47 protein-coding genes and 1 pseudogene are annotated in these 56,391 nt (G+C 70.3%); 30 read left to right on the top strand and 18 right to left on the bottom strand.

Annotated elements, in window-relative coordinates; genetic code table 11:
* Positions 1-56: 56 nt before the first annotated feature.
* The gene (locus AB0N07_RS30355; RefSeq protein WP_365840461.1) at positions 57-1,568 is read right to left on the bottom strand and encodes an APC family permease; all 1,512 of its coding nucleotides are present in this window, start codon (positions 1,566-1,568) and stop codon (positions 57-59) included.
* 149 nt (positions 1,569-1,717) lie between these two features.
* Between AB0N07_RS30355 and AB0N07_RS30360 the strand changes: the two genes are divergently transcribed.
* Entirely contained in the window at positions 1,718-3,100 is a 1,383-nt protein-coding gene (locus AB0N07_RS30360; RefSeq protein ID WP_365840463.1) for an ethanolamine ammonia-lyase subunit EutB, read from the top strand.
* A complete protein-coding gene (eutC, locus tag AB0N07_RS30365) occupies positions 3,097-3,876 on the top strand; it encodes an ethanolamine ammonia-lyase subunit EutC (RefSeq protein ID WP_365840465.1) in 780 nt (259 codons plus the stop codon). The genes AB0N07_RS30360 and eutC overlap by 4 nt, the downstream gene beginning before the upstream one ends.
* Before the next feature lie 36 nt (positions 3,877-3,912).
* Here eutC and AB0N07_RS30370 read toward each other — a convergent pair whose 3' ends face one another.
* Positions 3,913-4,740 carry a diacylglycerol kinase family protein gene (locus AB0N07_RS30370; protein ID WP_365840467.1) on the bottom strand — a complete coding sequence of 276 codons (828 nt, stop codon included), beginning with the start codon at positions 4,738-4,740 and terminating at the stop codon, positions 3,913-3,915.
* Positions 4,741-4,935: 195 nt separating this feature from the next.
* On the opposite strand from AB0N07_RS30370, the gene AB0N07_RS30375 reads away from it, so the two are divergent.
* Positions 4,936-6,219, top strand: coding sequence for an adenylosuccinate synthase (locus tag AB0N07_RS30375; RefSeq protein ID WP_365840469.1), 1,284 nt, complete (start codon positions 4,936-4,938; stop codon positions 6,217-6,219).
* A gap of 156 nt (positions 6,220-6,375) precedes the next feature.
* On the top strand, positions 6,376-8,205 hold the full coding sequence (locus AB0N07_RS30380; RefSeq protein WP_365840471.1) for a 5'-nucleotidase C-terminal domain-containing protein: 1,830 nt from the start codon (positions 6,376-6,378) through the stop codon (positions 8,203-8,205).
* A 57-nt stretch (positions 8,206-8,262) separates the two neighbouring features.
* On the opposite strand, the gene AB0N07_RS30385 is transcribed toward AB0N07_RS30380, so the two are convergent.
* The 5 genes from AB0N07_RS30385 to AB0N07_RS30405 all read right to left on the bottom strand — a co-directional run bounded on the left by AB0N07_RS30385 (position 8,263) and on the right by AB0N07_RS30405 (position 14,860).
* Positions 8,263-9,129 carry an NAD(P)H-binding protein gene (locus AB0N07_RS30385; protein ID WP_365840473.1) on the bottom strand — a complete coding sequence of 289 codons (867 nt, stop codon included), beginning with the start codon at positions 9,127-9,129 and terminating at the stop codon, positions 8,263-8,265.
* Positions 9,130-9,340: 211 nt separating this feature from the next.
* Entirely contained in the window at positions 9,341-9,991 is a 651-nt protein-coding gene (locus AB0N07_RS30390; RefSeq protein ID WP_115906817.1) for a hypothetical protein, read from the bottom strand.
* A gap of 244 nt (positions 9,992-10,235) precedes the next feature.
* Positions 10,236-12,668 carry a dolichyl-phosphate beta-glucosyltransferase gene (locus AB0N07_RS30395; RefSeq protein WP_365840475.1) on the bottom strand — a complete coding sequence of 811 codons (2,433 nt, stop codon included), beginning with the start codon at positions 12,666-12,668 and terminating at the stop codon, positions 10,236-10,238.
* Positions 12,665-13,366 carry a GntR family transcriptional regulator gene (locus AB0N07_RS30400; RefSeq protein ID WP_365840477.1) on the bottom strand — a complete coding sequence of 234 codons (702 nt, stop codon included), beginning with the start codon at positions 13,364-13,366 and terminating at the stop codon, positions 12,665-12,667. The genes AB0N07_RS30395 and AB0N07_RS30400 overlap by 4 nt, the downstream gene beginning before the upstream one ends.
* Before the next feature lie 138 nt (positions 13,367-13,504).
* The gene (locus AB0N07_RS30405; protein ID WP_365840479.1) at positions 13,505-14,860 is read right to left on the bottom strand and encodes an aspartate aminotransferase family protein; all 1,356 of its coding nucleotides are present in this window, start codon (positions 14,858-14,860) and stop codon (positions 13,505-13,507) included.
* Positions 14,861-15,070: 210 nt separating this feature from the next.
* On the opposite strand from AB0N07_RS30405, the gene AB0N07_RS30410 reads away from it, so the two are divergent.
* Together AB0N07_RS30410 and AB0N07_RS30415 are read left to right on the top strand one after the other, a co-directional pair.
* Positions 15,071-16,948 carry a serine/threonine-protein kinase gene (locus tag AB0N07_RS30410; protein ID WP_365840481.1) on the top strand — a complete coding sequence of 626 codons (1,878 nt, stop codon included), beginning with the start codon at positions 15,071-15,073 and terminating at the stop codon, positions 16,946-16,948.
* Positions 16,949-17,040: 92 nt separating this feature from the next.
* The gene (locus tag AB0N07_RS30415; protein ID WP_365840483.1) at positions 17,041-18,483 is read left to right on the top strand and encodes a M20/M25/M40 family metallo-hydrolase; all 1,443 of its coding nucleotides are present in this window, start codon (positions 17,041-17,043) and stop codon (positions 18,481-18,483) included.
* 19 nt (positions 18,484-18,502) lie between these two features.
* On the opposite strand, the gene AB0N07_RS30420 is transcribed toward AB0N07_RS30415, so the two are convergent.
* Positions 18,503-19,255 (bottom strand): SLATT domain-containing protein, encoded by a 753-nt coding sequence (locus AB0N07_RS30420; RefSeq protein ID WP_365840485.1) that lies wholly within the window; start codon positions 19,253-19,255, stop codon positions 18,503-18,505.
* A gap of 280 nt (positions 19,256-19,535) precedes the next feature.
* Between AB0N07_RS30420 and AB0N07_RS30425 the strand changes: the two genes are divergently transcribed.
* From AB0N07_RS30425 to AB0N07_RS30465, 9 genes are all read left to right on the top strand, one after another.
* Positions 19,536-19,898: a YbaB/EbfC family nucleoid-associated protein gene (locus tag AB0N07_RS30425; protein WP_365840487.1), complete on the top strand. Its 363-nt coding sequence runs from the start codon at positions 19,536-19,538 to the stop codon at positions 19,896-19,898.
* 60 nt (positions 19,899-19,958) lie between these two features.
* Complete coding sequence (gene recR, locus AB0N07_RS30430; RefSeq protein WP_099930378.1) at positions 19,959-20,558, top strand: recombination mediator RecR; 600 nt, start codon at positions 19,959-19,961, stop codon at positions 20,556-20,558.
* Positions 20,551-21,213 (top strand): DUF5063 domain-containing protein, encoded by a 663-nt coding sequence (locus AB0N07_RS30435; RefSeq protein WP_365840489.1) that lies wholly within the window; start codon positions 20,551-20,553, stop codon positions 21,211-21,213. The genes recR and AB0N07_RS30435 overlap by 8 nt, the downstream gene beginning before the upstream one ends.
* A 130-nt stretch (positions 21,214-21,343) precedes the next feature.
* Complete coding sequence (locus AB0N07_RS30440; RefSeq protein ID WP_365840543.1) at positions 21,344-22,123, top strand: helix-turn-helix transcriptional regulator; 780 nt, start codon at positions 21,344-21,346, stop codon at positions 22,121-22,123.
* Entirely contained in the window at positions 22,120-22,302 is a 183-nt protein-coding gene (locus AB0N07_RS30445; protein WP_365840491.1) for a DUF397 domain-containing protein, read from the top strand. Before AB0N07_RS30440 ends, AB0N07_RS30445 begins: the two co-directional genes overlap by 4 nt.
* A gap of 295 nt (positions 22,303-22,597) precedes the next feature.
* Complete coding sequence (locus AB0N07_RS30450; RefSeq protein WP_365840493.1) at positions 22,598-23,665, top strand: hypothetical protein; 1,068 nt, start codon at positions 22,598-22,600, stop codon at positions 23,663-23,665.
* A 78-nt stretch (positions 23,666-23,743) separates the two neighbouring features.
* Positions 23,744-24,019 carry a hypothetical protein gene (locus AB0N07_RS30455; protein WP_365840495.1) on the top strand — a complete coding sequence of 92 codons (276 nt, stop codon included), beginning with the start codon at positions 23,744-23,746 and terminating at the stop codon, positions 24,017-24,019.
* A complete protein-coding gene (locus AB0N07_RS30460) occupies positions 24,016-24,405 on the top strand; it encodes a hypothetical protein (protein ID WP_365840497.1) in 390 nt (129 codons plus the stop codon). The genes AB0N07_RS30455 and AB0N07_RS30460 overlap by 4 nt, the downstream gene beginning before the upstream one ends.
* 394 nt (positions 24,406-24,799) lie before the next feature.
* Positions 24,800-24,955 (top strand): hypothetical protein, encoded by a 156-nt coding sequence (locus AB0N07_RS30465; RefSeq protein ID WP_365840545.1) that lies wholly within the window; start codon positions 24,800-24,802, stop codon positions 24,953-24,955.
* A gap of 12 nt (positions 24,956-24,967) precedes the next feature.
* Here AB0N07_RS30465 and AB0N07_RS30470 read toward each other — a convergent pair whose 3' ends face one another.
* On the bottom strand, positions 24,968-25,690 hold the full coding sequence (locus AB0N07_RS30470) for a sulfite exporter TauE/SafE family protein (RefSeq protein WP_365840499.1): 723 nt from the start codon (positions 25,688-25,690) through the stop codon (positions 24,968-24,970).
* A 145-nt stretch (positions 25,691-25,835) separates the two neighbouring features.
* Here AB0N07_RS30470 and AB0N07_RS30475 point away from each other — a divergent pair, with 145 nt between their 5' ends.
* Complete coding sequence (locus AB0N07_RS30475; protein WP_365840501.1) at positions 25,836-26,336, top strand: SgcJ/EcaC family oxidoreductase; 501 nt, start codon at positions 25,836-25,838, stop codon at positions 26,334-26,336.
* Here AB0N07_RS30475 and AB0N07_RS30480 read toward each other — a convergent pair.
* The 3 genes from AB0N07_RS30480 to AB0N07_RS30490 are packed head-to-tail and all read right to left on the bottom strand — an operon-like array spanning position 26,302 to position 28,527.
* Positions 26,302-27,657, bottom strand: coding sequence for a HAMP domain-containing sensor histidine kinase (locus AB0N07_RS30480; RefSeq protein ID WP_365840503.1), 1,356 nt, complete (start codon positions 27,655-27,657; stop codon positions 26,302-26,304). The genes AB0N07_RS30475 and AB0N07_RS30480 overlap by 35 nt on opposite strands.
* Positions 27,654-28,343 carry a response regulator transcription factor gene (locus AB0N07_RS30485; protein WP_365840505.1) on the bottom strand — a complete coding sequence of 230 codons (690 nt, stop codon included), beginning with the start codon at positions 28,341-28,343 and terminating at the stop codon, positions 27,654-27,656. Before AB0N07_RS30485 ends, AB0N07_RS30480 begins: the two co-directional genes overlap by 4 nt.
* Before the next feature lie 55 nt (positions 28,344-28,398).
* The gene (locus AB0N07_RS30490; protein ID WP_365840507.1) at positions 28,399-28,527 is read right to left on the bottom strand and encodes a hypothetical protein; all 129 of its coding nucleotides are present in this window, start codon (positions 28,525-28,527) and stop codon (positions 28,399-28,401) included.
* Between the two features lie 178 nt (positions 28,528-28,705).
* Here AB0N07_RS30490 and AB0N07_RS30495 point away from each other — a divergent pair, with 178 nt between their 5' ends.
* The 4 genes from AB0N07_RS30495 (at position 28,706) to AB0N07_RS30510 (ending at position 33,261) form a co-directional block, all read left to right on the top strand.
* Positions 28,706-29,983 (top strand): aspartate kinase, encoded by a 1,278-nt coding sequence (locus tag AB0N07_RS30495; protein ID WP_365840509.1) that lies wholly within the window; start codon positions 28,706-28,708, stop codon positions 29,981-29,983.
* Positions 29,983-31,041: an aspartate-semialdehyde dehydrogenase gene (locus AB0N07_RS30500; protein ID WP_365840511.1), complete on the top strand. Its 1,059-nt coding sequence runs from the start codon at positions 29,983-29,985 to the stop codon at positions 31,039-31,041. Before AB0N07_RS30495 ends, AB0N07_RS30500 begins: the two co-directional genes overlap by 1 nt.
* A gap of 454 nt (positions 31,042-31,495) precedes the next feature.
* Positions 31,496-32,101, top strand: a complete 606-nt coding sequence (locus tag AB0N07_RS30505) for a SigE family RNA polymerase sigma factor (protein ID WP_123966511.1) — start codon at positions 31,496-31,498, stop codon at positions 32,099-32,101.
* Positions 32,102-32,214: 113 nt separating this feature from the next.
* On the top strand, positions 32,215-33,261 hold the full coding sequence (locus AB0N07_RS30510; protein ID WP_365840513.1) for a hypothetical protein: 1,047 nt from the start codon (positions 32,215-32,217) through the stop codon (positions 33,259-33,261).
* Between the two features lie 160 nt (positions 33,262-33,421).
* Here the strand turns inward: AB0N07_RS30510 and AB0N07_RS30515 are convergent, their stop codons facing one another.
* Positions 33,422-34,201 carry an SURF1 family protein gene (locus AB0N07_RS30515; RefSeq protein WP_365840515.1) on the bottom strand — a complete coding sequence of 260 codons (780 nt, stop codon included), beginning with the start codon at positions 34,199-34,201 and terminating at the stop codon, positions 33,422-33,424.
* A 54-nt stretch (positions 34,202-34,255) separates the two neighbouring features.
* On the bottom strand, positions 34,256-35,092 hold the full coding sequence (locus tag AB0N07_RS30520; RefSeq protein WP_365840517.1) for a class I SAM-dependent methyltransferase: 837 nt from the start codon (positions 35,090-35,092) through the stop codon (positions 34,256-34,258).
* Between the two features lie 114 nt (positions 35,093-35,206).
* Here AB0N07_RS30520 and AB0N07_RS30525 point away from each other — a divergent pair, with 114 nt between their 5' ends.
* A complete protein-coding gene (locus tag AB0N07_RS30525; protein ID WP_365840519.1) occupies positions 35,207-37,039 on the top strand; it encodes a prolyl oligopeptidase family serine peptidase in 1,833 nt (610 codons plus the stop codon).
* Between the two features lie 108 nt (positions 37,040-37,147).
* Here the strand turns inward: AB0N07_RS30525 and AB0N07_RS30530 are convergent, their stop codons facing one another.
* Entirely contained in the window at positions 37,148-39,025 is a 1,878-nt protein-coding gene (locus AB0N07_RS30530; RefSeq protein ID WP_365840547.1) for an NAD-binding protein, read from the bottom strand.
* Positions 39,026-39,223: 198 nt separating this feature from the next.
* Here AB0N07_RS30530 and AB0N07_RS30535 point away from each other — a divergent pair, with 198 nt between their 5' ends.
* The 3 genes from AB0N07_RS30535 (at position 39,224) to AB0N07_RS30545 (ending at position 41,614) form a co-directional block, all read left to right on the top strand.
* Positions 39,224-40,291: a permease gene (locus tag AB0N07_RS30535; RefSeq protein WP_365840521.1), complete on the top strand. Its 1,068-nt coding sequence runs from the start codon at positions 39,224-39,226 to the stop codon at positions 40,289-40,291.
* The gene (locus tag AB0N07_RS30540) at positions 40,288-41,037 is read left to right on the top strand and encodes a TIGR03943 family protein (protein ID WP_365840523.1); all 750 of its coding nucleotides are present in this window, start codon (positions 40,288-40,290) and stop codon (positions 41,035-41,037) included. Before AB0N07_RS30535 ends, AB0N07_RS30540 begins: the two co-directional genes overlap by 4 nt.
* A gap of 106 nt (positions 41,038-41,143) precedes the next feature.
* Positions 41,144-41,614: a hypothetical protein gene (locus AB0N07_RS30545; protein WP_365840525.1), complete on the top strand. Its 471-nt coding sequence runs from the start codon at positions 41,144-41,146 to the stop codon at positions 41,612-41,614.
* Positions 41,615-41,787: 173 nt separating this feature from the next.
* Here AB0N07_RS30545 and AB0N07_RS30550 read toward each other — a convergent pair whose 3' ends face one another.
* Entirely contained in the window at positions 41,788-45,801 is a 4,014-nt protein-coding gene (locus AB0N07_RS30550; protein ID WP_365840527.1) for a WD40 repeat domain-containing protein, read from the bottom strand.
* Between the two features lie 503 nt (positions 45,802-46,304).
* Here AB0N07_RS30550 and AB0N07_RS30555 point away from each other — a divergent pair.
* The 3 genes from AB0N07_RS30555 (at position 46,305) to AB0N07_RS30565 (ending at position 50,795) form a co-directional block, all read left to right on the top strand.
* Entirely contained in the window at positions 46,305-48,311 is a 2,007-nt protein-coding gene (locus tag AB0N07_RS30555) for an Ig-like domain repeat protein (RefSeq protein ID WP_365840529.1), read from the top strand.
* Between the two features lie 65 nt (positions 48,312-48,376).
* A complete protein-coding gene (locus AB0N07_RS30560) occupies positions 48,377-50,221 on the top strand; it encodes an FG-GAP-like repeat-containing protein (RefSeq protein ID WP_365840531.1) in 1,845 nt (614 codons plus the stop codon).
* A gap of 28 nt (positions 50,222-50,249) precedes the next feature.
* Positions 50,250-50,795 carry a hypothetical protein gene (locus AB0N07_RS30565; protein ID WP_365840533.1) on the top strand — a complete coding sequence of 182 codons (546 nt, stop codon included), beginning with the start codon at positions 50,250-50,252 and terminating at the stop codon, positions 50,793-50,795.
* 157 nt (positions 50,796-50,952) lie between these two features.
* Here AB0N07_RS30565 and AB0N07_RS30570 read toward each other — a convergent pair whose 3' ends face one another.
* Positions 50,953-51,987 carry a glycoside hydrolase family 5 protein gene (locus AB0N07_RS30570; protein WP_365840535.1) on the bottom strand — a complete coding sequence of 345 codons (1,035 nt, stop codon included), beginning with the start codon at positions 51,985-51,987 and terminating at the stop codon, positions 50,953-50,955.
* Positions 51,988-52,400: 413 nt separating this feature from the next.
* Here AB0N07_RS30570 and AB0N07_RS30575 point away from each other — a divergent pair.
* Both AB0N07_RS30575 and AB0N07_RS30580 read left to right on the top strand, forming a co-directional pair.
* Positions 52,401-52,670: pseudogene (locus tag AB0N07_RS30575) on the top strand (tyrosine-type recombinase/integrase); the annotation flags it as partial.
* 77 nt (positions 52,671-52,747) lie between these two features.
* The gene (locus AB0N07_RS30580) at positions 52,748-53,329 is read left to right on the top strand and encodes a GNAT family N-acetyltransferase (protein WP_365840537.1); all 582 of its coding nucleotides are present in this window, start codon (positions 52,748-52,750) and stop codon (positions 53,327-53,329) included.
* Positions 53,330-53,619: 290 nt separating this feature from the next.
* On the opposite strand, the gene AB0N07_RS30585 is transcribed toward AB0N07_RS30580, so the two are convergent.
* The gene (locus tag AB0N07_RS30585) at positions 53,620-54,315 is read right to left on the bottom strand and encodes a TetR/AcrR family transcriptional regulator C-terminal domain-containing protein (RefSeq protein WP_365840539.1); all 696 of its coding nucleotides are present in this window, start codon (positions 54,313-54,315) and stop codon (positions 53,620-53,622) included.
* A 105-nt stretch (positions 54,316-54,420) separates the two neighbouring features.
* Between AB0N07_RS30585 and AB0N07_RS30590 the strand changes: the two genes are divergently transcribed.
* Entirely contained in the window at positions 54,421-55,797 is a 1,377-nt protein-coding gene (locus AB0N07_RS30590) for a serine hydrolase domain-containing protein (RefSeq protein ID WP_365840541.1), read from the top strand.
* The last annotated feature ends 594 nt before the right edge of the window (positions 55,798-56,391 follow it).

Genomic DNA, 56,391 nt, shown 5'->3' on the forward strand with positions numbered 1-56,391 from the left:
CACCTGCTTCGGCAGGCGGCGGGCGCGGGGCATGAGACCGGCTGGTTCTACCGCTCCTACCGCTCCTTGGTCTCCTCCAGCACCGTCCGCCCGAGCAGCGCGTACCGCTCCGGCGACCGGCGCTTGAGGTACTGCGCGTACCCGATGCCCGTCGCCGCGACCAGGGCCACCAACCAGGGCGTCGCCTTCAGCAGCAGCGAGCCGGACTCCGAGCCGGCCGCGACGCTCATGTTGGACACCAGGAGCAGCACCACTGCGAGCATCGCGATGCCGCCGACGAGCGGGGCGGTGAACGTCTTGAACCAGTGCCGGCTCTCGGGGTGGTTCCTGCGGAAGTAGACGAGGACCGCGAAGGAGCACACCGCCTGCACGATCAGGATCGCCATCGTGCCGAGGATGGCGAGGAGGACGTAGAGGGCGTTCGCCGGGTCCTTGCTCGTGGCCCAGAACGCGAGGATCAGTACGGCGCTCACCACCGTCTGCACCAGGCCCGCGATGTGCGGGGAGCCGTGCCGGGGGTGGGTGCGGCCGATGGTGTTCTGCAGGGAGGGGAGGACTCCCTCGCGGCCCAGCGCGTACATGTAGCGGGCGGCGCAGTTGTGGAAGGCCATGCCGCAGGCGAGCGAGCCGGTGATCATCAGCCACTGCATGAGGTCGACCGCCCAGTGGCCGACGTAGTGCTCGGTGGGGTTGAAGAACAGGGCGAGGGGGTTCGCCGACGAGGCGACCTTGACGGCCTCGGTCTCGCCGTTGCCGATGATGGCCATCCAGGAGACGAAGACGTAGAAGACGCCGACGCCCAGGACGCTGATCATCGTGGCCTTGGGAATGATCCGCTTCGGGTCGCGGGACTCCTCGCCGTACATCGCCGTCGACTCGAAGCCGACCCAGGACCAGAAGGCGAAGAAGAGGCCGAGGCCGGCTGACGTGCCCTTGAAGGCGTTGATGGGGTTGACCGGGCCGAAGGTGAAGCCGTGCGGGCCGCCGCCGTGCAGGGCGACCGAGATCGCCATCGCCGCGAGGACCGTCACCTCGGTGCCGAGCAGGACCACCAGGAGCTTCTCGGCGACCGAGATGCCGAACCAGGTGCCCGTCGCGTTGACGGCGAGCATCAGGAGCGCGAAGGCCCACCACGGGATGTCGAGTCCCGTCTGGTCCTTGAGGGTTCCGGTGGCGAAGGTCGAGAAGATGCCGATCAGCGCGGGCTCGAACACGGAGTACGCGAAGGTCGCGAGGAGGCCCGACGCCAGGCCCGCGGTGCGTCCGAGGCCGTAGGAGATGAAGCCGTAGAAGGCGCCCGTCGATGTGATGTGCTTCGCCATCGAGGTGAAGCCGATGGAAAAGATTGCCAGGACGACCATTGCGACGAGATAGCTCGCCGGGGCACCGATGCCATTGCCGGACGACACCATGAAGGGCACATTGCCCGTCATCGCCGTGATCGGGGCGGCGGTCGCGACGGCCATGAAGACCACGCCGAGCAGGCCGACCGCGTTGGGCTTGAGCCGGTGAACCGTTCCGTCGCCGTCCGTCTTCGTCGCCGGGGCGACGCCCTCATCCACTGCCATCGGGTGGCCCCTCTCCTGGTGGTCCGTTGCTGTACCGGACCGGAACTCTGTAGCCCGAATGAGTCGGTCAAGGGTGTCGGGGCGTTAAATGTTTGTCAACCAGACCTTTAGAAATCTGGCGGCAACACGCTCCTCGTACGGTCGCCGTCATGAGCACCTACACGGCCACCCTCGGTGGCGAGCGCCACCGCTTCGACTCCCTCGCGCGCCTGCTCTCCGCCGCGAGTCCCGAGCGCTCCGGCGACCGTCTCGCCGGGCTCGCCGCCGGCAGCGCCCGGGAACGGGTGGCCGCGCGCTGGGCCCTCGCAGAGGTGCCGCTCGCGACCTTCCTGACCGAGCCGGTGATCCCGTACGAGAGCGACGACGTGACCCGGCTGATCCTCGACACGCATGACGCGGCCGCCTTCGCGCCGGTGGCCGGGCTGACGGTCGGAGAGCTGCGGGAGTGGCTGCTCGCGGTGGACGGCCAGGACCTGACGGAGCTGGCCCCGGGGCTGACACCGGAGATGGTCGCGGCGGTGTCCAAGCTGATGGGGAACGCGGACCTGGTGGCCGTGGCCCGGAAGGTGCGGGTGGTCACCGCCTTCCGCTCGACGATCGGGCTGCCTGGGCGGCTCGCGACGCGTCTGCAGCCGAACCATCCGACCGACGACCCGGCGGGAGTGGCGGCGGCGCTGCTCGACGGGCTGCTGCTGGGGTCGGGCGACGCGGTGATCGGCATCAATCCGGCGACGGACAGCCCGAAGGCGGTACGGGACCTGCTGGAGCTGCTCGACGGAGTGATCGGCCGGTACGCGATCCCCACCCAGTCCTGCGTCCTGTGCCATGTCACGACGAGCGTGGACCTGATGGAACGGGGCGCCCCGGTGGACCTGGTCTTCCAGTCCATCGCGGGCACGCAGGCGGCGAACGCGTCCTTCGGCGTGACGCTGGGCCTGCTCGACGAGGCGTACGAGGCGGCGCTCGCCCTGGACCGCGGGACGGTCGGCCGCAACGTCATGTACTTCGAGACCGGCCAGGGCAGCGCGCTGTCGGCGGACGCGCACCACGGGGTGGACCAGCAGACGGTGGAGGCGCGGGCGTACGCGGTGGCACGGCGCTACGACCCGCTGCTGGTGAACACGGTGGTGGGCTTCATCGGCCCGGAGTACCTGTACGACGGCCGGCAGATCCTCCGGGCGGCCCTGGAGGACCACTTCTGCGGCAAGCTGCTCGGCCTGCCCATGGGCCTGGACATCTGCTACACGAACCATGCGGACGCCGATGACGACGACGTCGCGACCATGCTGACGATGCTCGGCGTGGCGGGCGCGTCCTTCGTGATCTGCACACCGGGCGGCGACGACATCATGCTCAACTACCAGTCGGCCTCGTACCACGACGCGTTGTACCTCCGCGAGGTCCTCGGACTGCGCCCGGCACCGGAGTTCGAGGCCTGGCTGCAGTCGAGCGGACTGCTGGACGAACGGGGCGGGATCCGCGAGGTGGCGTCCCATCCGCTGACGGCGATCGGAAGGGAACTGGTGGCATGACGGGCACTCACATTGCTGTGCCGATAAGTGACTTGTGGGTCGCCATGCGTCGGCACACCCAAGCCCGTATCGGCCTCGGTCGCGCGGGCTCGGCGCTGCCGACCCGCCACCGCCTCGAACTCCAGACCGCGCACGCGGCCGCGCGGGACGCGGTGCACTCTCCGTTCGAGCCGGAGGCGGTCGCGGCGGGGCTGGGCGGGATGCCGACGGTACGGGTGCGCAGTGCGGCGCGTGACCGGCTGACGTATCTGCAACGGCCCGATCTGGGGCGGCGGTTGGATGCGACGGACCGCGCACATCTCCCGGCCGGCGACTGGGACGTGGTGTTCGTGGTGGCGGACGGGCTGTCCAGCCGGGCGGTGCACGAGCACGCGGCGGCGGTGGTGCGGGAGACGGTGGCACGGCTGCCGGGGTGGAGCGTGGCACCGGTGGTGCTGGCGGAACAGGCGCGGGTCGCTCTGGGTGACGACATCGCGTCCGCGATGGGCGCGACGATGGTGGTCGTCCTGGTCGGGGAGCGCCCCGGCATGTCGGCGGCGGACTCCCTGGGGGCGTATCTGACGTACCGGCCGGCCCCGGGCGTGACCACGGACGCCGACCGCAACTGCCTGAGCAACATTCGGCCGCCGCTCGGGCTGACGTATGAGGTGGCTGCGGGGAAGTTGGCGGGGTTGATGGGGAGGGGGCGGGAGCTGGGGGTCACCGGGGTGGGGCTGAAGGACGAATCCGATCACGGCGCCGCACCCCCCGTTTCGCTCGACGGCCGGGCCGCGTAACCGGGGTCGTCCCCCGCCCGCCCCAAGTTTTGCGGCTCACGCCCCGGGCAGCACCAGCCCCAGCGCCCCTTCCCGCACCGTCCAGGTCCGCCTCCGTACCGGCCCCCACACGCCCGCGTCCGCCCGGTAGCGGAAGTCCGCCCCCGACACGCTCACGGTGCGCCCCCGTGCCCGCACCGGCGAGGCCTCCGCACCCACCGACAGGGGCCGTACCTCGACCTCGGCCACCCCCGCGTCACCCGGCGTCACCGACACCGCCTCCACCGGCTGGTCCAGGTCCAGCACGGTGACCCCGTCGACCTCCACCCGCAGACGGGCGGGCCGGGGCGCCGGGACCGTGGTCTCGCGGGTGGGGACCAGGGTGCGTACGAGGGACTGGGCCGTGCGCAGCCAGGGACGGCCCGCCTCCGCCGACGGGGTGTGCCCGGTCACCGGAGGGATGTGCAGCGCCCCCAGCACCACGCCGTCGCTGTCGTCCACCAGCAGGTCCAGGCGCCGCTCGGCCCCGTCGAGGACCGCCCGCGCCGCCGCCACCGCCCCCGTGGGCACCCCCAGGGAACGAGCCACCGACAGCAGGCTGCCCACCGGCACCACCGACAGGGCACATCCGGCCAGCTCCCGCCGCCGGTGCAGAACGGACACGGCGCGGACCAGGGCACGGTCGTCGCCCACCACCACCGGCCGTCTCGACCCCCGGCGGGCCAGTGCCCGGGCGAACTCCTCCGGACCCTCCGGCAGACACACCTTGGTGTGCGCACCCGCGCTGAGCACGTCTTTTGCGATGCGGACCGACTCCCCGTCCGTCCGCCGGGCGACCGGATCGATGACCACCAACAGCTGATCGGAAGTCGCGGAAGTCACCACCTCGGTCCTGCCTCGCTTCCTCGGGTAGCATCTTTGTGCAAGAGCCCCTTGCGCTATTGCGCCAGGGGCTTCGTCTATTCCGGGGCATCCGGTCCGACGGTTTGCGGCCAACGACGGCCGCGGTGCACGCGGCGGTGAACCTTACGCGTACGCCCCTGACCTTGGACATGCCCCGCCCGGAAGGGGTGTACGCGCGTGCCCGCACTTGTGCTGCTCGGTGCTCAGTGGGGTGACGAAGGCAAGGGAAAGGCGACGGACCTGCTAGGCGGATCCGTCGACTACGTGGTGCGCTACCAGGGCGGCAACAACGCCGGCCACACGGTAGTCGTGGGCGACCAGAAGTACGCCCTTCACCTGCTCCCTTCCGGGATTCTCTCCCCCGGCTGCACGCCGGTCATCGGCAACGGTGTCGTCGTCGACCCGTCGGTCCTGTTCTCCGAGCTGAACGGGCTGAACGAGCGCGGCGTCGACACGTCCAAGCTCCTGATCAGCGGTAACGCTCACATCATCACGCCGTACAACGTGACGGTGGACAAGGTGACCGAGCGCTTCCTCGGAAAGCGCAAGATCGGGACCACCGGGCGCGGCATCGGCCCGACCTACGCGGACAAGATCAACCGCGTCGGCATTCGTGTACAGGATCTCTACGACGAGTCCATCCTCACCCAGAAGGTGGAGGCGGCCCTCGACGTCAAGAACCAGATCCTCACCAAGCTCTACAACCGCCGCGCGATCGCCATCGACCAGGTGGTCGAGGAGCTGCTGGGCTACGCGGACAGGCTCGCCCCGTACGTCGCCGACACCGTCCTCGTCCTCAACCAGGCGCTGGAGCAGGACAAGGTGGTCCTCTTCGAGGGCGGCCAGGGCACGCTGCTCGACATCGACCACGGCACGTATCCGTTCGTGACCTCGTCGAACCCCACCGCGGGCGGCGCCTGCACCGGCGCCGGCGTCGGCCCGACCAAGATCAGCCGGGTCATCGGCATCCTCAAGGCCTACACGACCCGCGTCGGCTCCGGCCCCTTCCCCACCGAGCTCTTCGACGAGGACGGCGAGGCGCTGCGCCGCATCGGCGGCGAGCGGGGCGTGACGACCGGCCGTGACCGCCGCTGCGGCTGGTTCGACGCCGTCATCGCCCGCTACGCGACCCGCGTGAACGGCCTGACCGACTTCTTCCTCACCAAGCTGGACGTCCTGACCGGCTGGGAGGAGATCCCGGTCTGCGTGGCGTACGAGATCGACGGCAGGCGCGTCGAGGAACTCCCGTACTCGCAGTCGGACTTCCACCACGCGAAGCCGGTCTACGAGACCCTGCCCGGCTGGTCCGAGGACATCACCAAGGCGAAGTCCTTCTCCGACCTCCCGAAGAACGCCCAGAACTACGTCAAGGCGCTCGAGGAGATGTCGGGCGCACCGATCTCCGCGATCGGCGTGGGCCCCGGCCGGGACGAGACGATCGAGATCAACTCGTTCCTGTAAATCCCTTATGTCTGTCAGCTGTTGGACCGGTCATGGACTTCCTTGACCGGTCCATGGCTTGTTCCTGGTTCCGGATGTAACTAGAGGACGCAACTATCTACGCGGGTAGTCCCGCCGCGCCCTCCTCCAGTTCCCCTCCATGACCAGGAGCCCCGTATGCCCGCCAGTCCCCTGAACCGCCGGGAATTCGTGAAGAAGTCGGCCGTCACCGGGGCGGCCGTCGCCGCGGCGGGAACGGTCGCGGCCGTACCCGCCCAGGCCGCCGACCGTACGCCCGAGAAGGTCGCCAAGGCCCCCAGGACATGGACGTTCTCCATCCTGGGCACCACCGACCTGCACAGCCACGTCTTCGACTGGGACTACTACAAGGACGCCGCCTACAGCGACAAGGCCGGCAACTCCGTCGGTGTCGCGCGGGTCGCCACCCTCATCAAGCAGCAGCGCGAGGCCAAGGGCGAGGAGCACGTCCTGCTCGTCGACGCCGGTGACATCATCCAGGGGACCTCGCTCGCGTACTACTTCGCGCGGGTCGACCCGATCACCGGCAAGGACGGCAAGAAGGGGCCCAAGCATCCCATGGCCGTCGCCATGAACCACATGCGCTACGACGCCGCCGCCCTCGGCAACCACGAGTTCAACTACGGCATCGAGACGCTCCGCAAGTTCGAGAAGCAGTGTCACTTCCCGCTGCTCGGCGCGAACGCCCTCGACGCGAAGACCCTGCGGCCGGCCTTCCACCCGTACACCGTCAAGCGCATCTGCGTGCCCGGCGCCCCCGACATCAAGGTCGGCATCCTCGGCCTGACCAACCCCGGTATCGCGCTGTGGGACAAGGACAACGTCAGCGGGAAGATGGTCTTCCCGGGGCTCGTCGAGCAGGCGAAGAAGTACGTGCCGCGGCTGCGTGCGCTGGGGTGTGACGTCGTCTTCCTGACCGACCACTCCGGGCTCGACGGATCGACCTCCTGGGGCGACGCGCTCCCGTACGTCGAGAACGCCTCCAACCTCGTCGCCGAGCAGGTCCCCGGCATCGACGCGATCCTGGTCGGCCACACGCACAAAGAGGTCTCCTCGTACACCGTCAAGAACGCGGAGACCGGCGAGGACGTCCTGCTCTCCGAGCCGTACTGCTGGGGCTACCGCCTCACCGTCTTCGACTTCGAGCTCGAACTGCACCACGGTCAGTGGAAGGTGACGAAGAAGGCGGCCCAGACCCTCGACCCGAAGGGCGTCGAGGAGGACCCGGAGATCACCAGGCTCCTCAAGGCCGACCACGACCTCGTCGTCAAGTACGTCAACACGGCCGTGGGCACCTGCACCCAGGACCTCCCGGCGGCGGACTCCTGCTGGAAGGACGTCCCGATCATGGACTTCATCCACGAGGTCCAGATGCAGTCGGTGAAGGCGGGCCTGTCGGCGAGCGATGCCGCGCTGCCCCTGATCTCGGTCGCCGCGCCGTTCAGCCGCACCGCCGACATCCCGGCCGGCAGCGTGACCATCAAGGACATCGCCGGGCTCTACATCTACGACAACACGCTCTACGGCAAGAAGCTCACGGGCGCCCAGCTGAAGGACTACCTGGAGTTCGCGGCGAAGTACTACCACCAGGTCCCGTCGGGCACGAAGGTCGACACCGCGACGCTGACCAACGCCAACAACTTCTGGGACTACATGTACGACACGGCCGCCGGCGTCTCGTACGACATCGACATCGCGCAGGCGGAGGGTTCGCGGATCAAGAACCTCACGTACAACGGCGCCCCGGTCGCCGACGACCAGGTCTTCGTCGTCGCGGTCAACAACTACCGTGCGAACGGCGGCTCCGGCTACCCGCACATCGCCACCGCCGACATCGCCTACAGCTCGACCAACGAGATCCGCCAGCTGATGATCGACTACGTGACCTCCAAGGGGACCTTGGACCCGAAGGACTTCGCGGTCACCAACTGGAAGCTGACGCAGGACGGGACGGCCGTGTTCTCCTAGGTCTGCCCGAACCCTGGTTGAGGGGGCGCCCGTTCGCCGGGCACCCCCTCAACCGTGTCATCCCGAGAACGCCCCCGCATGCGCTCCCGCCCACTCCGCGAACGTCCGTGCCGGGCGCCCCAGTAGCTTCTCCACCGTCGGCAGCACCTCCGCACCGCGGTCGCTCTCCCGTGTGCGCTGCATGACGGCGTCGACGACCTCGGGCGGGAAGCCGTAGGCGGACATGCCTGCGCGGGCCGCGTCGTCGGGGAGGGGGCGCAGGTGCAGGTCGCGGTCGAGGGCGCGGGCGAGGATCGCCAGTTCCTCGGTGGGGGTCAGGGACTGAGGGCCACTCAACTCGTAGGTGGCGCCCACGTGTTCGTCGGAGTCGGGCGATGTCAGGGCCAGGGCCGCCACTTCCGCCAGGTCCGCCGGGTCGATGCTCGCCGCCGGGCGGTCGGCGAAGGGGACGGCCACCTCGTCGCCCGCGCGGAGACGGCCCGCCCACTGCAGGGCGTTCGACATGAAGCGGCCGGGGCGGAGCAGGGTCCACGCCCAGTCCCGGGACGGGTCCGTCACCGCGGCCTCCGCCTCGGCGTGCCAGCGGGCGATCACGTCGGAGCCCGCGCCCCCGTCCAGGACGGACAGCTTCACCAGGCGTCGTGTCCCCGCCCTTGCCGCCGCCCGGGCGAGGGCGAGGTCGTGGGTCGGGCCGGGGGCCGTACCGACGCCCTGCGCCGACATCAGGAAGGCCCCGCCCGCCCCCGCGAACGCCGCATCCAGGCTCACCGGGTCGTCCGCGTCGCCGTACACCGCCTCGACGCCGTCCGGGAGCCGTGCCTCGGCCGGGCGGCGGGTCATCGCCCGTACCGGGTGGCCTGCGGCCGTCAGCAGTCGTACCAGCTCGCCGCCCACATGGCCCGTCGCCCCGGTCACCAGGATCATCGCCGTCCCCTCTCGTCGTGCCCCAGCCTGCGCGCACCGGCCGCACGCCGCGTCGCACGCGTGGAGGCAGCCGTTCTGCTCCCCTGGGAGTACGGGTGAGCACCCACGTCGGGTGAGAGCCGTGCGTGTACCGCTCAGGGCGCACTTCGGCACGGAGAAGTCGAACGAGGCCAACCGGAACGGCACCCTCGCGAAAATGGCCCCAGGTGCACTAGCTGAAGACGATCATCGACCCCTGCGCCAGGCTCCGCGTCGCCGCCGCGTGCAGGCCCAGCCACACATGGCGTTCGCGGGCGAAGGGGCTGGGGTCGTACGGCGCGGGGACGGCGGGCTCCTCCAGCTCCGTGGGGGCGCGCGGTGGTTCCGGCGGCGCCGGAGGGTTGGCCGGATCTATGCCGATCGACGGGGCGACGTACTCCAGTTCGCGCAGCAGCGCCTGGGCGGAGCCGAGCGGGCCGCCGCCGGCGAGGAGTTCGTCGTTCGACAGGGGCTGGGGGAAGTCCACAGGGACGTAGGCGCCCGCGTGGTCGTAGTGCCAGACGAGGTGCGACTGCTGGGCCGTCGCCTCGAACATCTCCAGCAACTGCTCGTAGTCGCCGCCCAGTTCGTCGACCGGGGTCACCGGCAGCCCGCACACCTGGAGCAGGTAGACACGGCGCAGGAAGTGCAGCGCGTCGTAGTCGAAGCCGGCCACCGGGGCGACCTCGCCGGACAGGCCCGGCATGTACTGGTACACCGGCACCGGCGGCAGTCCGGCGGCGGCGAGCACGTTGTTGTACTGCGCGAGTTCCTCGGCGAACGGATTGTCGGGGGTGTGGCACAACACGTCGACGAGCGGTACCAGCCACAGGTCACAGGCCAAAGAAGGCTCCTCACACGGCAAGTCGGTCAAGGCAGGGTAATCGGTACGGCTGCGGCAGCGCTCCGCGCGGGCGACGGATAATTCGGAACAGGCACCAAGCGGTGCCAGTCGAAGTCCGCCGTGGTCGGCAGCGCCCCATAGGGGCGCGGGGCTGTATTCATTTGCGGCTCCGCCGCGTGGGCGCGACCAGCCACGACGGACCGGCAGCTGACAGACGGCCAATCGCGCCACTCCCGCGGAGCGCTCAGTGCAGGTCCCATACCCACACCCCGGCCACCCACTTCCCGTCCCGGCCCACAAGTTCCGTAACGGCCCTGCGCAGGGCCTCCTCGTGCGGTCCGGGGGCCACCACCAGGGCTCCTGCCTTCCAGTACGCGAGGTCGCGCCGGGCCTGCGCCCGCCAGGTCGCGTCCAGCTTCGGGACCACGCCCGTGTCGCCGATGTCACTCAGCAGGTCGGAGGTGTAGCGGGGGGAGGCGCCGTAGATGCCGATGCGGTCGGCGCCGTAGGGGCCGTTGAAGTAGCCGCCGGGGAGCCTGAAGCCGAGGCCGGCCTGCTGCTGCCAGTGCAGCGCCTGAGCGTCGCCGGCGTCGGGCAGCGGCACCGTGACGAGGGACTCACCCGTGCGGACGTACGGCTGCCACGCCCCGGTGGTGAAGAACGTCGGCGTCGCCGGGCGTTCGACCGTCTTCAGCGGGGCCGGGACCAGCGGGAGCAGGGCCAGGCAGACGCCGAGCAGGCCGAGGTACTGGGTGCCGAGGGTGCGGGTCGCCGTCAGCCGGTCCAGGGCGAGGGCGAGCAGCATGCCGAGCGCGGGGGCGCAGATCATCGCGACCCGGCCCTCGATGACCGACTCGAACAGCGGCAGCCTGGCGAGGAGCGCCCAGGGGCCCGGGTAGACCTTGTCCGTCATCGGGATGCGGAACTCGGGGCCGAGCGAGAGCAGCGCCGCACCGACCGCGGTGACCGCCAGCGCCTTGACCAGGGCCCGCTCCCACAGCCGTACGACGATCGCGAAAGCGAGCAGTACCAGCGGCCAGCCGTAGAAGGCGTTCTGCTCGGTGGGGTTGGGCGAGAGGGCGTTTGCGCGCCGGGCGTTGCCCGCGACCAGGGAGCGTTCGGCGAAGGAGAGCAGCGCGAGGGGGCTGTTGCCCGAATTGTCGCCGTGCGGCATGTGCGCGTAGCTCTGCGGACCGGCGAACTGCCAGACCAGCGGGTACACGACGAGCGGCAGACAGACCGCGGCCGCGGTCGCCAGCCCTCGCAGCAGCGGCCGCCAGGCCCGCCTGGCCACATCCCTGCGGACGACGCCGTAGGCGCCCGCGAAGAGCACCAGGCCGATCGCCGCGAGCAGCAGCGGCTCCTCGCCGAGGAAGACCTGGTACGCCGCCATCAGGCCCAGGACCGCCCCGTCCCGGACCACCCGGGCGTCCGTACACAGGCGTAGGACCCGGTCGATGATCAGCGGGATCATGAACAGCACCACGAAGTTGGGGTGCGCGTTGGCGTGGCTGACCATGGGCGGCGCGAAGGCGGCGAGGGCCGCGCCGACGAAGGCCGCGGACCGCCGCCGTACGACACGCTTCACGATCAGCCCGTACCAGGCGGCCGCGGTGGCGGCGAGGCCCAGTGTCATCACGACGCTGAGGGAGACCGCCGGGCCTGCGAGGAGCGTGAGCGGGGCGAACGGGACGGTGAGGCCGAGCATGACCGTGTTGGCCATGAGGTTCACGCCGTCGGGGAAGCCCTGCAGGTCGGAGAAGAGAGGATTGTGCAGGTGGGCCAGGTTGTGGGCGGTGACGTCGAAGAACCACTCCCACTGGTTCTGGTCCTGGAGGGAGTCGGGGAGATAGCGGTGGTCCGGGTCGAACAGGCGGCCCGAGTACAGCGCCATCGACATGAGCAGGAAGAGGATGACGGCGAAGACGTCGGCGGGGCGCAGGGAGCGGGCGCGCAGCCGGGCCAGTTCGGCGAGGACGCGGACGTAGTCGAGGTGGCGCAGTTTCGAGCCGGGCCGGTGGGACCAGCGGACGGGGACCTCGGCGACCTGCCAGTCGGCGCGGTGGAAGTGCCGCAGGACCTCGACGTCGATGCCCCAGCCGTTGACCCGGGAGGCGGCGAAGGCCTCGCGGGCCTTGTCGCCCTCGAAGAGCTTGAAGCCGCACTGGGTGTCACGTATGCCGGGCACGGTGGTGCGCCGTATGAGTAAGTTCCCGGCGCGGCCCAGCAGTTCGCGCACCGGGTGCTGACGGACCCCGATCACCGCGCCGGGCACGGAACGGGAGCCGATCGCCGCCGCGTTCCCCTCGCTGAGCGCCTTGTCGAGCTGCTCCAGCTCCTCGATCGGGGCCGCGAGGTCGGCGTCCGTGACCAGCACGCGCCGCCCGCGGGAGGCGGCGACGCCCAGGCGCAGGGCGTTGCCCTTGCCGCGGTGGTGCGGGCTGGTGACGAGCTGGACGCGGGGCTCCTTCAGGCCCGTGACGACGTCCCGGGTGCCGTCCGTCGAGCCGTCGTCGGCGACGACGACCTCCCACTCGCCCCAGCGGCCCTCGTTGTCGCGCAGGTAGCGGGTGACGGCGTCGAGGGTGGGGCCGAGGCGCTGCTCCTCGTTGAAGGCGGGTATGACGACGGTGAGGTCCACGGCCCAGGCAGGCGTGCCCCTGGCCGGCTTGCTCACTCGTCCGCCAGCCGCTCGATGAGGGCCAGCGAGTGCTCGTTGTACGAGGCGACGATCGCCCGCGCCGTCCTGGTGTCCCGCTTGGCCAGGGCGTCGACCAGATCGGTGTGGCCGCACCACAGGGCGCCGCGCAGATCGGACAGCCGGCGCAGATGCTGCACCGCACACACCCAGGACTGGACGCGCAGCCGGTGCAGGAAGTCGGCCAGATAGGGGTTGCCGAAGAGGGTGCCGAGCTCATGCCAGAAGCGCAGGTCGTAGCCGATCAGCACGGTGAGGTCGCCGGCCAGTGAGGCCCGCTGTGCCTCCTCGCCGCGGCGCCGGACCCCGGCGAGGGCGGCGACGGCACGGGTCTCATCGTGCGGCGGGAAACGGTCCTGGTCCAGGTCCAGGGCGATGAACATGCCGTCGGTGACCAGGCTGCGGGCCTCGATGATGCCGCGGTAGTCGGCTACCGAGTACTCGTGGACGTGGAAGCCGCGGTGCTGGTCGGCGTCGAGGAGGCCCTGCGCGGACAGGTCGACGAGCGCCTCGCGCACGGGCGTCGCGGAGACCCCGTACTGCTCGGCGATCTCCTTCACCGTGAACTCCTGACCCGGCTGGAGCCGCCCCGCGAGGACCTCGTCGCGTAGCGCGTCGGCGATCTGCTGCCGCAGGGTGCTGCGGGTCACGGAGCCGTTGCCGCTGCTGCCGGGCATGTGTCGGGCGTCTCCTCGTCGCGGTCGGGTGGCGTGCACGTACCTATCTACGAGCACGCCACCTTACGCGTTCGGTCTCCCGCTGATTACCCGCGTAGCTGTGGTGATCCGGTGCGGCACCTGAGCGGCCGCAGGTCGCTACTCGGTGTACTCGTCGGCCACGGACAGCGCCGAGTCCAGCGCCGCGAGGCCCTCCTTCAGCTCGGCCTCGCTCACGTTGCACGGCGGCACGACATGGGTGCGGTTCATGTTGATGAAGGGCCAGATGCCGTGCTTCTTCGCGGCGGCCCCGAAGGCGGCCATCGCCGCGTTCGCCTCGCCGGCCGCGTTGTACGGCACCAGCGGTTCCCGCGTCTCCCGGTTCTTCACCAGGTCCAGCGCCCAGAACATGCCGACACCGCGCACCTCGCCGACGCTCGGGTGCCGCTCGGCGAGCTCCCGCAGCGCAGGACCGAGGACGGTCTCGCCCAGCTGCCCGGCGTTCTCGACGACGCCCTCCTCCGCCATGACGTTGATCGTCGCGACGGCGGCGGCGCAGGCCAGCGGGTGCCCGGAGTACGTCAGACCGCCCGGGTAGGCCCGCCTGGCGAAGGTCTCGGCGATCGCGCCGGAGATGGCGACACCGCCGAGCGGCACATATCCGCTGTTCACGCCCTTGGCGAAGGTCATGAGGTCGGGCACCACACCGAACAGGTCGGCCGCGAACCACTCACCGGTCCGCCCGAACCCGGCCATGACCTCGTCCAGGACGAGGACGATGCCGTACTTGTCGCAGATCTCCCGCACCCCGGCGAGATAGCCGGGCGGCGGCACCATGATCCCGGCGGTGCCCGGAATGGTCTCCAGGATGATCGCGGCGACGGTGGCCGGTCCCTCGAAGGCGATCGTCGTCTCCAGGTGCTCCAGCGCCCGCGCGCACTCCTGCTCCTCGGTCTCGGCGTAGAACCGGGAGCGGTAGAGGTACGGCGCCCAGAAGTGCACGACACCGGCGGCCGCACCGTCGGAGGCCCAGCGGCGCGGGTCCCCGGTGAGGTTGATCGCCTGCTGGGTGCCGCCGTGGTAGGAGCGGTAGGCGGACAGCACCTTCGGCCGCCCGGTGTGCAGCCGCGCCATCCGTACGGCGTGCTCGACGGCGTCCGCGCCGCCGTTGGTGAAGAAGATCTTGTCGAGGTCGCCCGGTGTCCGCTCGGCGATCAGCCGGGCCGCCTCCGAGCGGGCCTCGATGGCGAAGGCGGGCGCGAACGTCGTCAGGTGCGCGGCCTGCTCCTGTATCGCGGCGACGACCTTCGGGTGCTGGTAGCCGATGTTGGTGTAGACGAGCCCGCTGGTGAAGTCCAGGTACCGCTTGCCGTCGTAGTCCCAGAAGTACGACCCCTGCGCACCGGCGACGGCGAGCGGGTCGATGAGCTCCTGCGCGGACCAGGAGTGGAACACATGAGCACGGTCCGCGGCCTTGACGGCGGCGCCGGCCTGGGGGTCTGGCTGAGGGGTCATGGCGGCGAGCGTAGGAGCCCGCGGTGCCCGCTCGGTATCGGCTTCCTGTCTGGCATGTGGGGGTTTCCGCGACAGGTTGTCGGGCCCGGGCGGCTTGGCGAAATGCGGCCCGTGGTGTTACGGAACCGTAGACACCGCTCCGGGCGACTACCCCCGCGACCGCACTATTCTCGGTCTGTTGCACATACGGGGGGGGAAGGCGGCGCGGCCATGGAGAAGCTCGGAGCGGGGGACCCGCAGCGGATCGGGGCCTACCGGCTGCTGGCCCGGCTCGGTGCCGGGGGCATGGGGCATGTGTATCTCGCCCGCTCGGACCGGGGCCGCACCGTCGCCGTGAAGCTGGTGCGGGAGGAACTGGCCGCGCAGGAGGAGTTCCGGGCGCGGTTCCGGCAGGAGGTGCAGTCCGCGCGGCAGGTCGGCGGGCACTGGACGGCGCCCGTCCTGGACGCCGACACGGAGGCCGCGGTGCCTTGGGTGGCCACCGGGTACGTCGCCGGACCCAGCCTGCAGCAGGTCGTGGGGCACGACCACGGGGCGCTGCCCGAGCGCTCGGTGAACATCCTGGCGGCCGGGCTCGCGCACGCGCTGCAGGACATCCACGCCGCCGGGATCATCCACCGGGATCTGAAGCCGTCCAATGTGCTCGTCACCATCGACGGGCCGCGGGTCATCGACTTCGGGATCGCGCGGGCGCTGGAGACCGTCACGGACGGCGGTCTGACGCGGACCGGCGCGCTCGTCGGCTCGCCCGGCTTCATGGCCCCCGAGCAGGTGCGCGGCGACCGGATCACGCCCGCCTGCGATGTCTTCTGCCTGGGCTCCGTGCTGGCCTACGCCGCAACAGGACACCTCCCCTTCGGCAGCGCCAACAGCGGTGTGCACGCCCTGATGTTCCGCATCGCCCAGGAGGAACCCGACCTGGAGGGGGTGCCCGAGGGCATCGCCGACCTCGTACGGGACTGCCTGAAGAAGCAGCCGGGCGCGCGGCCGACGCTGGACCAGGTGCTGGAGCGCACGGGAGCCGAGGACACCGTGCTCGGCGGCCGCTCGCGCGACCCCTGGCTGCCGAGCGCGCTCGTCGCCCAACTCGGCCGTCATGCGGTGCAGTTGCTGGACGCGGAAGACCCTGAAGAGGGGGCGGAGGGGGCGCCGGCGGCCGGCGGTCCTTCGCTGCGGAAGGCGGCACCCGAGGCCCCGCCCGAGCACGCCCCCGCCGCCGACGACTCCGCTCCGGAAGCGGGCACCCCCGCCGGACCGCCCCCGCCCGGGCAGCCGGGCGGCGCAGCCCCGCTGAACCACCTCCCCACCATGGTCGCGGGCCAGGCTCCGCCGACACCCCCGCCCGCCCACGCGCAGACACACCCGGCCTACGGCTATCCGCAGCAGCACCCCCAGCAGCAGCCCGCCTACGGCTACCCGCCGCAGCAGCCCGGCGCCTACGGCTACCCCCAGCAGCCCGGCGGCCTCGGCTCCACCCCGCCCTACGGCCCGTCCTACACCGGCCCGCACACCCCGCAGGAGCCGCCTCGCCGGAGCGGCCGTTCCACCGTGGCGCTGATCGCCGTCGCCCTGGTCGTCGCGCTCGGCGCCGGCGGCTCGGTCTACGCCCTGATGAACGGCGGCGGCAAGGGCGACAACAAGCCGAGCCCGGCCCCGACCAGCAGCGCACCCTCGAATCCCGAGCCGAGCCTGACGACCCCGACGACCGCGCAGCCCACCACCTCCGCACCCTCGGGCGGCGTGATCCCCACCGGCTATCTGGGCACCTGGACGGCCACCATCACCAACGCCGACGGCCAGAACACCCGCGAACTCACCATCCAGCAGGGCAAGGTGGGCGACACGGTCCTCTCCCTGGTCGCCGACGGCCCCACCAGCAGCGGCACCTACCACTGCGTGTTCCAGGCCGATCTGACCGCGGCACCGGGTACCGGCGGCCCTCTGGAGATCGGCCCGTCCACCGTGACGTCCGGCGACCCCGGCTACTGCAAGCCGGGCGACGCCACCGAGCTCAGCCTGCTGCCGGACGGCAGCCTGCAGCGCGAGAACACCAGTAACGGGGAGAAGCTGAAGTACACCAGGCAGTGAGCCGGGTGAGGGGCCGGCGGGCACCCTTGTGTCGTAGTGGCGTGTCCATGACGATGGGCGGAGTGTCGGCATCGGCAGCCCCGGGAGGACACATGCGTCCCAGCCCCACCAGGAGAACGGTCCTGACCGCGACGGCGGCCGGCGCGGCAGCGCTCGGGACGACCTCGAACCCGGCCGAAGCGGCCACGCGGGTCCACCGCCCGCCCGCCACGGCACAGCCTCCGCATCGCGAACTCCGCGCGTTGCTCAGGGAGTTGGACTCCGCCCGCATCGAAGCGACCGTCCGCAAGCTCGTCTCCTTCGGCACCCGCCACACCCTCTCCGCCCAGGACGACCCGGACCGCGGCGTCGGCGCCGCCCGCGACTGGCTCCTCGCCGAGCTGCGGAGCTGCGCCGCCGCCTCCGGCGGCCGGATGACGGCCGAACTCCAGTCGTACGTCCAGGAACCGGCGTCCCGCATCCCCACTCCCACGAAGATCACCAACGTGCTCGCGACCTTGCGCGGATCGGTCACCCCGGAGCGCGTGTACGTCGTCTCCGGGCACTACGACTCCCGGGTCACGGACGTCATGAACGCCACCTCCGACGCGCCGGGCGCGGACGACGACGCGTCCGGGGTGGCCGTCGTACTGGAGTTGGCGCGGGTGATGGCGACCCGCCGCCCGGCCTCGACGATCGTGTTCGCGGCGGTGGCGGGGGAGGAGCAGGGGCTGTACGGGTCGACGTATCTGGCCCAGCAGTTGAAGACGGCCGGCACGGACGTCCAGGGGATGTTCACCAACGACATCGTCGGCAGCTCCATGGCGGACGACGGCACCGAGGACCCTCCCCCAGCCTCCGGCCGGGGGGACCCCCATCTCGCTCCGCTCGCCATCCGGCTCTTCGCGGAGGGTGTCCCTTCGTCCGAGACCCCGGAACAGGCCGCGATCCGCAGGTCGGTGGGCGGCGAGAACGACTCCCCGTCCCGCCAGCTCGCCCGATTCGTGCGGGACGTCGCCGACAACGACGCCACCGGCATGCAGGTGCGTGTCGTGTACCGCCGCGACCGCTACCTCCGCGGCGGCGACCACATCCCCTTCCTCGAACGCGGCTACCCGGCCGCCCGCTTCACCGAACCGGCCGAGGACTTCGCCCACCAGCACCAGGACGTCCGCGTCGACGAGACCGGCAAGCAGTACGGCGACCTGCCCGAGTTCTGCGACTTCGACTTCGTCGAGCGGGTCGCCAGGGTCAACGCGGCCGCCCTGTGGACCCTCGCCCAGGCGCCGGGCACGCCACGCGGAGCGAAGATCGTGACCTCCGCCCTGACCAACTCCACCAGGCTGGTGTGGACGCGCGGCACGGAACCCGACCTGGCGGGCTACGAGATCGTCTGGCGTGAGACCACGGCACCGGAGTGGACCCATGTGATCCCCGCCGGGGACGTCACCACGTACGAGGTGGACCTGTCGAAGGACAACGTGTTCTTCGGCGTACGGGCCGTCAACCAGGCGGGCAACAGGAGCCCGGTGGCCTTCCCGAGCCCGCAGTCGTGACCGACGGCCCGGTGCGGGATCACCTCGGCTCGGGCGGCCGTTGGCGCGGCATGTTCGGCCGCGAGCCCGCCCCCGGAGGCAGCGGGAAGCGCCCCTGCGCACTGCCCGTCTCCTGCCGCGCCGCCCCGGCCGACGCGGACTGGACCCCCATCGGCGCCGAGCCGCCCGTCCGGAACTCCACCATCCAGTCGGCCGTCTCCGCGCGCACCAGCTCCGTCAAGTCCTCCGAGAAGCGCCGCAGCACCGCAAGGCACCGCTCGGCGGCCTCGCTCGCCGTGCCCTCCGCGGGGCCCAGCACCTCCCGCACGCTCTCCGAGGCCCACTCGAACTGCAGCACCTGCAGCCGCCGCTGCACGGCCTGCGCGGTCGCCACATCCCTTATCCAGCCCGAGGTCACACCGAAGAACCGGTCCACGGCCACGCACGCCACCGCGAACAGCAGTGCCAGATACCCCCAGGCGGCCATCCCGGCGATCACCCCGGTCAGATCCAGCAGCGGCAGCGCGGCCCCGGTCACCGCCCCCACCGCGGCCCCCGCGCGCAGCACCCGCGCACCCCGCCGCTTCCACACCCGGTCCGCGAGATACCAGGCCGCCGTCTGCAGGGCTCCGCGCTCCACCCACAGATACAGCTCGTGCAGCCGCTCGGCCGGCTCGCCCCAGTCCCCGAGCGGGAACGAGCGCCCGATCAGATCGCCCGGCCGCAGCCCGGCCGCACCCTCGCCCCACCCGTCCTGAGCCGGCCCCTCGGGCTGCATCTCCGGCTGACCCACACGGCACTCCCTACTGATCACGACGCTGATCACGAGGCTGACCACGACCGAACACCTTGCGTGACACCCGATCCTGATGTGCCCGACCTTCCTACCGCCCAATGGGTGGCTCGGCCCCCGAATTCACCTCTATTCCGCTCGTAAGTGGGTCTTGATCAGGTATAGGACTCGGCAACACCTCACTCGAAAGAGTGCTGGGGCGATGCCTGGCTGGACCACGTAGGCTCGTGCCAGGCGGGAAAACCTCGCCCATACAGCCGTACGAAACCAGGAGCTGATCGTGATTCCCGGTGGTGGCCAGCCCAATATGCAGCAGCTGCTCCAGCAGGCCCAGAAGATGCAGCAGGACCTGCAGCGGGCGCAGGAGGAGCTGGCACAGACGGAGGTCGACGGGCAGGCGGGCGGCGGTCTGGTGAAGGCCACCGTCACCGGCTCCGGCGAACTGCGCGCGCTGAAGATCGACCCGAAGGCGGTGGACCCCGAGGCTGGATCCATTGAAGAGACGGTCGAGACCCTGGCGGACCTGATCGTCGCGGCGGTCCAGGCGGCCAACGAGAACGCCCAGAACCTCCAGCAGCAGAAGCTGGGCCCGCTGGCCCAGGGCCTGGGCGGCGGCAGCGGTATCCCGGGCCTGCCTTTCTAAGAGAGGCGTTCGCCAACTACCGTACGTACTTGCAAGGAACCCCGGGAAGGACGGCAGTCCGTGTACGAAGGCGTGGTGCAGGACCTGATCGACGAGCTGGGGCGGCTGCCCGGCGTCGGTCCCAAGAGCGCCCAGCGGATCGCCTTCCACATCCTGCAGGCGGAACCGACGGACGTACGGCGGCTCGCGCAGGCCCTGATGGAGGTCAAGGCGAAGGTCCGCTTCTGCGCGACCTGCGGCAATGTCGCACAGGAAGAGCTGTGCAACATCTGCCGCGACAGCCGCCGCGACCCCTCCGTCATCTGTGTGGTGGAGGAGCCGAAGGACGTGGTCGCGATCGAGCGGACCCGCGAGTTCCGCGGCCGATACCACGTCCTGGGCGGGGCGATCAGCCCCATCGAGGGCGTGGGCCCCGACGACCTGCGTATACGGGAACTTCTCGCGCGGTTGGCCGACGGGACGGTCACGGAGCTGATCCTTGCCACGGACCCGAACCTGGAGGGCGAGGCCACAGCGACGTACCTCGCCCGCATGATCAAGCCCATGGGCCTCAAGGTCACCCGCCTGGCCAGCGGCCTCCCGGTGGGCGGAGACCTGGAATACGCGGACGAGGTGACCCTCGGCCGCGCCTTCGAGGGGAGACGACTCCTAGATGTCTGACGCCACGCTGCATGACGCGACGCAGGACCCGGACGACTTCGCGGTCCAGATCGCGGACCAGGTGGAGAGCTTCCTGGTGGCGGTGACGGAGGTGGCGAAGGGTGACGAACCCGACTCCGCTGTCCCCTTCCTCCTCCTGGAGGTGTCCCAGCTGCTGCTGGCCGGCGGCCGCCTCGGCGCGCACGAGGACATCGTCCCCGACGAGCGCTACGAGCCGGACACGGGCCCGGACGCTGACGTGGACGAACTCCGCGAGAACTTCGCCCGCCTCCTGGAACCGATCGACGTCTACTCCGAGGTCTTCGACCCCTACGAGCCGCGCAAGGCCCCGGTCCCGGCCCGTATCTCCGACGACCTGACCGACGTCATCACCGACCTCCGCCACGGCATGGCCCACTACCGCGCGGGCCGCACCACAGAGGCCCTGTGGTGGTGGCAGTTCTCCTACTTCTCCAACTGGGGCTCGACGGCCTCGGCCACCCTGCGCGCCCTGCAGTCGGTGGTGGCCCACGTCCGCCTGAACCAGCCCCTGGAGGAACTGGACGGCCTGGACACGGACCAGACCCCGATGGGCGACGAGACGCTGGAGTTCGAGGCGGGCAAGGTCATGGCGGAGGAGATCGGCGGGCCGCTGGGGCTGCAGACAGGCAAGTAGCGCGACCCGGTCACGCGGTGACGTCCGCGCAGCTACGCTCGGTAAGGGCCCAGGTGACACCCATCCGGGCCCCCGGTCGGAGGTGCGTGCCGTGGCGGGACAGTCCAACAGCCCCAACTCCCAGCCGCCCGTGGCCTGGCGATACGCCGGCGACCAGCTGAAGCGCTGGCGCATGAAGGCGGACGTCAGCCGCGAGCAACTCGCCTCCGCCGCCAACTACTCCCCGGACACCATCGTGTCGATGGAGCGCGGGGTACGCAGGCCGACGTCGCGTGTCCTGGACGTCGCGGACGAACTCTGCGACGCGAAGGGGATGTTGAGCGGCGCGAAGGAGTTCCTGAACCGGGAGCGGTTCCCTGCGCGGGCGCAGGACTTCATGGAGCGGGAGAAGGAGGCGACCAGTATCTGGTCGTACGAGCTCGCTCTCGTCCCCGGCCTGTTGCAGACGGAGGGGTACGCCCGGGCGCTCATCGACAACCGGATCCCGCCGCTGGACGAGGAGACGGTGGAGGAGCGCGTTGCCGCCCGCATGGAACGGCAGGCGGTGCTCAACAAGAGGAAGCCGCCCGTGGGGTTGAGCTTCGTTCTCTACGAGGCTGTGCTGCGCAGTCCCCTGGTGGACACCGAACAGCTGCGCCACCTGCTGGAGGCGGCGCACCTGCGGAACGTGGTGGTGCAAGTGCTCCCGTTTGAACGGGCCTTCAGCGACGCGCTCATGGGCCCCATGGTATTGCTGGAAACTCGTGACCATGAGCGATTCGCCTTCACCGAAGGCTCGTTCGCCAGCGAGCTTTCGGCGGATCCGGGGGTTGTCAGCCGTGTGACCGAGCGGCTTAGCATGATCCGCACGAGGGCTCTCGACCCCGATGAGTCGGCCCGTTTCATCGAGCGGATGGTGGATCAGTCGTGAGCGACCAGCTGAAGTGGTTCAAGTCGAGCTACAGCGACAACGAGGGCGGCAACTGCGTCGAAGTCGCGTTCGCCGCCGCCATCCACGTTCGTGACTCCAAGCTCCCCGCGAGCCCCGAGCTCCAGGTCGCCGCTCCCGCCTGGAAGGCATTCGTTTCCGCAGTTCAGCCCGGAGCTTGAGCCTCGGGCTTCGAGCTCTTCCCATGGGGTTTTGGGCTTTTGGTCTGGTTGAAAATCCAACCCAACCAACCTTGTCCGTGCGGGAGTTGAGGCGTCATACCTCGAATGGGTGACGTTCCGTGATCGGCTTGCGTCGGAACGTAAAGGCGCCCTAGGTTCGCGGCAAACAAGCAAATAGTTCGGCCCCGGTCGGTGCGCCAACACCGGCTCCGGGGCCTGACCCGCCGATCGAATCGAGCCTTCGACCGTGGCTAACGCCCAGCCTAGTCCTGCCCTGCCGTCCCCGTCGCACCCCATGGCCAAAACGGGCTATGGAAAGCGCTCCGTAGGTGACGAAGACCCGCACGCCGACCCGGACTTCGCACATCTGAGCCCCCGTGACCGCGAGTTCGCCGTCTTCATCGACCACCTCGACGACGGCCACAACATGGGCCACAAGGCGATCGCCGCGGAACATCCGCGCTACGGCCAGCAGGCGACGCGCACGTCGTTGAACCGCCTCACCGAGGCCGGCCATCTGCGCTGGATCAAGGAACACATCACCGTCGAGGACAACTCGATGCGGTGGGTCACGCGGACGTACTGGTCGCGTACTCCCAGGTCGCCGGAGTGGTGGGCGGAGTTCGCAAGGCAGCGGGACGGCAAGGACGTGACGGACTTCCGTCCGGGCCTGGCTCGTACCGACGTCGAGACGCCGACCGTCGTGGAGCCGAGCCCGGAGGCCGCGGCGGACGTACCGGAGTCACCGCAGGCCAGTGCCGCATATCGCGCCCTCGCCGGACTTCGCGCCGCGGACCCTCGTATGCCCCTGTCCGAATCGGACTGCAAGTCCCTCGAACCCCTCGCCGCGGAGTGGCTGGACCGGGGCGCGACGCCGAACGACATCACCCGAGCCCTGACCGAAGGGCTCCCTTCCCCTGTCACCAACCCGGGCGGACTCGCCCGCAAACGACTGGAGGCGAAGATGCCACCGCAGAAGAGCGACTCCTCCACCGACACCACCCCTGCCCGCCCCCTCCGGGGCCGCGTCACCCGCGTGATCATGGCCTGCGCCACCTGTGACCAGGACGAGCGCACGGTGAAGATCGACCGGGGGATCTGCGTGGACTGCCGCAAGGAGTTCGCGGCGGAGGCGTTGAGCGACGAGCAGCCCGCGAAGAGCCTCACCGAGGAGATCGAGGAGGTCGCCTACGCCGGTGTCACGACCGCCCGTCTCCTCAAGGAGAAGCTGGAGCGCAAGACGGGCGGCCCGGTGCCCGACACATTCCGCCCGGTGCCGATCGAGGACCTGGTCTTCTACCACTACCGGGACAACCGCGAGCGCATCGCGAACGGGCTGCCGCCGAGGCGCTGGAACTGGTGACGGCGGTGACGGACGAGCACGCACGCGGGCCTCCGCGCGCCGGTGGTCCCAGAGGAGCTTCCGGATTACATTCGTAATATGGCAGAGAAGGCGAAGTTCAGCGTGAGTCTCAATGCCGAGCTCGGCGAGGCGCTGCGGCAGTACGCAGAGGCCGAGGACGAGCAGATCTCGGCGGTGGTCAGCCGAGCACTGGAGCAGTACCTCGACAAGCGCCGCATCATCCGTGAGGGACTGCGGGCGATGGAGGAGCACTTCGAAGAGCACGGATGGCCGACGCCTGAGGAGATCGCCGCGGCCGACGCGCGGATCGATGATCTCTTCGGGGAATCGCCTGAGGAGCGTCGAAGCGCGTGAGCCACATTGTCTACGACACCGGCGCGCTGATCGCCGCCGCCAAGAACGACCAGGCCTTCCTGCACCAGCACTACCGAATGCTTGGCAGAGGGAAGATTCCCGTCATCCCGGCGGGAGTGCTCGCCCAAGGCTGGGATGCGCGCCCCAAGGCGGCGGGACTCCATCGGCTACTCCACGGCTGTGAGGTGATGCCGCTGACCGGGACCCTGGCCAAGGCTGCAGCGGTGCTCTGTCAGAAGAACAAGTCGTCCGACGCCATCGACGCCAGCGTCGTTCTCACGTCCATCGCTCACGATGAGGCGCCGATCTTCACTGATGATCTGGGGGACATCCGCGCACTGGTCGAATGCGCGGGCCGCAAACGCATCCGCGTCGAGCGGCCATGACGGCCCAGATGCCGATCGAGGACTTCGAGGAACTCGCCCGCCGGGCACCGGAGACCGTATGGCTGGAGTTCATCCAGGGACGGCTGACGGTGAAGCGCGGACCGGACGGCAACCGGAGTGAGATCCTCGCCCGGCTGCAGAGGCTGTGGGCGGGACGAGACCAGGGCCCGTGGCTCTACCCGTACCGGGGCCTGTGCACGGAAGCCGACGGCATGGGGCGGATGCGCCCCGACGGCGTGCTCGCACCGGCGCGGCACTTCGTCGGACACGGTGAGTGGAGTGACCCTGCGGGCGTGCTCATGGTCATCGAGGTCACCGCGGGTGATCCGGACACTGACTGGCACACACGAAGCCTGACGGCTACGCGGCCGCAGGCATCCCCGTCCACCTGCTCATCGACCGCGACGACCGCTCGGTCGTCGTCTTCGACCAGCCGGAGAACGGCCGGTACCGGCACGAGGAGAAGCTGCCCTTCGGGGCAGCAGTCAAGCTCCCGGAGCCGGTGGGCATCACCCTCGACACCGAGCCCCTGAAGAAGTTCGTGGCCTGAAAGACCCGACGGTCACAGCCCCCACACCCCCTTGCCGACCGCAGTGACCCCGCCTGCCAGTGCCAGCGACAGCACGAGCAGGCGGGCCCGCCTCTCCGATATCCGCTCGGCGAGCACCCTGCCGATCACCGCCCCCACCGCCATCGCGGCGACGACCCATCCCCAGCGGGCCCCGCCCAGCCCCGGCACCCCATTCGCCGCCACCGAGAACGCGTTCACCACCACGCCGTAGAACTGGGCGTTCGGTACGAACTCCCGTACCGTCCAGCCCGCGTTGACCGCATACAAGGACACCGGCGGCCCGCCCACCCCCGCCGCCGAGTTCATGAACCCGCCCACCGCGCCCGCCGCGACGGCTCCCTTCGTGCCGCGCAGGGCGGGCACACGGGCGCCGCGCATGACCAGGAGGACGGCTGCCGTCACCAGTCCGCCCATCACCAACAGAAGTGCGGGTGCCGGGAGTTGACGGGTCAGCCAGGCCCCGGCCGGAACCGTGCAGGCGGCCGCCGCGCACAGCGGCACCATCGCGCCCGGCCGCACCCGCCGCCAGCCGCCGGCCAGCCCCACGACGCTGATGGCGCCCGCCGCGCAGTTGGCGAGCACGACGCCCTCGGCGGGCCCGAGCAGCAGCACGAGCGCGGGCACGGCGACCAGCGCGAACCCCATGCCGGTCAGCCACTGCACGCAGGAACCGAGCAGAACGATGCCTGCCAGCAGTACGTCCGTCGTGGTCAAGTCGTCACTCCACGTGAGTTGGAGGGGTCTTGGATCCGCGCTGTACGACGGCTGCACGGGCCCTAACCAGTGAAAAGCGAGTCTGGAGTCACTTCCCCAGCAGGGAGGTCAAGCACCCGGAACCGCACCGAAACTGGAGACAGCGATGACCCGTCGTTCCATGACCAAGCGCGCAGCCGTCGTCACCGCCACCGCCGTCGTCGCCCTCGGCACGATCGGTACCGTCGCTGCCACCGCCGCCCCGAAGCACGAGGTCAGGCCCACCAAGACGCAGATCGCAGGCCTGTTCGACGCCTGGAACAAGGCGCTGCAGACCGGTGACTCGGAGAAGGTCGCGAACCTGTACGCGAAGGACGCGGTGCTCCTGCCCACCGTCTCCAACAAGGTCCGCACCAACCACGCCGAGATCGTCGACTACTTCGACAAGTTCCTGCAGAGCAAGCCGGTCGGAAAGAAGGTCAGGACGATTGTCGACGTCCTCGACAAGGACTCCGCGATCGACACCGGCATCTACGAGTTCACGCTCACCGACAAGGCCACCGGCAAGAAGAGGGTGGTCGAGGCCCGCTACACGTACGCGTACGAGAAGATCGCCGGCAAGTGGAAGATCGTCAACCACCACTCCTCGGCGATGCCCGAAGGCTGATCCTGACCTCCAGCCCACCGCCGGGAGCGTCCCGCAGGGCCACGGTTCCGCCGTCGTCCGTCACCAGCTGCTTGACGACGGCGAGGCCGAGGCCGGAACCGGAGCGCCCGGTCAGGCCCTGGCCGCGCCAGAAGCGGTCGAAGGCGCGGGACTTCTCCGCGTCGGTCATGCCGGGGCCCTGGTCGAGGACGGAGAGCACCACTTCCTCGCCCTTCTCCTCGACCCGGACGGTGATCGTGGCGCCGTCCGGTGAGACCTCCAGCGCATTCGAGAGCACGTTGTCCAGTACCTGGTCCAGATGACCGGGGCTGGCCAGCACAGACGGCCGGCCGTCGACACCACTCCCCCTGAGCGCGATGGTGACTCCGCGCTCGTCGGCGGCCGGTCTCCACACCGACAGCCGTTCGGCCACGATCTCCCCGAGGGGCAGCGGCTCCGTGGCCGTCACCTTCGCCTCGGCCCGTGCGAGCACCAGCAGGCCGTTGACCAGCCGGCTCATCCGGACCACCTCGGCGGTCGCCTGCTCCACGTCCTCCCGTACGAATTCGTCGTCCACGCCGTCCGCGATGTTGTCCAGCGAGAGCCTCAACGCCGTGAGGGGCGTGCGGAGTTGGTGGGATGCGTCCGCCACGAAGATCCGCTGCGAGGCGACCAGTGTGTCCAGGCGTTCCGCACCCTGGTTCAGGGTGCGGGCGAGGGTCTGGGTCTCCGGCGGGCCCGTCACCGGGGAGCGGGCGGTGAGGTCGCCGTCGCTGAACTTGCTGGCCATGTCGTTGAGTTCGCGCAGCGGGGCGGTGATCCGGCGGGCCGCGACCGCGCCGATCAGCGCCGCCACGGCGAGTACCGCCACCGCGAGGCCTGCCCGGAAGCCCCAGATCGTCCACAGCCTGTGGGTGAGATGCGAGGTCGAGTACACCACCCGCACGGCCGCCCGCCCCTGAGCGGGCACGGTGACCTCGAGCCGCTTGCCCCAGATGAAGTCGGAACCCCAGTCGGTCGTGGACCGGTTCTGCTCAACGGCCCGGGTCAGCGCCGCGTTCGCCGTGGGTCTGGGGATGTTCGGGGAGCAACTGCCGGTAGGGGTCACCTGGACGGTGCCGGGGGTCTCGTCGCTGTACGCCTTGGCCACCTTCTCCAGGGCTTCGCACGAGATCCGGTCGTTGCCGCCGAGCAGCAGCGCCATCGTCCTGGCCTCGCGCAGGACGGACAGCTCGGTGTCGTCGCGCAACTGCTTGGTGAGCGTGAAGGCCACCGGCACGGTGAACAGCAGGATGGCGACGGCGACGAGCAGGATGTAACTGCGGATGAGCCGGCGGTTCATGACGCCCCGGCGTCCTTGACGATGTCCAGCCGGAAGCCGACTCCGCGCACCGCCTCGATGGCGACGACCCCGGTGAACTTCCTCCGCAGCGCCGCCACATGCACGTCCAGCGTCTTGGTCGGCCCGAACCAGTTCGCGTCCCAGACCGCCTCCATGATCTGCTCGCGCGACATCAGTGCGCCCGGCTCCTCGGTGAGGAAGGCCAGCAGGTCGTACTCCTTGGGCGCGAGGGCGACCTCCGCGCCGTCCACATGCACCCGGGCTGCCTTGCGGTCGATCGTCAGCCGGGGCCCGTACCGGTCCGGACCGCCCGCGGCCACCTCCGGCGTACGGGCCTGCACGCGCCGCATCACCGCCCTTATCCGCGCGATGACCTCCCGGACCCCGAACGGCTTGGAGACGTAGTCGTCCGCGCCGAGCTCCAGGCCCACCACCCGGTCCGTCTCGTCGCTGCGCGCGCTGATCACGATGATCGGCACGTCGCCGCGTTCGCGCAGCGCCTTGCAGACGTCCAGTCCGTCGGTGTCGGGCAGACCGAGGTCGAGCAGGACGACGTCGTACGGGCCCTGGTGGCGCAGGGCCGCGCCGCCCGTGGTGACCCACTCGACCTCGAAGCCGTAGCGGACGAGCCCGCGGCGAAGGGACTCGGCGACCGGCTCATCGTCTTCCACCAGAAGTACGCGCACAGGCGAACCCTAATGCTTGAAATTTAAAGACGATCGGCCGCCGAGCCCTGGTGGATCACCACATGGCGGGCAGCCGTTCCGGGATCCGCTTCATGAACCCGGTCCGCCACACGAGCTGCTCGATCGGCACCGCGAGACGCAGCCGGGGCATCCGCTCCAGTCGTGCGACGGTTCGAAAGCTCACTGGTCGGTCATCGTCGGCAGAGCGGTCACAGTGACCTGGCCCACTTTGCGGACTGTTCATGTGCCAGGTGGGCAGGGGCTGGGCTGGAGCGCCGGGTCTCACCATGTGGTTTCACAGAGGTCGTAACCGGGCGCTCGGTAAAATGAGCCGACACATACGGGACGAGCGAGGAGCGCACGTGGGCCTTGTCGTGCAGAAGTACGGAGGCTCCTCCGTAGCCGATGCCGAGGGCATCAAGCGCGTCGCCAAGCGAATCGTGGAAGCGAAGAAGAACGGCCACCAGGTGGTCGTCGTCGTTTCCGCGATGGGCGACACGACGGACGAGCTGATCGATCTCGCCGAGCAGGTATCTCCGATGCCGGCCGGGCGTGAGTTCGACATGCTGCTGACCGCCGGAGAGCGGATCTCCATGGCACTGCTGGCCATGGCGATCAAGAACCTGGGTCACGAGGCCCAGTCGTTCACCGGCAGCCAGGCAGGCGTCATCACCGACTCCGTCCACAACAAAGCCCGGATCATCGACGTCACGCCCGGCCGTATCCGCACGGCCCTGGACGAGGGCAACATCGCCATCGTCGCGGGCTTCCAGGGCGTCAGCCAGGACAAGAAGGACATCACCACGCTCGGCCGCGGTGGTTCCGACACGACGGCCGTCGCGCTGGCCGCCGCGCTCGACGCCGAGGTGTGCGAGATCTACACCGACGTCGACGGCGTGTTCACCGCCGACCCGCGCGTGGTGAAGAAGGCGAAGAAGATCGACTGGATCGCCTTCGAGGACATGCTGGAGCTCGCCGCCTCCGGCTCCAAGGTGCTGCTCCACCGCTGTGTGGAGTACGCCCGCCGCTACAACATCCCGATCCACGTCCGCTCCAGCTTCAGCGGGCTGCAGGGCACGTGGGTCAGCAGTGAGCCGATCGAGCAAGGGGACAAGAAGGTGGAGCAGGCCATCATCTCCGGTGTCGCGCACGACACCTCGGAGGCCAAGGTCACGGTCGTCGGCGTCCCGGACAAGCCGGGCGAGGCCGCCTCGATCTTCCGCGCCATCGCCGACGCCGAGATCAACATCGACATGGTCGTGCAGAACGTGTCCGCCGCCTCCACCGGGCTGACGGACATCTCCTTCACCCTCCCCAAGACCGAGGGCCGCAAGGCCATCGACGCCCTGGAGCGGGCGAAGACGGTCATCGGGTTCGACTCGCTGCGCTACGACGACCAGATCGGCAAGATCTCCCTCGTCGGCGCCGGTATGAAGACCAACCCGGGTGTCACGGCGTCCTTCTTCGAGGCGCTGTCCGACGCGGGCGTGAACATCGAGCTGATCTCGACCTCCGAGATCCGTATCTCGGTCGTCACCCGCGCCGACGACGTGCCGGAGGCCGTGCGCGCCGTGCACTCCGCCTTCGGCCTGGACTCCGACACCGCCGAGGCGGTCGTCTACGGAGGCACCGGACGCTGATGTCGGCGTCCCAGCGCCCGACGCTCGCGGTCGTGGGAGCGACCGGAGCCGTCGGCACGGTCATGCTCCAGATCCTGTCCCAGCACGCGGACATCTGGGGCGAGATCCGCCTGATCGCCTCACCGCGCTCGGCCGGCCGCAAGCTGGCCGTGCGCGGTCAGGAGGTCGAGGTGGTCGCCCTGGCCGCGGAGGCCTTCGACGGGGTCGACGTCGCCATGTTCGACGTACCCGACGAGGTGTCCGCGCACTGGGCGCCGATCGCCGCGGCCAAGGGCGCGGTGGTCGTGGACAACTCGGGCGCCTTCCGGATGGACCCGGAGGTGCCGCTGGTGGTCCCGGAGGTCAATCCGCACTGCGCCCGCCGCCGGCCCCGCGGGATCATCGCCAACCCCAACTGCACGACCCTGTCCATGATCGTGGCCCTGGGCGCGCTGCACGCCGAGTTCGGGCTGCGCGAGCTGGTGGTCTCCTCGTACCAGGCGGTCAGCGGGGCTGGCCGGGCCGGGGTGGAGACCCTGCGGCAGCAGCTGTCCCTCGTGGCCGGTACGGAGCTGGGGACCAGCCCCGGTGATGTGCGGCGGGCCGTCGGCGACAACACCGGGCCGTTCCCGGAGCCGGTGGCGCTGAACGTCGTGCCGTGGGCCGGATCCCTGCGCGAGGACGGCTGGTCCTCGGAGGAGATGAAGGTGCGGGACGAGTCCCGCAAGATCCTCGGCCTGCCCCGGCTGCCCGTCGCCGTGACCTGCGTCCGGGTACCGGTGGTCACCACGCACTCCCTCACCGTCCACGCCCGGTTCCAGGGCGAGGTCACCGTCGACGGGGCCCGGGAGATCCTCGCCACCGCCCCGGGAGTCGTCCTCTTCGACGACCCGGCCGCCGGCGAGTTCCCCACGCCCGCCGACGTCGTGGGCACCGACCCGACCTGGGTGGGCCGGGTGCGGCGCGCGCTCGACGACCCCACGGCGCTCGAACTCTTCGTCTGCGGCGACAACCTCCGCAAGGGCGCGGCCCTCAACACCGCACAGATCGCGGAGCTGGTGGCGACCGAGTTCGCCTGACATGCGCCCCGCGCGGCGAAGTTGTCGTACGCGGTTGTACGTACAGGAAAGCTGCCCGCCCGTCCCGGGGGAGTTTGTAAGATCGGTGTAAGAAGTGTGAGCCGGTAGATGGTCCGGACCACTTGCTGCGGACCCCCTCGGCAGCCGAAGATTTTCCTCCCCGCTCTCCGCAACCGTGCGAAGGGCGGGGAGCGTCTTTGCGAACGCCCTCCGGGGGCGCGGGGATGCGCGGCGAGGCGTGGGGACGCCTCGGCCATTTGGATATAGGGGAAGAGCGGGTAGGCATGAGGGCGTTTGACGCACGGTCAGTTGTGCTGCCTGACGCGAGACGGCCGGCTGCGGCACATGACGCGAAAGTGACGCCCGGCACGTACAACCCTCATGGGGGGAAACGTGTCCAACTGGCGTGGCTCAGGTTCTCGACTTCCCTGCCGCGACTCGCGGCCGACCCCGCATGCCCGGCGCGCCCGGCGGCATGCCGGTGATCGCGCCCATGCCCGCAGCGCGGCCCGCCCGCATACCGAATCAGCGTGACGGCGCCGACTACGCCGAGGACACAGCGGCGGCCGGTACGACCGTCGACCACCTCACCGAGACCTACCGCGCGCACTACCGCTCGCTGCTGGGTCTCGCCGCCCTCCTGCTCGACGACACCGCCTCCTGCGAGGACGTCGTCCAGGAGGCCTTCATCCGCGTGCACTCGGCACGCAAACGGGTCCGCGACCCCGAGAAGACGCTCGCCTATCTGCGTCAGACGGTCGTCAATCTCTCCCGCTCCGCCTTGCGCCGCCGCATCCTGGGCCTCAAGCTCCTGTCCAAGCCGATGCCCGACATGGCGAGCGCCGAGGAGGGCGCGTACGACCAGCTGGAGCGCGACTCCCTGATCAAGGCGATGAAGGGGCTGCAGCGCCGCCAGCGCGAGGTCCTGGTGCTGCGCTACTTCGCGGACATGACCGAGGCGCAGGTCGCCGAGACGCTCGGGATATCGCTGGGCTCCGTGAAGGCGTACGGCTCCCGCGGTATCGCGGCCCTCCGCCTCGCGATGGAGGCACCGGCATGAACAAGGACGGCGAGGGACGTGGTTCCCATGACCGCCATGAGCCCTACGCATGGCGCGAGCCGGCGACAACGCAGGAACACGAGCACACGCAATCGCACGCTGGGAACGGAACTGTGAACCACGGCCCCGACGACCAGAGCCCCGAGGACGGGCTCGACTCGGACGAGCTGGCTCTGCGCAGGATGCTGCACCAGGCGGTGCAGACGGTCGAACCGCGCGACGGCACGCTGGACCACCTGCGGCGGGCCGTACCCGCCCGGCGCGCCCGCAAGCGGCAGGCCGCCGTCGGCATGGCGGCCGCCGCGCTGTTCATCGGCACGGCCGTCCCGGCCCTGTTGCACGTCTCCGGTTCCACCGGCTCCGACGTCAACCCGTCCGTCGCCGGCCAGGCCTCGCAGGCTCAGGGCGGGGCGAGCCAGGGAAAAAACGCGGACGGCAGTGAGAGCACTGCCGGCGGCAATTCGGGCAATTCCCCGGGCACGGGCAAGGGCGACTCGAAGGGCGACGGCAGGAGCAAGGGCCCCGGTACGGGCACGGGCGGCACCGGCACCGGCCCCTCGGCCACCAGCGCCGCCAGTCCCCCCGTGTGCACGTCCCACCAGCTCGGCTCGCCCACCGAGTCCGTCGCTGCGCCCGACGCCCAGGGCGCGGTCTACGGCACCTTCCGCGTCGTCAACATCTCCACCTCCGCCTGTACCGTCGGCGGCGTGGGCACCGTGAGCGCGCTCGCGCAGGGCGCCGCGGACGCCACCAAGATCTCCACGGCGCGGCATGTGCTGGGGGACGCCGCGGCCGGCCTGCCCGAGCCGTCGACCGAGATCACCGGGCTGCAGTTGCAGCCGCGCGCGGCCTACGAGGTGAAGTTCGCCTGGATCCCCTCGGCGACCTGTCCCACCACGGGCGGGCCCACCGGCGGCACCACCGACGGCGGCTCCACCCCCAGCCCGACCCCGACCCCCGACGCCGGCAGCTCCTCCGGGACCACCTCCACCGGCACGGACAGCGGCGTCACCACCCAGACGATGACAGCGGACGGCACGGCAGACGGCAGCGTGGTCGTGTCCCACACGACGGCAGCCGGCTCACCGACGGTCTCGGCGACGGTGTCCAACGCGTGCGCGGGGACGGTCATCTACACCGGGGTGCTGCCGGGGGCGTAGAGCCTTCGCCGTAGCCTGCGGGGGAGTCGTCCGCCGGCCCTGGCCTGCGGGCATTCGTGCCGCCTGGGGCGGCACCCGTCCCAAAGAGAGGCGGCACCCCGCCAACGCGGGCAAGTGACACCGCCCCCGGCCCGCAGCGCCGGTACAGCCGAAACAGGGCTCAGACGGCAACGCCCTCTTCCTCGGCCACCAGCCCCATCTCCGCATCCCGCGCGAACTCCGCCTCACGCCGCAGCAACCGGAACCACATGAAGACCACGAACCCGGCGAAGACGAACCACTCCCCGGTGTAGCCAAGGTTCTGGAACGCCTTCAGGTCGAGCCCGGAGTCCGCAGGCGCCGTCGCCGGCACGGCGGTCATCCCGGCATCGGCCCTGTCCAGCGTGACCCACGCGTCGTACACGTCGTACGGCACAAGATTCACCAGCGAAGCCGAGCTGATCGCCGCGGTCTGCCCGGCCGGCAGCCCGCCCCGGGCGCTCACCCCGTTGTCCCCCGGCGTCTCGGACGCCTGCAGCGCACCGGTGACGGTGACCTCACCGGCGGGCGCGGCGGGCGCCTTCGCCGCGTCGGCGGCACCCGGCAGCCAGCCCCGCACCACCGGCAGCGCCTTGCCGCCATCGGTGCGCAGCAGCGTCAGCACGTAGAAACCGGGCTTGCCGTCGAGCTGCCGGTCAGGCACGAGCAGCTGCTTGCCGTACCGCCCGGTCGCGGTGGCCTGCCTGCCGGAGGTCGCCTTGTTCACCGGCAACAGCTCCCGCAGCGGCCGGGCCGCCTCGTGCCGGTCCGTCGTGACCTGCCGGGTCGCGTCCCGGTGGGCCTGCACCCGGTCCTCGAACCGGCTCAGCTGCCACGACCCCATGAAGATGCAGAAGGGGATGGCGAGCAGCACGAAGACGTTGATCCCCCACCAACGGGGCGTCAGCAGAAACCGGTACACGCTGTCAACGGTACGGGGCGCCCACGGCGCGCTCGGCCGCGGGGTTCGGACAACTCAGACCTTGGCCGCCCGCAGCGAGTACATCAGCGGAATCCGCGGCCGGTCCGCCGGAAGACGGAAGTAGCCGTCCCGCTGCTCGAAGGCCTCGAACCGCCGGAACACCGAGACGTCGTGCTCATGCAGGAACTCGATGCGCAGCCCCGCCGCCGCGAGCGCGGAGACGACCTCGCCGAGCGGGTGCGTCCACTCCACGGTCCGGTTGTGGACGGTGGCGGTGCTGTCCGCCGCGTACGTGCCGGGGAGGTCGTAGACCTGCGGCTCGCGGTCGAAGTAGTCCCGCACGATCCGTGAGCCGGTCTCGTCGTCGAGGACGTCGGTCAGCGGATGGAACTCGGCGAGATAGAGGAACCCGCCGGGCGCCACGAGCCCGGCGGCCGTCTCGGCCCAGCGCCGGATGTCGGGCAGCCAGCACAGCGCACCGGTGCCGGTGTAGACGATGTCGTACGAGGAATCCGGCAGCGCGCAGGCCGCGTCGTACACGTCGGACGCGACGAACTCGGCCCGCTCGGGTCCGAGGCCGAGGTCGGCGGCGAGATCACGGGCCACCGCGACGGCCGGTTCGGAGAAGTCCAGGCCCACGACGCGGGCGGCGCCGTGCCGGGCCCAGGACAGGGTGTCGGTGCCGATGTGGCACTGCAGATGCAGCAGCGACTTGCCGGTCACGTCGCCGACCTCGGCCAGCTCGAAGGGGCGCAGGGGGTCCTTGCCGGACCGGAAGCCGTCGAGGTCGTAGAAGTCGCCGGCGGTGTGCAGCGGGACTCTCTCGTCCCAGTTGGCGCGATTGCTCTCGCGCCAGTCGGTGGGGGTGGGGGAAGGGCTGGGGGAGGACATGAGTCGACCTTCCTGACCTGCTTGGACGTGCGTTCGGTAAATGCCCGGTAGAAGTTATCCACAGGCTGGGGGCCTCGCCAGCGAATTGTCCGTGGGGGCAGGCACTATGGGGCCATGACTGAGAGCAACGCCTCCGCCGCGCCGGAGCGGAACGAGGACATGCCGGACTGGGAGAAGCGCTTCAGGGCGCCGCGGGTCTCGCTGCCCGACTGGGCGGAGGACGCACCGGACCGCTCCCTGTTCGTGTCGAACGCGACGGGGACGTACGAGCTGTACGCCTGGGACCGGGCCACCGGCGGACAACGCCAGGTCACGGACCGTCCGAACGGCACGACGGAGGGTCTGCTCTCCCCCGACGGCGCATGGATCTGGTGGTTCGACGACAAGGACGGCGACGAGTTCGGCGTCTGGCGCAGACAGCCCTTCGACGGCGGTGAGAACGAGCTCGCGGCCCCCGGCCTGGAGGCCTCCTATCCGGCGGGCCTGGCCCTCGCCCGGGACGGCCGCACGGCGATCGTCGGCCGCTCCACGGACGAGGACGGTACGACGATCCATCTCGCGCGCGCCGGCGAGGACCCGGTGGAGATCTACCGCCACCGCGAGTCGGCGGGCGTCGGCGACCTCTCCCACGACGGTTCGCTGATCGCCATCGAGCACACGGAGCACGGCGACGCCATGCACTCCGCGCTGCGCGTCCTGCGCCCCGACGGCACGGCGGTCGCCGAGCTGGACGACACGAAGGGGGGCACGGCCGAGCTGGGCCTGGAGGTCCTGGGCTTCGCACCCGTCGACGGCGACGCGCGGCTGCTCATCGGCCATCAGCGCCGTGGCCGCTGGGAGCCCCTGGTGTGGGACGTGGCGACGGGCGAGGAGACCGACCTGGCCCTGGAGCTGCCCGGCGACGTGAGCGCCGAGTGGTACCCGGACGGCACCGGCCTGCTCGTCGTGCACAGCTTCGAGGCCCGCAGCGAAATGTTCCGCTTCGACCTGGCGAGCCGCGCCCTGACACGGATCCCCACCCCGCCCGGCACGGTCTCCGGTGCGACGGCCCGGCCCGACGGCAGCGTGGAGTACCTCTGGTCCTCGGCCGCCGAACCGTCGGCGGTCCGCTCGACCACGGGCGCGGTCGTCCTCGACCCGCCGGGCATGAAGTCCCCGGGCTCGGTGCCGGTGGAGGACGTGTGGGTGGACGGCCCCGGCGGCCGTATCCACGCCCTGGTCCAGAAGCCGCAGGGCGTCGCCGGCCCCCTGCCCACGGTCTTCGACATCCACGGCGGCCCCACCTGGCACGACAGCGACGCGTTCGCGGCGGGCCCGGCGGCCTGGGTCGACCACGGGTACGTGGTGATCCGCGTCAACTACCGGGGCTCCACCGGCTACGGCCGCGCCTGGACCGACGCCCTCAAGCACCGCGTCGGCCTCATCGAGCTGGAGGACATCGAAGCGGTCCGCGCGTGGGCGGTCGACTCCGGCCTCGCGGACCCCGACCGCCTCATCCTCACCGGCGGCTCCTGGGGCGGCTACCTCACCCTCCTCGGCCTAGGCGTCCAGCCGAGCGCCTGGACGCTCGGCATCGCGGCGGTCCCGGTCGCCGACTACGTCACGGCGTACCACGACGAGATGGAGGCCCTGAAGGCCATGGACCGCACCCTCCTCGGCGGCACCCCCGAGGAGGTCCCCGAACGCTTCGAGGCCTCGTCCCCCCTGACCTACGTCGACCAGGTCAGAGCCCCGGTCTACATCTCGGCCGGTGTGAACGACCCCCGCTGTCCCATCCGCCAGATCGAGAACTACGTCAAACGCCTCGAAGCCCGCGGTGCCACCCACGAGGTCTACCGCTACGACGCGGGCCACGGTTCCTTGGTGGTGGACGAGAGGATCAAGCAGGTCCGGCTGGAACTGGAATTCGCGGAGCGGTACTTGGGCGGGGCCTCACAGTTGGCGTAGCTGCGGGCAGTCGTGCCGCGGGGGCGGCTCCCGACCCAAGGAGAGCGGCACCCGGCAAGCGCCGGCAAGCGGACCCACCCCCGGCCCAGCCCCGGCGCCGGGTGCCGGTCAAGCCCCCGCCCGCTCCCGCGGCCGCCGCCCCAACAGCTCCGCCAACCCCCGCCGAGTAGCCGCCAGCACCACCCGGTCCGACCCTTTCAGCACCCGCCCGTCCGGCAGATCCCACACCAGCCCCGATCCCGAAACCGCCCGCACATCCTCATACGCCTCCTCGGCGTCCGCCTCTTCCCGACGCCCGTCCAAGGCCCCCGTATCCAGCGCCAACACCCGCCAGGCCCCCGCCCGAAACGCCTCAGCGACCGTCTTCCCCTCCAGCTGCGGATGCCCGGCCACATCCATCGCGGCGAACAGCAACACCCGCCGCTCCACCGGAATCGCCCCCAGAATCTGCCGCCCCATCATCGCCCCGGCGAAAGCGGGCGCCGCCAGATGGGACACACTGCGACTCCGCGTGGAGGCACGCGGATGAGCAGCCCGCAGCGTGCGGTACACGGCGGTCGCGAAGTCGTCGTCGTACAGCCGCAGCACGACCCGCAGATCGGGCCGCACGGACCGCGCATACAGCGCGGCCTCGAGATTCGTCGTGTCCGCGCTGGTCACCGCCAGCAGCGCATGCGCACGGTGGATCTTGGCGGCCTCCAGAACGCCCTCCTGGGTGACGTCCCCGAGCACCACGGGAACCCTCAGCCGCCGCGCCGTGGCCAGCCCCCGGGCATCCGGGTCGGACTCGACGCACACCACGGGGATGTTCAGCTCCCGCAGCCTGGTCAGCACCCGCGTACCGATCTTGCCGAGCCCGAGGAGGACCACATGCCCGCCCAGCCCCCGCGGCGGCTTCCGCAGCGCGGACGTCGTCCGGAAGGTGCCCAGCGCCTCCAGCACCGCGGCCAGCAGCACCGGCAGCAGCAGCAACCCCGTGAGCCCGGAGAGGAGTTGAAGGATTTGCCGTCCGACGGGCTCCCCGATGGCGGGGTTGTCGATGGCGAAGAGATCGAGCAGCGTCAGATAGAACGCGCTCAGCGGATGCACCCCCGTCACCAGCCACAACGCCACCGCGAGCGCGACCACGCACCCGACCATGCCCGCCAGCGACCACCGCAGCCGCCGCGAGAACAGCGAGGAGAACGCCACGGCCCCGCGGGCCGGGGGAAGTTGGGGTCCGGCGTACGACACCTGCTCCAGTACGACGGTGCCGCGGCCGGTCGCGGCGCGCACCGCCGCCGCATCGGGCAGCAGTTCCGGCCCCTGCTCGCCGCCGCTGTCGGCGCCGTCCGCGGACAGCAGCGCCAGCGTGGCCAGCCCCGGCCGGGCCAACTGCCCGACGAGCGGCGTCCGTTCCACAGCCCGCAGCAGCAGCCCGTCGGTCTGTACGACCTTGCTGGTGCCGGCCACGGCGGTGGCGGCCAGCGCGGGCGCGGCCGTATCGGCGTCGGAGAGCACGGTGGTGGAGGTGTCGCTGCCGCCGGAGCCGCCGTCTCCGGTCGCCAACGCGGCCGCCTGGTCGAGGAGTTCCTCGATGTGCTGGCCGAGCCGGCGGTTGTAGAGCCTGAGGACGAGCCGCAGCCGGGGGTTGAGCCGGCGGGCGGTGAGGGCGGCACGGATGTTGGTCTCGTCGTCGTCGTACACGAGCGCCAGCGCGGCGGCCCGCTCCACGCCCGCCGCGCCGAGCACCTCCTCGGTCGCCTCGGTGGCCTCCACGATCTGGGCGTTGGCGACGGGTTCGGCGGCGGCGCCGTTCGCCCGGCTGACGGCCGCGTTCACCATCCGGTCGAAGAGTGCCGCCGTGGTCGCCCGCGCGCGCCCGACCACCGGCGGTCGCATCCCGCGGTCGGCGGGCGGCACGACGAGCGTGACCTGTTCGCCGTACACACCCCGCAGTTCGGCGGCCAGCCGATGCGCCAGCCCGTCGTCACCGCACACCACCATGTGCGCCGACACGTCACCACTCGCCACACCTTGATTCGGAACGCTCCCCACGAGTGAGAAGAGTGCCTCACTGGGAGAGGTGGTTCCAGCAGCAACCGAGCGCAGTCACCGAACGGTCACTGAACGAACCCCCCTTCCCCGCCGTATGGATGGGGAGGGAAACCAGCGCCCTCACGCACCACCGGAGGTACCACGCCCGTGGCCATCACCAAACCAGCCCCTACGGAGGCGGACAGCCATGAGCCGGTGCGCGGCGCCCCGGAGCCGGAAGAGCCGACCGGGACCGCGCAGGACCACAGCAGCCAGGACAACGGCAGCCAGGACTCGAAGTCCCCCCTCGTCCTCACCATGGTGCTGCTCCTGCTGGTGCTGCTCCAGGGCCCCATCCGCGGAGCGCTCTCCGCACCCGTCATGCAGAGCTGGATGACGGTGTTCGTGGCCGTGCTCGTGCAGGCGCTGCCCTTCCTGGTGCTCGGGGTGCTGCTCTCGGCGGCGATCGCGGTGTTCGTGCCGCCGGCGTTCTTCGCGCGTGCCCTGCCCAGCCGGCCCGCCCTCGCGGTGCCGGTCGCCGGGATGGCGGGCGCGATGCTACCGGGCTGCGAGTGCGCGTCGGTACCGGTGGCCGGAGCGTTGGTGCGCCGGGGCGTGACCCCCGCGGCGGCGCTCGCCTTCCTCCTGTCCGCCCCGGCGATCAACCCGATCGTGCTGACGGCGACCGCGGTGGCCTTCCCCCGCAACCCCGAGATGGTCGTGGGCCGTTTCGTGGCCAGTCTGCTGGTGTCGTGCGTGATGGGCTGGCTGTGGCAGCGCCTCGGCCGCACGGACTGGCTGCGCACACCGGAACGCTCCCACTACGAGGGCCCGAGCAAAGGCGCCGCCTTCTGGAACTCGGTCCGGCACGACGTGATGCACGCGGGCGGCTTCCTGGTGGTGGGCGCGATGGCTGCCGCGACGCTCAAGGCCGTGGCCCCGGCGAGCTGGCTGCGCACGGCCGCGGAGAACCCACTGGTGGCGATCCTCGCGCTCGCCGTCCTGGCGGTCCTGCTGTCGATCTGCTCGGAGGCGGACGCGTTCGTGGCGGCGTCGCTGACCCAGTTCTCGCTGACGGCCAAGCTGGCGTTCCTGGTGGTGGGACCGATGATCGACCTCAAGCTGTTCGCGATGCAGGCCGGCACCTTCGGCCGCGCCTTCGCCCTGCGCTTCGCCCCCGCCACCTTCTGCCTCGCCATCACGGGCGCGGTCCTGACCGGGGCGGTGCTCCTGTGAACCGGCAGGCCCAGGCGGCGATCCTGTTCCTGACCGGTGCGGCCCTGCTGCACGCCGGTTTCACCAACCTCTACCTGCGCTACGTCAAGGCCGGACTGCAACCGCTGCTGCTGGCCTCGGGCGCGGTACTGATCGTGACGGCGCTGGCGACGGTCTGGTACGAGTGGCGTAGCCGCAAGAGCGGCGAAACCCACGAGCACGGCGGCGAGACTCATGACCATGGAGAGGGGCACGTCCACCGCGAACCCCGTATCTCCTGGCTCCTCGTCCTCCCCCTCCTCGCCCTGATCCTGGTTGCCCCGCCCGCCCTCGGCTCCTACAGCGCGATGCGCACGGGTACGGCCCTGCAGCAGCCGTACGGCTTCAACAAGCTGGCAGCCTCCGGCCCGCTCGACCTGAACGTGGTCGACTACGCGACCCGCGCCGTCTACGACCGCGGTCGGCACATAGCGGGCCGCCCGATCAGGATCACCGGCTTCGTCGCCCTCGACCGCACCGGAGCCCCCTACCTGGTGCGCATGGCGCTCAACTGCTGCGCCGCGGACGCCCAGCCGGTGAAGATCGCCCTGACCGGCACGATCCCGCCGGTCCTGCAGCCCGACAAGTGGCTCCAGGTGACCGGGACCTACACCGCCAAGCAGACCAAGGACCCCGTCAACAACGGCCCGATACCGTACTTCCGCGTCACGGCGGCGACACCGGTGCCGACGCCGAAGGATCCGTACGACGAGTCCTGGAACAACTGACCCAGAGACAACCGACCCTGGATATCTGATGATCCGTCAGTTACCGTCCCCTGCTGTGCAGCCTGGAAGCAGGTGAGGGAAACGGGTGAACGAAGGGGTGAGCGCAGTGGAGACCACGACACGTCCCGCCAGTCCGCAGCCGGCCGGGGCTCCCCGCTGGGTCGCGCAGTTCTACCGGCCCGCCTCGGCCTCCTGGGAGGTGTGTGCCGAGGCCTTGCACCGTGCTCCCGTGCAGTACGCGCTCGGCGAGATGGCCCACACCGTGCGGGCGCGCGGCGGTGACCTGGCGGTGAGCCTGTGGGGTCCGAAGGACGGTGCGTGGCAGCGCTTCGACGTGTCGACCGCGGCCGCGAACGCCACGGCGCCGGAGCCGCCGTCCGCCGGTCCCGAGGAGCCGAGGACGTTGACGGAGCGGATGAGCGGCCGGCGGCAGCAGGTGCTCATGGCCGGGCTGAGCAAGGCGGGGCTCTACGACCTCGCACCGGACGACCATGCAGCCGTACAGGCCCTCGTCGAGCGGCTCGACGAGACCACGGTGCGCAAGGTCGCCCAGTGGTTGACCGCCGGGAGGGCATGAGGATGCCCGACCGCTGGCGACGGGGGATGCACCAGCGATCGGGCTGTGGCCAAGCGTAACAAGGCCGTGGGCCCGACGGGAGCCGACTGTTCTGCCGCGTCGCGGAGATGTGGCCGGGATCACTGGGTCGGCCCCGTTGACGAGGGCTGCCACCAGGGCTTCCCCGGGTCGTACTAGGGGCCGCACGGAGGCTTGTACGAGAGCCGTGGCAGATATTCGTGCCATTTCTCCGGCGTCAGCACGCCCTGGGTGGCCGAGCAGATGTGCCGGATCGCGTCGTCCGTGTCCAGGTTCCACAGCCGCACGGTGTCGGAGCCGCTCGACACCCCCAGCAGATGGCTCCTGGGGCTGAACGAGAGGAAGTTGCCGGTCTTGGCGTTGGGGCTCATGGACTGCCCGATGGGGGCGGCCTCGGAGGGGTCGGCCACGTTCCAGAGGCGGACGGTGTTGTCGTTGCCGCCGCTGGCCAGGGTGCGGCCGTCCTGGCTGAGGGTGAGCGACATGACCGCCTCGGTGTGACCGGTCAAGGGGTCGCCGACCTCGGTCGCCTCGCGGGGGTCGGTGACCTTCCACAGCCGGACCGTGTCGTCGTCGCTGCCGCTGACCAGCGTGGAGCCGTCCGGGCTGTAGACGAGGACGTTGACCGGTCCGTCGTGCCCCGTGAGGGGTCTGCCGAGGGGGGAGACACGGCGGGGGTCGGTGACGTTCCAGAAGCGGATGGTGGCGTCCGCGCTGCCGCTGGCGAGGGTGCGGCCGTCCGGACTGAAGACGAGGCTGTTGATGAAGCCCTTGTGGCCCGTCAGCGGCGGGCCGAACTTGACGGCACGGGACGGGTCGGCGACGTTCCACAGCTGGATGGTGCGGTCGTCGTAGGGGCTCGCCAGGATGCGTCCGTCCGGGCTGAAGGCCAGCGCGTGGGTGCCTGTGAAGCGGGTCCGCATGGTGAGGGGCGCCCCGTCGGGGACCGGCCGGGCCGGGTCGGTGACGTTCCACAGGTACAGCCTCTGGCGGCCGCTCAGTACGGCGAGCGTGCGGCCGTCGGGGGAGAAGGCCAGCTGGCGTTGGCCGCCGTCCGCGGGCATGAACGGTTTGCCCATCGCCACGGGCCGGCCGGGGACCTTCGCGTTCCACAGCCGGATCCGCCCGTCGCGCGCGGCCATCGCGAGCACCCGTCCGTCCGGGCGGAACGCTCCGAAGGCGCCGATCATGTCCGACGTCGGCATCGACCACAGGCGGACCTTGCTGTCGCCGCTGCCGGTGGCGAGGGTGCGGCCGTCGGGGCTGAAGCCCACGGCGTACATCTCGCCGCTGCTGCCCGCGAGCGGCTCGCCGACCTGGGAGGGGGAAGCCGGATCGCTGACGTTCCACAGGCTCGCCGTGCTGTCCGCGCTGCCGGCCGCGAGCATGCCGCCCCCGGGGCTGAAGGCCACCGACCACACGGGGCCGGTGTGGCCGGCGAGCGGCGAGCCGAGTTCCGTGGCGTTGCGCGGGTCGGTGACGTCCCAGAGCCGGATGGTGTCGTCCGCGCTGCCGCTGGCGAGGGTGCGGCCGTCGGGGCTGAAGGCCACCGAGTGCACGGTGTCCGTGTGGCCCTTCAGCACCCTGTCGACGGGCTTCGGGCGGCGCGGATCGGACATGTCCCACAACATGATCGTGTCGTCGTCGCCGCCTGCTGCCAGCAGCCGGCCGTCGGGGCTGAAGGCCACGGACCGCACGGCCTCGGAGTGCCCGGTCAGGGCACCGAGCGTCTTCGGCCGGCCCGGGTCGGTCATGTCCCACAGCCGTACGGTGTGGTCCTCGCCGGCAGCGGCGAGCGTGCGGCCGTCGGGGCTGAAGGCGAGCAGGTAGATCGTGCCGGTGCGGCCGTTCAGGGGTGTGCCGAGCGGCTTGGGGTGCGCGGGATCCCGGACGTCCCACAGCCGGACGGTGCCGTCGTCGCCCGCGCTGGCCAGGAGCTTCCCGTCCGGGCTGAAGAGGGCGGTGCTCACCCAGCTGGCGTGGCCGGTGAGCGGCTTGCCCAGCGGTTTCGGGTGCGAGCGGTCGCTGACGTCCCACAGCCGGACCGTGCGGTCGTAGCTGGCGGTGGCGAGCACCTTCCCGTCGGGGCTGAAGGAGGTGAGGTAGACGGCGCCGGTGTGGCCGAGCAGCGGCGTGGCCAGTGGCGCGTTCACGATCGAGACCAGCCGGTTGTTGGTGCCCGCGTCGTCCGGGCGCAGATCGTGGGCGACCAGGTCCAGCTGGGCGGAGAGCGAGGGGTCGGTGTACTGGACGCGATCGGCCTCGGCGACCACCTGCTCGAACACCGCGTCATTGCGCTGCTGCCAGGCGAGGACCGCCGCACCCACGGCCAGCACCGACATGACCACCAGCGCGGCCACCGCCCCGCGCCGCATCACGAGGGTGCGCTTGCGCAGCCGTACCGAAGCAGCCAGGAACTCCACCGCGCTGCGGGTCAGGAAGGTGTCACCGGCGGACTTCGCCCAGGTGCGGGCCTGGGCCAGCCGCGAACCCCGGTACAGCAGCGAGGAGTCGCGGTCCGAGCCCTCCCAGGCCCTGCCGTCCTCCTCCAGTTGCTGGCGCAGCAGATGGTCGTTGCGGCCCTCGTCGATCCAGTCGCGCAGCCGCGGCCAGGCCGTCAGCAGCGCCTCGTGGGTGATCTCCACGGTCTCCGCGTCGAGCGTCACCAGCCGGGCGCGGACCAGCGCCTCCAGCGACTCCTCCGTCTTGCCGGGGTCCGTCGACTCCTGTGCCAGCTGCCGCCGGGTCCCGCGACGCCGGGTGGCCTGGGTGTCCTCGCCCAGCCGGACCAGCCGCAGCAGCAGCAGTCGCGCGGCCGTACGGGCGGGCGGGTCCAGGCTCGACCAGGCCCGCTCGGCGGTCGCGGCCACCGCGCCCTGGATGCCGCCCGCGGCCCGGTAACCGGCCAGCGTGAGCCGACCCGCCTTGCGCCGCTGCCAGGTGGCGAGCAGCGCATGGGAGAGCAGCGGCAGCACTCCGGCGTCGTGCGCCCCGCGCGGCCCGTCGGCGCTCACCTCCCGGACGATCAGCTCAGCGAGACCCGGCTCGAGTTCGAGGCCCACCGCCTTCGCCGGCCCGGTCACCGCCTCGCGCAGCTCGGCCGTGCTCAGCGGCCCGAGCACCATGTGCCGGTGCTGCAGCGCGTCGGCCAGTTCGGGATACCGCAGGCACTGCTCGTAGAAGTCGGCGCGGATCCCGAGGACCACGAGCAGGGCCGCCGGGTCGTCCGCCGCGGCGGACGAGCACGCGGCGTGCAGGATCTGCACGAACGCGTGCCTGCTCGTCTCGTCGGCGCAGAGGGTGAAGGCCTCCTCGAACTGGTCCACGATGAGGACCGGCCGCTCGCCGGAGGGCGCCTCGCGCCGGGCCCACTCGGCGAAGGCGCCCCGGACGGCACGCGCGAAGGCGGGAGTGCCGGGTTCCGTTGCCGCGGAGCCGTCTGCCTCGGACATCACGGGTGCGAGCTCGGGGATGCACCGGGTCAGCTCCCCGACGGGATCCGCTCCCGGCACGAGCTGTACGACCGTCCTCGGGCGGCTGTCGCCGCCGCCCAGTGCGCCGTTCTGCGCGGCGGGCACCAGCCCTGCGTTGAGCAGGGACGACTTCCCCGCCCCCGAGGCACCGACGAGCATGACAAGCCCGCCGGTCTTCTCCGCCGCCTGCAACTGGTCGACGAGGGCGTTGGTGCTGCGCTCCCGGCCGAAGAACCACCGGGCGTCCTCCTGCCGGTAGGAGGCCAGTCCCCGGTACGGACACACACCGGGGGCGGCCGGATCCTCCACCGGAACCCGCTCGTCCACTTCGGCGGGCGCCGCGGGACGGTCACCGGCCGGATCGGCCAGGGCGCGCTCCCACAGGCGCTGCCACTGACCCAGGTCGTACAGACCGGCGGAGACCGGCGTCGGCCGCGCCCGGCGGGCCTGCGGGATCAGGACGTGCAGCACCGCGGTGAGCGCGGCGAACTGGGCCGGCACGTTCTTGGCCCGCCGCCAGTCGCTGATCCGCTGGGCGGAGACCCGTACGGGCCGCCCCCGCTCGTCCACCCGCTGAAGCTGTACGACCGCCTCGGCCACCCGGGCGAGAGGAGGGTTGCCCGCCTCCTTGTAGAGCAGAGCGAGCCGCTCCGCGAAGGCAGTACGTGCCCCCGAGTCGGAACCCAAGGCCTCCACCCCTTACTCCCCCCCGCGCTTGGACATCCGGACCGGAAAACTCACTTTATACGGCTGACCTGCGGCGGAAGCCTCCGGACCGGCACCGGAATCTCCTCACGGGAAGCCAGAAATGGCAGGATCACGACGCAAGGGCGAACCCGTCGGGCACCGTCCGCGCAGGCCATCAGCTCAGCGCTCAGGACGACAGCGCACGGCGCCGAACCTTCTCGGCCAGGCTTCCGCGGAAATCACGTGACGGCGGCGCCGGACCCATCGCCCGAGCCCCAGAGATCCGCGCCGTTCGACACCGGTCCCCACGAGGGGAGGGACCGGAGCCGAACGGCGCGGAGTGCTTTTGATCACTGTGCGCCCGAGTCGCTGCGAGGTTGATCACCATCGGGGACTTTTTTGATCACCGTTGACCCTCCCTTGCACCAGCCGTCACCGGCGTGACCTACGCTCCGCTCACGTCCCCAGTTCGACAGGGGCCTTTTTTTCGTTCCGGGGGGTTCGAAACCACCGTGCGCACCCGCACCCGCACCCGCACTCTCACGGCCGCGACCGCACTCGCGGTCCTCTTCGGCTCGACCGCGCTCGCTCTCACGTCGGCCGCGCCCGCGCTGGCCGACTCCAGCACGGTCCTGCCGGTCACCTCGACCGGTGCCGTCGTCGTGGACGGCGTCCACCAGCGGGTCTTCATCAGCGACCCGAAGAGCGGCAAGGTCGTCGCGACCGACTACAGCGGCACCGTCGTCGGCACGGTCGAATCGCTGCCCGGCGTCCGCGGCCTGGAACTCTCCGCCGACTCCGGAACCCTGTACGCGGCCGTCCAGGACGCCGACGCGATCGTCGCCATCGACACCGCGACCGCCACCGAGGCCCACCGCTACCCGACTGGCGCCGGCACCCAGCCCGAATACCCGGCGCTCGCCGGCGGCAAGCTCTGGTTCGGCTACCGCAACGGCGGCAGCGCAAACATCGGCTCGCTCGACCTCAGCGGTACCGACCCGGTCGTCACGCTCCACCAGGACACCGACAAGACCTGGAGCGAGGCCCCGATCCTCGGCTCCTCGACGGGAGCCCCGAACACCGTCGTCGCGGGCGCCCCCGGGCAGAGCCCGGCGGAACTCGCGGTGTTCGACGTGTCGTCGGGCTCGGCGACCCGCACCGCGTACGTCTGGGACCCGGGCGACAGCAGCAACCTCACCGACCTCGCCGTCACCCCCGACGGCAAGGACGTCGTCACGGCCAGCGGCGCCCCGTACAAGCAGGAGGTCTTCAAGCTCTCGGACCTCTCCGGCGACGGCAGCTACACCACCAACCCCTACCCGAACGCGGTCGACATCGCCCCGAACGGCGCGGTCGCCGCGGGCACCTTCTCCTGGTACGACCCGGACGTCCACATCTTCAAGCCGGGCGTCTCCACGCCGGTGCGGCAGTACGACTTCCCGAACACCGACGGCGGCAGCGCCGCCGACACCCTCGCGGCCTCGGGCCTGGCCTGGGCGCCGGACGCGAGCAAACTGTTCGCGGTCTCGTACAACGACTCGAACGTCTACTCCCTCCGGGTCCTCGACAACCCGGCCAAGGCGGACACCACCCTCACGGCGAGCGCCCCGTCCACCGCGCCGCGCGCCCAGGCCCTGTCCGTCACCGGCAAGCTGACCTCGGACGCGTCCTTCCCGCCCGGCACGACGGTCTCCGTCCGCCGCGCGGACGACGAGTCCCCGTCCGGCAAGCTGCTCGGCACGGCGACGGTCGGCGCCGACGGCTCGTACTCCTTCGCCGACACCCCGCCGGTCGGCGGCCGGGTCACGTACACGGTCGGCTACGCGGGCGACGACTACCACGCGAGCACCACCGCCACCAGCACGGTCGACGTCACGAAGACGACGACCGCCCTGACCTTGGACGACAACGGCAAGGTGTACTCGTACAACACCCAGGTCAAGTTCACGGCGCACCTGGGGACGACGTACAAGAACCGCACCGTCGCGATCTATGCCGACCCGTACGGCGGCGACAAGCCCGACAAGCTGGTCAAGTCCGGCGCGGTCGACTCCTCCGGAAACCTCTCCGTGAGCCTCTACCTGACCCGCGACACCAAGCTGACGGCCAAGTTCACGGGCGACACCCGCTACGCGCCCGCGACGGTCACGAGCACGGTGGGCGCACGGGTCAGGGTCTCGACCGCACTCAGCGGCTCCTACAGGACCGGGACGGCGTGGAACCAGACGTACCGCTACTTCCACAAGTCCAAGGCCCCCGTCTTCGACACGACGATGACGCCGTACCCGAACCGCAAGTACCGGGTCGAGGTCCAGGGCTACTACCAGGGCGCCTGGCGCGGCACGCACAGCGAGTACCTCGTCCTCGGCTCGGACGGCCAGGGCACGCTCGAACTCACCGGCACCCCGCCGACGGGCGTCCGCTTCCGCATCCGCTCGTCCTACATCGACACGACGTCGGGCGACAACGTGAACTCGACGACCTACGGGACGTGGAAGTACTTCATCTTCACGAGCTGAGACCGGCCGCTTCTCGCCACACGTGCGCTGACAGAACCGCACGTGTGCTGACAGACAAGGAAACCGTGCGAATACCCACCTTTCGTGACACGTTCGGAACCTGTGCCGCGATAGCGGTCTCCGCTCTCCTCCTCGCGGCGGCGTCTCCCGCCTCCGCGCGCCCCGACGCCGCCACCGCGACGGCGCCGCCCGCGTCGACCGCGCACGACGCGGGCCGGGGAAAGGCATGGACGAGTGCGGAGGCCGAGAAGTTCTGGACCCCCGAGCGGATGGCCCGGGCCACCCCGGACAGCCCGCGCGGGGAAGGCCCGGCCGGAGGGTCGGCCGAATCCCTGGTGAAGGGTGCGGCTGCACCGAAGAACGGCGTCTACTTCGCCGGTGTCCCCACGGTCGGAACCTTCTTCCACTACGTGACGGACCCGGCCACCGACCAGCTGACGGGACGTTTCTGTTCCGCGAGCGTCGTCGACAGCCCGCAGGGCAACGTGATCCTGACCGCCGCGCACTGCTCCGGCGGCTCCAAGGGCATGTTCGTACCCCGCTACGACGGCAGCGCGAACAACCCCGCCCCCTACGGCCGGTTCGCGGTGCAGAGCTGGGTGCGTGACGCACGCTGGTACCAGGCGGCAGGCCACCCCACCCGCGATGCCTACTCCGACTTCGACTACGCCTTCGCCCGGGTCGCCGTCAACGGCGCAGGGCAGAGCGTCCAGAGCGCCGTCGGCGCCGCGCTCCGACTCGGCCAGGTGAACGGCCAGTACAAGCAGAACGTCACCGTCATCGGCTACCCCGGCAGTCACAACCCGCAGAACCGCCCCTTCATGTGTGCCGACGTCACCACCCGCCAGCTGCCCGGCTACCACCAGATGCGCATGGACTGCGGCGGCTTCTACGGCGGCACCTCCGGAAGCCCCTGGATCACCGGCCTGAACAAGACCACCGGCAGCGGAACCGTCATCGGCAACCTCGGCGGCTACTACGGCGGCGGCCTGGAGAACAACAGCGACCGCATCTCGTTCTCCACGACCTTCGACCAGCGGGCCCTCGAGATCTACGGTGCCGCGCAGAACAACACCACTCCGACCCAGTACCCGCGCGGCTACAGCATGTACCCCACCGGCGGGGGCCGGTGGCAGCAGGCCATGAAGACCGCCTCCGGCGACTACACCGGCGACGGCAGGTCCGACGTGATCGTCGTCTGGTCGGACGGCGAAGTCACCCTCTACACCGGGGACGGCAACGGCGGCTTCTCCGGCGAACACCGGATCGCGAAGTCCTCGACCTGGACCCACGCCAGGACCATCGCCGGCGGGGACTTCGACGACAACAACGCCTCCGACCTCATGGTGGTCTGGTCGGACGGCGAAGTCACCCTGTACACCGGGGACGGCAAGGGCGGCTTCGCGGGGGAGACCCAGCTGGCCAAGCCCAGCAGCACCTGGAAGGCCGCCGTCCAGATCACCGCCGGACGCTACAGCGCCAACCCGTCGCCCGACGACGTCATGGTCCGCTGGACCGACGGCGAAACCACCCTCTACACCGACGTCGACAGCCGCGGATTCCTCCACGAACACCGGCTGCAGCCCCCCAACGACACCTGGCGCCACGCCACCCTGCTCGCCGCCGGGAACTTCACCGGAGGCGCCAACTGGGACGTCGTCGTGCGCTGGTCCGACGGCGAACTGAGCCTCTACCGCGACTCCTCCGCCTCCGGCGTGGGAACGGAGATCAAGCTGAAGTCGTCCAACACACTGTGGACCCACGCCGCCGTCATGACCGCCGGCGCCTACACACCCGGCGACCCCGACGACCTGCTCGTGCGCTGGTCCGACGGCGAGACCACCCTCTACACCGACACCACGACGACCCTCGGCCGCGAACACATGCTCGTCCCGCCGAAGGCCGCCTGATCACCTATCAGAAGGCGAGGTACCACCGATGTACCTGCGCGTAGTCGGCATCCTCTGCACCGCGGCCGCCCTCGGTCTCGCAGCCGCACCCGGCGCCCGCGCAGCCGAGGACCCGGGCCTCGCCGTCAGCCTCGCCCCCACGGGCAGCGACAGCACTCCCGACGGGCCGCTGAGGCCGGGCGCGCCCGTCGAGGTCACCTCAGGAGTCGACCTGACGTCCCTGGCCGTCGACGAGAACGGCAGCTTCACGGTGACCTCCCCGGCATTCCGACACCCGGTGAAGGTGACCCTGCAGAAGAACAGCTTCGGCCAGGGCGAAGGGAGGCTCCGCTGCGGAATCGGGCCGGGCCGCTACCCCGTCGACATCGCCGCCCACCACCACAAGGGACTCACCGCCAAGCAGCGGCATACGAGCATCACCGTCGCGGGAGGCGGCTCGTACTGCCCCCGGGCGTCCGGCTCGTCCGCGACGAAGACCACCACGGTGGCCGCCACCACCGGTGGCGGCGTCGCCGTACTGTCACTAGCGGGGTTCGCCGTCGCCCGGCACCGGCGCGGCAGGACACAGCCGTAGCCGGGCCACGGCCGGGAGCGGCGATCCCTCGCCAGGACGCCAAGGAGGCGGCGAGCTGCCGGGCGGCCGCAGAGGCGCGGGGAACTGCGAGACCAGACAGCCAAGAGAACCGAGCCGGCCTCGGCAGTACGGCTGCCGGGGCCGGCGGCTTTACCGGTCAGCCTCTGATCCGCTGCCGGATCCAGACACCGTCGGGCTTGAGCACACTGGTGCCGGCGAACCGGCCGCTCCTGCAGGTGCCTTTCCGGAAGATTTCGCCGTCACCATCGCCGTCACCGATACTCCAGTTCGTCCAGCTGATCTTCTTCCTGGCCATCAGGTCGACATATCTCTGTGACATGGCGAAGTCGTTGCCGGAGCCGTCCCACGACTGTGTGCCCCATTCCGAGACGAAAATAGGGAGCTTGGAGGAGGCGCGGTCAAGGGTCCTCAGGAAAGGTTCCCGGTGCGCCGCCGCGTAGAAGTGGTACGTGTACATGATGTTGGAGGCGCGTACCGGGTGGGCGACAACCTCATTTTCATTGGCGTTCTCGGATTCACCTAGCGTGGACCAGCCGCGGGTGCCGACAAGGATCACACTGTCGGGATCCCGGGCGCGAATCACCGGGATGACCTTCTCCGCATAGCTCTTGATCTCCCACCAGCTCGCTTGATATGCCTCGTTCACGATCTCGTAGATCACATTGGGGCGGTTCCGATTCCGTGCGGAGATTTCCTTGAAGAAGGCCATTGCACTGCGGAGGCCGTGGTTCGGGTCGCCCGAGTCGACCCAGTGCCAGTCGACAATCACGTACATACCGCGGGCGCTCGCCATGTCGATCAATCGGTTCGCCAGACCTGTGAACTTCTTTGGATTTCCCGTGTAGCCTTCCTTGTCCGCATACGTGGCAATGCGCAGGACGCTCGCACCCCAGTCCTCGGCGAGCGCATCCAACATGCCACCGACCAGGCAATTGGAAAACCATTGAGTGCCACTCGTGCTCATGCCGCGCAGTTGGACCGGTGTCCCGGCCCCGTTACACAGACGAGTGCCGCAGACGCGGAGCTTGCCGTCCTTCTCGACCGGAGTCTTCGGCTTTACCTCGACCTCCGTCTTCTCCCTGGCCGCAGCCGGAATCTTGGCATGGCCAACGATTCCGGAGACCTGGTCCCCCGCCAAGTTCAAGGCAAGGAGACTGAGCTCGACGGCCATGACAAGGACCAGTCCGACAGTCTTGGACAGAAAAAAGCGAAGCACATTGCGTTATGCATGAAGACTTACGAAATATCAACGAGCTTCGCGGGAGTGACCGGATGTTCACCCTGGTGGAGGCGGCAAGGCGAAGCCCCGACCTTACGTCGTCGCAGGGGAGTCTGTCGCAGGGGAGTCTGGTGAGCTGCCGCATACACGGTAAGTGTTCGGTCGACTGGTACGTGGTCCACATGGCAGCCTGGCATTCCACCGGTGCTGGCCAGCGCCGGGGACGGGTGGGGGAGGCTGAGCCCCGCTCCGCCGCCCTTGCCAAGGTTCAGGCGCCGCGGGGCCGACCGGCACCAAGGGGGAGTCGAGGTGGCGCGGCCACATGCAGCGGCACGAACTCAGACTCACGTTCCTCAACCGCCCCGGGACGCTACCCCGGACGCGGCAATCAGGAAGAGCACCCTGTGCCGGTCGTCGCTGAGCCGTGGCCCGGGATTCCCGCACGTGGGCGAGGGGTCTCCAAGCAGGCTGAGGCGTGCCGGGTGCCGATCGCTCCTGGGCTGACGCCGCACGGGCTGCGCCATACGCACAAGACCCTGATGAGAGAGGTGGGAACCCCGCCGAAGCTGATGGACGAACGCATGGGTCACGAGGACGGCTCGGTGCAGTCCCGCTATGACCACATCACGGCCGGCACCCATCCGGCGGGTCAGGTTCCCGATCTTGCGCAAAGTGCCTGATCACACAGGGCGTTGGTGTTAGCGTCCCTCGCATGGCTGAACTGATCGCCCCCACCGGTCGGCTGCATTCCTCGTGGCTCACGGCGCGTGACGAGTGGCAGCCTGGTGCTCACCAGGACGGGGCCGGCCTGCGTCTGGTCGGTGACGATGACCTCGACAGCCCGGAAGGGTTCGCCTCATGGGTCGGGCGACTGCGACAGCAATCGGACCGGTCGCTTCCTGTCGGGGAAGGACGCGTCCATGCCACCCACTGGTGGATCGTCGACGGCGAGACCTACCTCGGGGCCATCGACCTCCGGCACTATCTGAACGCCTTTCTGCTGGAAGGGGGCGGACACATCGGCTACAGCGTCCGGCCTTCTGCCAGGAGACGCGGACTGGCCACGTGGGCGCTGGGAGCGGTTCTTCTCAAGGCGCCGGCGCTCGGTCTGGACCGGGTCCTCCTCACCTGTGACGATGGCAACGTCGGCTCGGCGCGCACCATCGAAAGCAATGGCGGCGTCCTCGAGGATGTGCGCAGCACCGAAATCGGGGTCAAGCGCCGTTACTGGATCACTCTCGATGACGCTGGTCACAGCCATTCACTGATGGCCGCGACGAGGACGGTCACCTAGTGGCGGACGGCTGTGTGTCGCCCACGGCACGGTGCCTTTTGAGGCTATTGATGCCGCACTCGACGGCGTACTGAGCTCTGTGGTCCTCCGGGTCGAACTTCGGCGGCCAGGCTTCTTGTCCTTCGGCAACAGACGCCCCAGCACCGGTCTGAGCGTTGCACCGAGTGCGAAGTAGGGCACCGTTTCAGGGCGCGCCGGTGTCGCCGTTCCGTCTCGCCTCGCCTGCCTGTGCGCCGGCGCGAAGCCGGAAAGGGGCTGGGCGCTGGTCGGACGGGTGTTGGCCGGGGCGGTCACTTGCGCCGGCTGGCGCGGTCGGCGGTGAGGGCGGCCTCGAAGCCGTCGAGGAGGGACTGAAGGCCGAACGCGAAGGTGTAGTCGGGTGCTGCGGCGTACTCAGTGGCGGCCGGGGTGTCGAGGCGTTCGCGCAGGCGCGGGAACTGCATGGCGGTCTCGGTGGCGCGCGCCATGGCGTCGGCCATCAGTTGCTCGGCGTCTGCACCGTCCTTGCTCAGTCGGCGGTTCAGCGAGACCTGCGCGGCAGGACCGAGCGCGCTGCCGAGCACGAAGGTGAACATGGCGCCGGCCGCCTGGTCCGCGTCGGCGACGGCGAAGCCTGCCTTCTCGTAGATGGCGAGGCTGAGGTCGTTGTGCCGGGCCTGGCCGGGTCCGTGCAGGAGGTGGCTGCCGAATGCCTGCACGAGCCAGGGGTGCCGGGTGAGCATCGCGTGCATGCTGTTGGCGTGGGCGGTGGCAGCCGTGCGCCAGTCGGTGGCGTCGGGATCGGGCAGCTCGACCTCGCGCCAGATCTCGTCGCTGGCCAGTCGGACCAGGTCGTCCTTGGTCTTGATGTGCCAGTAGACGGCCGTGGCGGCTGAGCCGAGCCGTTTGGCCAGGCTGCGCATGTTGAGGCCGTCCAGTCCCTCGTCGTCGAGCAGCTCGATGGCGGCACGGACGATCCGGTCTGCGGTCAGTGTGTCTCGCGGCATGGCCACCACCCTAGTTGTACTAAGTTCATGAAACGCCTTGCACTTAGTTCGAGTGACGGCCTACGCTCCTTCTCGTACTTAGTTCAACTGTCCGAAGGGGGAGCCATGTCGCAGGACAAGCTGTCGGAGTTCGTCAAGGCACAGGCCGCGGAGCTCGACGTTCCCGGTGTCGCCGTCGGCGTGCTCCTGGACGGTCAGGAGATCTACGCCGCGCACGGTGTGACCAGCCTCGGCAACCCGCTGCCGGTCGACGAGAAGACGTTGTTCTCGCTGGGGTCGGTGTCCAAGACCTTCACCGCGACCGCGCTGATGCGCCTGGTCGCCGAGGGAAAGGTGGACCTGGACGCGCCGGTGCGGCACTACGTGCCCGAACTGAAGCTCGCCGACGAGCGGACCGCGGCACAGATCACCGTCCTGAACCTGCTCAACCACACCGCGGGCCTGGACTGGAACCTGATCGACGACGGCGAGGGCGACCGCTCCCTGGCCGGGCTCGTGGCGAAGCTGCCCCAGTTGCCGCTGATCGCACCGCCCGGGGTCCGCGCCTCGTACAGCCAGGCCGGATACAACCTGGCCGGGCGGATCATCGAGAAGGTCACGGGCCTGCCCTTCGAACAGGCCATGGCCTCGCTCGTCCTGGAGCCGGTGGGCCTTGCGGACACCGTCTACGGCCTGTCCGAGGTGATGGTCCGCAAGTTCGCCGTTGGCTACAACCGCGGCGACGACGGCGAAATGCGCCCCGCCCGGCCCTGGGCAGGATTCAAGGAGGGCGCGCGCGGCGACAACCCCGGCGGCGGCCTCGCCTCCGCGGTGGGCGATCTGCTGCGCTGGGCACGGTTCCAACTCGGCGACGGCGAGAACGTGTTGCCCGCCGCAGCGCTGCATCGCATGCGGGAGCGGACCGTCGAGCTGCGTGCCAGCTCGCTCGGCGACGGCTTCGGCATCTGCTGGTTCCTGCACGACCTGGACGGCCTCCACGGGATCGGCCACGGCGGCTCGGGCAACGGCCAGTTCGCCGAACTGCTCATCGTGCCCGAGCGCAACTTCGCGGTGGTCTCCCTGGCCAACGCCGGCCCGGACGGCTACCCCTTCAACCAGTCCGTCGTGCGATGGGTGCTCGAGCACTACCTCGGTGTCGTCGAGAAGACGGCGGAGCCGGTCCCGTACGACGAGGGACGGGCCCAAGAGGTCGTCGGCCGCTACGAGATCGACGCCATCAACCTCGACATCGCCGCCGACGGCACCCGCCTCACCCTGGCGGTCGGGATCAAGCCGGAGATCCGCGAGGCATCGGAGGAGGACATGCCCCCGGACCACCCGGCCGCGGGCATCGGCTTCCTTCCCGGCGACGCCGACGAGTACATCGTCACTGAAGGCGGCCTCACGGGGCAGCGCGGCTACTTCTCCCGCGACGTCAACGGCGCAGTCACAGGCGTCGACCTCGCCGGCCGGCTCTTCAACCGGGTCGCGGAAGCATCCTGATCCAACGCACGCAGGGGCGGTCCCGAGCGGCCGCCCCTTCCGGCACCGCGAACCCGGCGACAGTCGGCTCACGGCCACGACCCGTCTCCGCCACAACGCTGGTGCGCTCTCATCGGAACGGAATGGTGCACATCCACCTGCATGCCGACAACGCCCGGCGTGGCCGGTGCCGGGCGCAACACAGGACCCCCGGCGGCAGTTGACGTTGTATGCGAAGCAACCTCGGCCCCGCCGAGAGCACCGAAAGCTCTGTCTACCAGGTGCTTCTCCGTCCACGAACCCGATCTGACCGTAGGCCCGAGCACTCGTGTCACACCGGTGTACCTGATGCCGGCCGCCACCTACCCCTACGCCGGGAGCGACTCGATTCGCTCGGGAGGAACTCGGCGACCACTGCGTTCGGGTCGGCTATCGACCAGAACTACAGGGAGACCCACCCAATACTCCGCCGTCTCGATCAAGACGATCTCCAGAAACCCGTCAGGGGCCTGATCCACTGAGTGGATAGGGCCCCAGTCCTGGTAATAAGGCGTGGGGGTGGGGGGTTTTTAACCCACGACCACTTCGTCCCGAATGTGGTTGGGTTTGTGTTAT

The organism is Streptomyces sp. NPDC051172 (assembly GCF_040682555.1).
GTDB lineage: Bacteria > Actinomycetota > Actinomycetes > Streptomycetales > Streptomycetaceae > Streptomyces.

Excerpts from the sequence above, each read along its gene's own strand:
- AB0N07_RS30355 (WP_365840461.1), bottom strand. The coding sequence starts at position 1,568 with ATGGCAGTGGATGAGGGCGTCGCCCCGGCGACGAAGACGGACGGCGAC.
- AB0N07_RS30360 (WP_365840463.1), top strand. The coding sequence starts at position 1,718 with ATGAGCACCTACACGGCCACCCTCGGTGGCGAGCGCCACCGCTTCGAC.
- eutC (WP_365840465.1), top strand. The coding sequence starts at position 3,097 with ATGACGGGCACTCACATTGCTGTGCCGATAAGTGACTTGTGGGTCGCC.
- AB0N07_RS30380 (WP_365840471.1), top strand. The coding sequence starts at position 6,376 with ATGCCCGCCAGTCCCCTGAACCGCCGGGAATTCGTGAAGAAGTCGGCC.
- AB0N07_RS30385 (WP_365840473.1), bottom strand. The coding sequence starts at position 9,129 with ATGATCCTGGTGACCGGGGCGACGGGCCATGTGGGCGGCGAGCTGGTA.
- AB0N07_RS30400 (WP_365840477.1), bottom strand. The coding sequence starts at position 13,366 with ATGCCCGGCAGCAGCGGCAACGGCTCCGTGACCCGCAGCACCCTGCGG.
- AB0N07_RS30405 (WP_365840479.1), bottom strand. The coding sequence starts at position 14,860 with ATGACCCCTCAGCCAGACCCCCAGGCCGGCGCCGCCGTCAAGGCCGCG.
- AB0N07_RS30410 (WP_365840481.1), top strand. The coding sequence starts at position 15,071 with ATGGAGAAGCTCGGAGCGGGGGACCCGCAGCGGATCGGGGCCTACCGG.
- AB0N07_RS30415 (WP_365840483.1), top strand. The coding sequence starts at position 17,041 with ATGCGTCCCAGCCCCACCAGGAGAACGGTCCTGACCGCGACGGCGGCC.
- AB0N07_RS30435 (WP_365840489.1), top strand. The coding sequence starts at position 20,551 with ATGTCTGACGCCACGCTGCATGACGCGACGCAGGACCCGGACGACTTC.
- AB0N07_RS30450 (WP_365840493.1), top strand. The coding sequence starts at position 22,598 with ATGGCCAAAACGGGCTATGGAAAGCGCTCCGTAGGTGACGAAGACCCG.
- AB0N07_RS30455 (WP_365840495.1), top strand. The coding sequence starts at position 23,744 with ATGGCAGAGAAGGCGAAGTTCAGCGTGAGTCTCAATGCCGAGCTCGGC.
- AB0N07_RS30475 (WP_365840501.1), top strand. The coding sequence starts at position 25,836 with ATGACCCGTCGTTCCATGACCAAGCGCGCAGCCGTCGTCACCGCCACC.
- AB0N07_RS30480 (WP_365840503.1), bottom strand. The coding sequence starts at position 27,657 with ATGAACCGCCGGCTCATCCGCAGTTACATCCTGCTCGTCGCCGTCGCC.
- AB0N07_RS30500 (WP_365840511.1), top strand. The coding sequence starts at position 29,983 with ATGTCGGCGTCCCAGCGCCCGACGCTCGCGGTCGTGGGAGCGACCGGA.
- AB0N07_RS30505 (WP_123966511.1), top strand. The coding sequence starts at position 31,496 with ATGCCCGGCGCGCCCGGCGGCATGCCGGTGATCGCGCCCATGCCCGCA.
- AB0N07_RS30520 (WP_365840517.1), bottom strand. The coding sequence starts at position 35,092 with ATGTCCTCCCCCAGCCCTTCCCCCACCCCCACCGACTGGCGCGAGAGC.
- AB0N07_RS30525 (WP_365840519.1), top strand. The coding sequence starts at position 35,207 with ATGACTGAGAGCAACGCCTCCGCCGCGCCGGAGCGGAACGAGGACATG.
- AB0N07_RS30530 (WP_365840547.1), bottom strand. The coding sequence starts at position 39,025 with ATGGTGGTGTGCGGTGACGACGGGCTGGCGCATCGGCTGGCCGCCGAA.
- AB0N07_RS30565 (WP_365840533.1), top strand. The coding sequence starts at position 50,250 with ATGTACCTGCGCGTAGTCGGCATCCTCTGCACCGCGGCCGCCCTCGGT.
- AB0N07_RS30570 (WP_365840535.1), bottom strand. The coding sequence starts at position 51,987 with ATGGCCGTCGAGCTCAGTCTCCTTGCCTTGAACTTGGCGGGGGACCAG.
- AB0N07_RS30580 (WP_365840537.1), top strand. The coding sequence starts at position 52,748 with ATGGCTGAACTGATCGCCCCCACCGGTCGGCTGCATTCCTCGTGGCTC.
- AB0N07_RS30585 (WP_365840539.1), bottom strand. The coding sequence starts at position 54,315 with ATGCCGCGAGACACACTGACCGCAGACCGGATCGTCCGTGCCGCCATC.
- AB0N07_RS30590 (WP_365840541.1), top strand. The coding sequence starts at position 54,421 with ATGTCGCAGGACAAGCTGTCGGAGTTCGTCAAGGCACAGGCCGCGGAG.